This window comes from Psychrobacter piscatorii (assembly GCF_904846415.1).
Lineage (GTDB): Bacteria > Pseudomonadota > Gammaproteobacteria > Pseudomonadales > Moraxellaceae > Psychrobacter > Psychrobacter piscatorii.
Window position 1 is genome coordinate 115,344 of the sequence record NZ_CAJHAR010000001.1, and the last position, 57,671, is coordinate 173,014.

A 57,671-nucleotide genomic window follows, 5' to 3' on the forward strand; every position below is an offset into this window, starting at 1 on the left:
TAAGCCCAATCAACCAGATAGTGTGGTCTTGCAAAATGCGACTTTGATTCGTGGACGCTCTTTTAATCCTATCAATGCCGGCAAAAAAGGCAAAACGTGGGGCGCAAGTATTGAGGCGACGCGAGTGAATGACGGCTCACAAGAGGGCGGGCAAGATCATCTGGTCGGTAGTGTCGGTTACGAGACGGGGTGGTCTTGGGCGTTTGGTACGCCAAGCATAGGTGCGGGTGAGATGCCGCCGCAACTATGCTATACGTTTTTGGCAGGGACAGCACAAGTAGGACGCGCTATCAATAAAGGCTTTCGCGTAGGTGCAGGCGTCAATGCTGGTTGTCGTTATCAGATTAACAATCAGTTACGTGCGCAAGCTGAATTGCAATTGCCATATTGGTATCATGGCAGCAGCGATAAGTCCAACGTTCGTGGTCATTATTGGCAACCGATCTCAAGCCTCGGGCTACAATACGATATTGATAAAAAACAAGCACTACGCATCAATGCCAACTATGACTGGCAAGAGCGCGTCGATGCGAATGAGGATATACAGCTGTCATACAGACGGTACTTTTAAGTAGGGTTCTCTCTTAGCGCTGTCATCGTTGTATAAGTTGTATAAAAGGAAAGATGTTTTATGAATACACCAAATATACTCATCATCGGGCAAGGTGATATCGGCTTGCCAGTCACCAACACCCTTGCGCAAAAGGGTTTTTCTGTGACAGGGCTGGCTCGTAGTGAGCGTGATCATTATGCATTAGTGGATAACGCTAAATTTTTGCAGGCAGATGCGCTGACTCTGACGACCGATCAGCTGCAAGCATTTACGCATATTGCGATTATCGTCACACCTGATGAGTATTCGACCAGCGGTTATCATGACAGCTATTTGGCGATTAGCCAGCATTTGGCAATGCTTGCTCCGAATCTGGCGAACCTGCAGCGCGTCGTGTTTATTTCTTCTACTGGTGTTTATGGTCAAGATAATGGTGAATGGATCGACGAGCATACTGAACCTATGACGCCTGATCGCGACGCATCAAAGGTCATATTGCAGGCCGAACAGGTGCTGCAACAAAGCTTTGGTGATAAAGCCATCATCATTCGTCCTAGCGGTATTTATGGACGTGAGCGTCTTATGCGCTTACGTAAAGCTCGCGAGCCACAAAAAGAGCCAGTAGCCGCTGAGCATTGGAGCAATCGTATTATGGATCGCGACTTGGTCACTATCATTGCCAATGTGTTGACGACAGACGCACCAAAGGCGCTCTACCTTGCGACAGACTACAGGCCTGTGACTACCTTTGAGCTTGGCGTTTGGTTAAGTGAGCAAATCGGTGAAGCCGCGCCTACTATCGATGAAAAGAAGACGTCAGTGACAGGAAAGCGCTTGCACAGCAATATTCCGTTAGCTTGGCTTGAGTACGCTGATTGGCAGACAGGATACCGTGATATTTTAGACCATCAAGGGTAAGTTTTTCAGCGTAAGTATTTAAGTATAAGCTCTTGAGCTTAAGATCGTCTCTTAGTTCGATCGTTTTTATTGGTTTTATATTTTATTTTGTATGGAGATTTCATGACCCAGCCTTCTACTTCTGATGACCGTTTGTCTCATGCTAGTCTGGCAGCAGAAGGTAGCAAGCTCACAAAAGGCGATGCTGGGCAGTCCTCTATGCTAGCTGATTCACAGCAACCTGCGATCGTACATCCTAATTTTGATCCCAAACGATCACCCCTTGATCCTGCCAGACCGCTGAGTGATATACCTGAGCCTGCTAGGCGCTTAAACGGCCAGTTGCGCCGGCTTTATGGTAATTCGACGCGGTTTTATCAGCCTAATGCAGATAGCTTGTCAAAATGGTCGCTGATTGCTTCAGAACCCTTGGCGGAGCATTTATCGTTACTCAAGGCTGCACAGCTCGTCGAGTTGCCTGATAGCTTTTATCAAAACCACAGTGATCAGCCCTTATTATCGCCATTATCAGAGATGACATTATTAGATATGTCAGATATCCAGCAGGCGATTCGTACCTATCCAAAACTAAACCGATATGGGTTTGGCTCTGCTGATAGCGACGAGATGGCTGAGCCAAATAACAATGACAAAGTTAACGAGTCTTTAGCCTCTCTGCGCGCATTGACCAAACGTTATAATCCTGATGAGCTACTGAGTAGTCTGTATGCCGATGATTGGCAAGTGATTTTGCAACCGCAGCAATTTGAGACAGGCGAGGGTAGTTTGGCGACAGACATTATGGCGTGTAGTGCTGCTGTCCACGCGCTAAAGCAATGCAGAACCCGCAAAAGTATCAATTATAGCTATAGTGCCGCGCAAATTTGCCAGCACGTACGTAGCTATTTGCTCAGTCAGATTGTCTGTGAGCCTACGCAGCGTCACGCATATCGTCAGATCCGGATATTTGCTGGTCACATCATTGTTGCTGCGTATCATTTAGGCTGGGAGATACAAATGCGAGCAGATGGCCAGAGTTATTTTAATATCTCGTCGCGTAGTGGTTTGCTGACTCGCTATGCCAATATACAGGATTACGAAACCAACGGTTGGTCAAGCTGATCAATAATGCGTACAATAATGCAAATTTTTTCGCCCCTCTTTTTGACCATAGGAATGTCACCATGTCTCACGTATCACGCCCGCAAGACCCAACGTTTTCATCTCATCAATTTATTCAACTGGCTTTAGATAACCAAGTACTTAAATTCGGCGAGTTTGTCCTCAAATCAGGTCGTATCAGTCCATATTTTTTTAATGCAGGTCTGCTTGCAACGGGTGAGATGTTATCACTGCTAGCACGTGGCTATGCCGATGCCTTGGCTGAACAAATGAGTACGGCAAATAATGGCACAGATGCGCAAGAGCTGGTCATCTTTGGTGCGGCTTATAAAGGCATACCTTTTGTGGCAGCGACCGCGCAAGCGTTATGGTTACATCATGGCATCAATGCAAAATGGGGTTATAACCGCAAAGAAGCCAAAACCCACGGTGAAGGGGGCAATTTGGTCGGCGCTGACGTAAGTGGCAAGGCTGTTTGGGTGCTTGACGATGTCATTACAGCAGGCACAGCGATGCGCGAAGTGGTCGAGATTTTAGAGCAAGCAGGCGCAAGCGTTGCGGGTATTATCGTCGCGCTTGATCGCAAAGAAAAAGGCCAAGCTGAGCACTCTGCTATTCAAGAGCTTGCTGCCACATTAGCAGTGCCAGTGCGTGCATTGGTTGATATCGACGATTTAATCAGTTATCTGGCAGACGACCATGGTGCACAAAAAGGCCAACATAAAGACGCAACTCAGTTAGCCAAAATGCAACATTACCGTGAGCAGTACGGCGTATAGTTGGGCACTGAGCCTGTTTTATACTAATAATATAACGTAAGTGAGCCCCACTATGAGTCAAACAATGAGCCAAAAAAACCAAGAAAAGTCGCTAAAAATACTCGTTATTATGGATCCTATCGAGCGGGTCAATTATAAAAAAGACACCAGTCTCGCTATGATGTGGGCCGCTCAAGACCGTGGCCATCAGCTTGGTTACTGTCAGATTCATGATTTGTGGTTGGATCGTGGACAGTTAATGGTTGATACTCAGCCGCTCACGGTGCAGCGTGATCCTGCAGATTTTTATACACTGGGTGATAAAACGACAGGCTCAGTTGCTGACTATGACGTAATTTTGATGCGCAAAGACCCACCGTTTGATATGCGCTTTATTTATGCCACTTATATGTTAGATCATGCCAAAGCAGCAGGCGTGCTCGTGGTCAATGATCCGCAAGCCATTCGTGATTGTAATGAGAAATTATTTGCGACGTGGTTTAGTGAGTATATGAGCCCAACGATTGTGACCAGCAAACAGGCTCACATTCGTCAGTTTATCGCTGATCATCAAGATGTCATCGTTAAGCCGCTAGATGGTATGGGCGGTACGGGTATCTTTCGTCTGACTGCTGATAGTCCAAATATTGGTGTGACGATTGAGGTGCTGACTGAGCTTGAGACTTTGCCCATCATGGCGCAGCGTTATTTGCCAGAGATCAAAGAAGGTGATAAGCGCGTACTTATTGTAGATGGCGTCGTGGTCGACTATAGCTTGGCGCGTATCCCAAGCAAAGGCGAGACCCGTGGCAATCTTGCCGCAGGTGGTAGCGGTGTGGCGATGCCATTGACCGATATTGAGCGTCAAGTGGCAGAAGTTGTGGCGCCGATTGTCAAAGAAAAAGGTCTGATGTTCGTGGGTTTGGACTTGATCGGTGGGCGTATTACTGAGATTAATGTTACCAGTCCAACGTGCGTACGTGAGATTGATGACCAATGCGGTACCGATATCGCGACCGACTTTATCATGGCAATCGAAAATAAATTTACGGTATAGTTTTAGACAGTCTAAGACAGATGTCCATTAGAGAAAGTACGTCTTAATACCTTGTTTAGCATTGCCTTTTATGGTCGTGTGTCAGTAGTACATGACGCCAAGTCGTGCCAGCTCATGGCTTGGTTTTTTTGTTATTTCTACTGCATAAAGTACTGTATATAAGACAATGATTTCCTCTATACTATGCGGGCTTTTACCGTGTCATTTTTTTAGTAAATGGCATCATAGTAGTAGGACAAATCCTTCATATAAGTAAAGTAAAGATAGGCAGATATTCATGAAAACACCGCACATATTGATGATGGCAGCTGGGACGGGCGGGCATGTTTTTCCCGCGCTTGCAGTGAGCGACGAGCTGACCGATCGCGGTGCGGTTATTCATTGGCTTGGAACGCCAAATGGTATGGAAAACGGTTTGGTTGAACCGACGGGTTATCCTTTTCATGCCATCAATATGCAGGGGCTGCGCGGTAAAGGCGTGGGCCGTTTAGTTAAGCTGCCAGTAACGTTATTGTCAGCGACGATGGCTGCGGTGAAAGTGATTCGCAGCAATCAGATTGACGTGGTCGTTGGTTTTGGTGGCTATGTGAGTGCGCCTGGCGGACTTGCTGCACGTCTGACCAATACACCGCTAATTATCCATGAACAAAATGCCATTGCTGGCATGAGCAATCGTTATCTGTCTAAGCTATCTACCAAAGTATTACAAGCATTCGAGAACACCTTTGCCAATAGTGAGCAAGATGCCAAGCTTGAAACAGTTGGCAATCCTGTGCGTAACGCCATCACTGGTGTCTCAGAGCCAAAGGTGCGTTATGACGTCAATGATAGCTCACCGCTTAAACTGCTGGTCGTGGGTGGTTCGCTTGGTGCTCAGGTATTAAATGATACCGTGCCAAAAGCACTGGCTTTGCTAGACCAGCCCTTTGAAGTCCTCCATCAATGCGGACGCAATAACGAAGCAGCCACTCAGGCGGCTTATAGCGAGCAAGATTTAAGCAAGCATCAATTCAGAGTGCAGCCCTTTATCGATGATATGGCGGCGGCCTACAACTGGGCAGATATTATCGTTTGCCGCGCTGGTGCATTGACAGTGACTGAAATCCAGAATGTCGGTATTGCTGCTATCTTTGTACCGCTACCACATGCGGTTGATGACCATCAAACCGCCAATGCGCGCACATTGACCTCACATGCTGCTGCGGTTTTATTGCCACAGTCAGAGCTAACGGCCCAACGTTTAAGTGATGAGCTTAGCGTACTCAATCGAGAGAAATGCCTTGAGATGGCCCAAAAAGGTCATGCGCTTGCCAATCGCAGTGCGAGTAAACAAGTGGCTGATATTATTTGGCAAGCCTTATAGTCTAAATTTTTGCTACTTGTCTTTTTTTATTAATCATATTTACTGTCCTTTAATTTTTATTATCCCTTAATAAAGAGAAAATTTTATGTCTACCTCTGCCAAAGCCCTTCCTAAGCGTTTGATTGAAATACCAGAAATGCGCCGTATTCAGCATTTGCATTTTATTGGTATTGGTGGCTCAGGCATGTGCGGCATCGCTGAGGTAATGAACAATCAAGGCTATCAAGTCAGTGGTTCTGACATTGCAGAAAGCTTGGTGACGAAGCGTCTACAGCAGATTGGCATCAAGATATCGATTGGTCATGATTCCAAAAATATTGCCAACGCTGACGTGATCGTCGTGTCATCAGCGATTGATCGTAGCAATCCTGAGGTCAAAGCCGCGCTTGAAGCTCGCCTGCCAGTCGTACGCCGCGCCGATATGCTTGGCGAGTTGATGCGTTATCGCCATGGCATTGCCGTTGCTGGCGCACATGGTAAAACGACGACGACCAGTTTGCTCACCACTATGATGGCAGAAGGACAGCTAGATCCTACCTATGTGATTGGTGGTAAGCTAAATGCCTCAGGTAAAAATGCAGCACTAGGCAACAGCCGTTTCTTGGTAGCAGAAGCGGATGAGTCCGATGCGTCTTTTTTATCACTGCGCCCAATGGCAGCAATTGTGACCAATATCGATCAAGATCACATGGAAACCTATGGCAATAGCTTTGATAAATTAAAAGCCGCGTACATTCAGTTTTTACACAATATGCCGTTTTATGGTTTGGCCGTGGTATGCGGTGATGACCCTGAGCTGTATGCAATGATTGATGATATTGGTCGTCCAGTGTTGACCTTTGGCCTTGAGCCCTTTAATGACGTACAAGCTGTCGATTTGGTGACAGAAGGTACCAAGACTCACTTTACTGTATTGCGCCGTGACCGTGAACCATTGCGCCTGACATTAAACATTCCTGGTACACACAATGTCTACAACGCACTGGCTGCTATCACCATGGCAACGGATGAAGGTGTCGATGATGCCGCGATTGAGCGTGCCTTGCAGAAATTTGAAGGGGTAGGCCGCCGATTTGAGCAGCATGCCTCGGTCGATATGGATGATGGCAATGTCCTATTGATTGATGATTATGGTCATCATCCAAAAGAAGTTGACGCAACCATCAAAGCCGCTCGCCAAAGTTTTCCTGATCGCCGCTTGGTGATGTTGTTTCAACCGCATCGTTATAGCCGTACCCGTGATTGCTATGACGATTTTGTCGAAGTGCTATCAAGTGTTGATGAGCTGCTACTATTGGATGTATATTCAGCAGGTGAAAGCCCGATTATAGGCGCTGATACCAAGTCATTAGCACGTAGTATCCGTCTGCGCGGTGAAGTTGAACCGACGATTATTGACAAAGACAATCTTGCCCCTGTGATGCAGCGTTTATTAAAAGCCAATGACATGCTTATCACGCAAGGCGCGGGTAATGTGGGGCAGATCGCTATTGATTTGGCTGCCAATAATCTTTACATCAAGTAAGCTAAAATTTAGGAACTATCTTCATGACGACTAATAATAAAGAAAACATGAGTACTCAGAACCTCGCTATCGATGATACCGAAGATAAGTCAGCCATTACCAATCCAGAACCAGCATTAGCGGCGGCTGCACAAGCAGGACAAAGCGACGCGAGTATTTCACCAAATGAAAAAGAGAATGAAAACTCTATCAGTACGATGACTGGTCATGTAAAAGATGCCGCTCAGTTTGGTAAAGTCGCTGTGATCTATGGTGGTAGCAGTAATGAGCGCAGTGTGTCTTTGGATAGCGGTGCTGCTGTATTGCAAGCACTGCAAAACCAAGGTGTCGACGCCACTCATTTTGACCCTAAGCATCAAGACATCACAGAATTGCGTGAGTACGATCGCGTGTTTAATGTCTTGCACGGTCGCGGCGGCGAAGACGGTCTATTGCAAGGTGTATTACAGTGGTTTGATATACCGCAAACGGGCTCTGGCATTTTGGCATCAGCATTAGGTATGGACAAAGTGCGTACCAAACAACTATGGCAAGGTTGTGGATTATCAACGGCACCATTTTCATTATTGACGGCTGATACCGACTGGCAACAAGTAGTCAATATGCTAGGACTGCCACTTATCATCAAGCCAGTTCATGAAGGTTCAAGTATTGGTATGACCAAGGTCAACCATCTTGATGAGTTACCTGCTGCCTATGCCACAGCAGTACAGTGTGGTGATGCCGTGATGGCTGAGCGCTGGATCACAGGTCGTGAGTTTACGATTGTGATTATCGATGACGAAGCTTATCCTGTCATTCGACTTGAGCCTGCTGATATCACAAACTTCTATGACTTTGAAGCCAAGTACAATCGTAACGATACCAGCTACTATATTCCTTGCGGATTGAGCGCTGCTGATGAGAAGCATCTGCAAGATTTAAGTCTTGCGGCATTCCGTGCAGTAGATGCCAAAGGGTGGGGACGTATCGATGCCATGCAAGATGAAGCAGGGAATTTTTGGTTGCTTGAGATCAATACCGTGCCCGGTATGACCAGCCATAGTTTGGTGCCGATGGCAGCCAAAGCTCGAGGCATGGATTTTGACACATTGTGCTGGCACATATTATCGCAGACAGTCTAATTTTTTAATGTGGCGCTCATCATATTTATCACGACTTTTTAACAATGAGTCTGATGACAATCACTTTGAGTAAATGAGCTACGTTAAAACATGGGCAATGATAAATTATATAGAGATTTATCATTGCTTAGCTTTATCACTTTTGTAGCATGGCGATTTTAGCCAAAAAAGCCGTTAATGTGTCACTAGAGCTGCTATAACACAGCTTCATGTAAACTTGTGTAAATTCAAGGCTGCTAGCAAGCGTTACGCTATTGTTTGCCTATAAAATACGTTAATATTGTAAGAATAGCTTTGTTTTAGTAATATTTACGTTTTTTGTAGGGATAACTTATAAGTTATTCATAACCTAAGAAAAATGTTACGTTTAAATAAGAATAATCGCTGACTATCAGTCTTTTTATTGACAGTCTTTGATAATATATTGCCTTAATAAGCTTCTGCAAAAACTTGCAGGTTTATATCAATAATTAGCATGATCAGTTTTATGCAAATATAGGGACAAAGGTCGTTATGGCTCAAACTGTCAACGAGGTAACTGACTTGATGAGTGATAAAGCCGGTCGCCCAGCATCTAAACTCCAATTACCGACCTCGGCCCGATATCTTTTTATGATATTGGTATTAGGTTTATTGGTACTAATATTGATAATGGGTGGTAAAGCGTTACGTGATGCACCGCCTGCTGAGATTCATGTCAGTAGTCAAGGGCTCTCTACCGCTCAATATAACTCATTACAGACAGTGATGGACCAGCAAAAAGTCAGCAGTTTTTTTACTTCTGATTTGCAAGCATTAAGAGATATTACGACAAGCCTTGCATGGGTTGATCAAGTGAGTATCTCTCGAGACTGGCAACGCGGCATTGTGGTTACCGCCTTACCTAAGCAAGCAGTCGCTAATTTTGGGACAGAGCGCTTGGTTGATGCAAAAGGATCTGTGTTCGTTCCTGCTGATAGTAGTGACTTGACGCAAGAGCGCTTTGCTACTCTGCAAGGTGAAATGGCTCAAGCGCCAGTCATTATGCAGCAAATGCAGCAAGTCAATGATTGGTATGCGCCACTTGATATGCAGGTTGAAGACATTATTTTGTCACCAAGAATGACTTGGCTTATTCGTTTTGATAATGGCTTGCGCGTTATCGTCGATAATGAGAACACCGCACAAAAATTACTGAATCTAAGCCAGTTACTTGGTAATCAGTTAAGCGGACGCCGAGATGAGATGCAGTCTGTAGACTTACGCTACAAGAACGGTTTTACGATTGCTTGGGATATGTCAGCGCCGCCAGTTGATGAGCCCAAATAATTAAAGCAATACTGATGAGTGATTACTTGAGCCCAAACTGTTTGCCCAAAATGAATAAGATATGTACAACATCATAGCGTATTAACAGCGCTTTTTTTAATGATTCAATAGGATGGCGTTATTTGCGCTCCTATTTAGTAATAATTTGTCTGGTACCATGAAATATAACGAAAATTTGGTTGTTGTCCATCTAAGTGCCACGGCAGTGTATGTCGTAATTGGCAATGTTGTCTCTGCAAAAGACATTCGTATCTTAGGCGTAGGGCAAGTTAAAAATAGCGATTTTTATCAAGGCCAAATCAAGCATCGTGAACGCCTACAAGGTGCTATCAAGCAAGCCATCCAAGAAGCAGAAGATACTGCCAATTGCCGCGTGCATAGCGTGTGGTTGACGCTCGCAACACCTGAGCTATCTAGTAAAAATAGTGCTGGAGAAGTGAGGGTTGAGGACGAGTTCGTACGTGCCAAAGATATGGTACAGGCCTTGTCTAATGCTAAGTCGCGAGATCTGCCATCCGATTACTATCTCATGCATTGCTGCCAGCAAGGTATCTATGTTGATGATCAGGACTTCATGGTCGACGATGTGATTGAGATGATGGCACATAATATCACTGTGATGTACCACATGATGATGATGCCTGTCGTTAGCCGCCAAAATATTCAAAAACTATTACAAAGCTGCGATGTCGGTATTGACCATATCGTGTTTGATGCAGTGACCAGTGCTGAATATAGTCTGATGACTGAAGAGCGTCAGCAAGGGGTTTGCTTGGTAGATATCGGTGCTAGTACGACCAGTATCTGCGTCTACAAAGAAAACAAATTGATTTTTACGCACTGCATAGCTACTGGCAGCCATGAAGTGACAATGGATATCTCAGCTGATTTTGGTATATCGATGATTGAAGCTGAGAAACTGAAAAAGTCTCATGGTACCGCTGACGCCAATAGTGTTGATCCAAGCTCATTCTTTTTGTTTAAACCGCAAGGATCGAGCGATGAAATCAACATTGGTATTTATAATTTAGCACGCATCATTGAAGCGCGTTATGTGCAGATATTCACTGAAGTCGCTCGTCAACTGCATGAAGCAGGTTTGATAGGCTACATTGACAAAGGTATCGTGCTGACAGGCGGCGGTAGTACAATTAAAGGTATGATACCGTTTGCTAAACGGTTGCTCAAAATGCCAGTAGTATTGACCAATACACATCCTGCTATTAGTGCTTACAATCATTTTGATAACGACGAGTCATTTAAACAGCTTAATAGTCAGGTCAATGACCGGGCTTACCAGACAGCTTTTGGCACACTCTTATATAGTCAAAGCGAGCAGTTTCGCCGTAGTGAAAAAAGTGAACCTGATACGATTCAAAAAAATCGAGTCACAGGGGTCTTTCAAAGCGCAGGCAAACGTTTTGCTGATGTGTTGAAAAAAATACTATAGACCTACTGACCAAACATGTAGAGCATAAACACTTTTGTAAGATGCTCTTAAATAAAGTAAGCAAAAATTGAAGTCATATTGAAAGCAATGCGCTAAGCAGTAACAGTAATACCTTAAGCGATGATGACATATTATGGTCCGCGCTGAACTATTTGATCCATAGCCCTGTTTTATTTAAATACATTTATATATAGTATGTCGATAGCGCGCCATATGAGTGCGTTACTACGTATCGACCTACACGCTATCTGCAACTGGAGAATCTTTTTTATGTCAAAATACACCATGCCAGATGATAACCAGCTTCAAAATAACGGCCAAGCGAGCTTCACTGTATTCGGTGTTGGCGGCGGCGGCGGTAATGCGGTTGAACATATGGTACAACAAGGGATTAGAGGTGTAACGTTCGTCTGTGCTAATACAGATAAGCAAGCGCTAGATCGTCTGACTGCACCGCACAAACTACAACTTGGTGCAAAAACGAACCGTGGTCTAGGTGCAGGTGCAAATCCAGAAGTTGGTCGTGAAGCAGCAGAAAGCGAAGAAGAAGCTATCCGTGCATTGCTTGAACACTCAGATATGGTATTTATCACTGCTGGTATGGGTGGCGGTACAGGTACAGGCGCAGCGCCAGTGGTTGCACGTATTGCCAAAGAAATGGAAGTATTGACGGTTGCTGTTGTGACCACACCATTTAAATTTGAAGGTGGCAAACGTATCAAAGCTGCGAAAGCAGGTATCGAGCAGTTGACCAATTTCGTTGATTCAATTATCACAATTCCAAATGATAAGTTGATGAGCGTATACGGCAATATCTCTATGCAAGACGCTTTCAAAAAAGCGGACGATGTTTTGCTACATGCGGTTCAAGGTATTGCAGAGACGATCGCTAGCGAAGGTATGATCAATATTGACTTTAACGATATTCGTACAGCAATGACGGCTAAAGGTCATGCAATGATGGGTATCGGCCGTGCAAGCGGTGATGATCGTGCGCGTCAAGCCACCGAAAAAGCCATCAGATCGCCACTACTTGATGATTTACGTCTAGAAAATGCAAAAGGTCTATTGGTCAACGTGATTTCTTCTGAGTCATTATCACTTGATGAGATGAGCAAAATCAGCATTATCGTTGAAGAAATTACTGATATCGACGATGCTCATATTTTCTACGGTTCTGTAATCGATGAAAAAATGGGTGATGACTTGCATGTGACAGTTATTGCAACGGGTCTGACCTTAGATGAAAACGCAGGCCAAGAGCCAGAAGTGGTTGAGCAACCTGTTCCTTCTGTGAATAGTACACAACCTGTCGATCCTAATGTACATACCAGTGCATTAAATAGTCAGAAGAAATCACAAGCTCAACTGCATCAAGATAACGTTAATGTTGCACGCCCAAGCGCGCCTCAAGAGCAGACCAAAACCAAAACCAATAGCATTCAAGACTATCTGAAGCGTCAACAGAACAAATAGTTGTTTAGTATTAAGTTAAAAAAAGCCAGCGCTCAAACGCTGGCTTTTTTGTGTCTACGTAGAAAAGACTGGCCTATAAAAGGAGAATTATAAAATCAGGAGTATCGCAAAATGTTTCTGATCGAAAAAATATGTCCAGAATCTAGTGTTTCAAAGCGTTCAATAGAGCATAAAACTGTGAAAACATATGGTGAGACAATGACGATAAGTGTTATCAATCAAAGAGATAAGGAAATTAACGCTTTTTATTTGTAGCGAATATGGGGAAGGTAGTGGTACACTATGTCAATTGTAACAAAATATGTGAGAAGACAGCCATGAACCAAAGAACCATAAAGACAGCGATAGCCGTTACAGGTACTGGTCTCCATAGTGGTCAACCTGTTGACTTGGAGTTTCATCCACAGCCGGTTGATACTGGTATTGTTTTCGAGCGCTCTGATATTGTAGGCAGCGAGCCTATTCCAGCAAGTGCTTTTTTGGTGCAAGACACGATGATGTCATCAAACTTAGTATTTGGTGGTACGCGTGTAGGTACAGTTGAGCATTTGCTAAGTGCGATTGCTGGGCTTGGGGTAGATAACCTATTGATTCGTGTTTCTGCTTCAGAAATACCGATTATGGATGGTAGTGCCGCTCCTTTTGTTGCTTTGCTACTTGATGCAGGATTCTGTGAGCAAGATGCTTTAAAGAAATTCATTAAGATTGTACGACCAGTACGAGTCAAAGTAGATGATAAATGGGCAGAGCTACGCCCTTATGACGGGTTTGAATTGAACTTTGAGATTGACTTTGATCACCCTGCCATCGACAAAAACTTTCAACATGCTCAGTTGCAATTCTCCACCCAAAACTTTATTGAGCAGCTAAGCGAAGCACGTACTTTTGGCTTTTTGCGTGACATAGAACAATTGCGTCAGAATAATCTGGCCTTGGGCGGTAGTATGGAAAATGCCATCGTCATTGATGATGCCAATATTCTTAATGAAGAAGGTCTACGCTTTAATGATGAATTTGTTCGCCATAAAATTTTAGATGCGCTCGGAGATTTATATCTGATTGGTTATCCTATCGTCGGTCGTTTTAATGCCTACAAATCTGGTCATGCATTAAATAATTTGTTAGTGCGTGAAATACTCTCTGATGAAAATAACTTTGAAATTGTAACTTTTGATGACAATGTAACATGCCCAATCGAATATTCACCGCTAAATGGTTTAGCAGTTGAAGGATAAATACAGGAATATACACGAAGTATCGAAACATTTACGCAATATTACATAGCAACGCTATAATTACATTTATATAATATGCAATATTTTGAATATAAAGTCTATAGCATTTCGTGAATTTTATTCCAAGGCAGAGTGCGTAAAAGCTGTAGGTGATTTCCAAATCATCTATTGGTTCTATTCATAAATCGAATGGCACCAATAGATGATTTTTTTTGTTTAGGACATTACAAAAAGGCAGCGTTACCAATCTTATTTCATGGTTTTGTTTACATAACTTTACATTGTAATATCTGTATTTTTAGTGATTTGCTAGGCGTAGGAGGGCTTTTTTTAGATTTTCATCAGTGGTGACATGCTCTGCAGCCTGTGATATAGTCCGTTTTGTGTTTTGGCTAAGAGCCTGATTTTCATTGGCTTTACAAGGTTTGGACAAGGTTGCTGATAACGCTGATGATTGTTTAGATGAATAATTATTAGCAGATGTTTTAGCTACTACAACGCGAATTTGCTTGAGTTGTTTAAATGTAATTGACTGCTCTGTTAATACTTGCAGATACGCGTTTTGTAAATAGCGAATATGATTGGCCGCTGTCATTGAACCTACACTGAGTATTAACTGCTCAGAGGTTAAGCCTACGACCCAACAGGTATTGAGGATTTCCTCAGGTAGACAGTCTACCAGCAGCTCTTTTACCTCATTGGTCGCTTCTATATATAGACGCATGTTATTAGCAAGAGTTTGAGGTAGCGCACTACCAGCAAACGCTTGATGATCTATAAGCTGGGCAAGCCGATTAGGCTGTTTTTTTGACATCGTGATGACTCATCTATTAGGTGACAAACTCGATATGTAGAATAGACATGCTAAAAGCGATATATAGCAAAATTTTATGAGGTAGTTGACTAAACGGGCGATGATACTGGTGTTAGTCACTATAAAAGAACGAGCTGTTGTGATAAAGATTTTATCATGTTTGTTTAATGATTATATCTTCTAAATTAATTGATGTTTCGTCACGGATGACGAGCAGACTTGTATTAACAATAGGTAGTAAATTTATGAAACAAGCTTTATTAATTTTGTCAGTATTGGGAATGGGTATCGCACAGACGAGTGGTGCTGCCGAAACAACCTTTCAACCAAATAATACCTTGAGTCATACCATCACAAATATTTCTACTTCTGCGAACTATGGTTCTAGTCGCAACATCTACAGCACTAACAGTGGTGCTCATGTATATAGCAACGATGAGATCAGTCAAGCCATTGACAATCTAAGCGCTCATGCTAAGCAGAAAGAATATCAGCTTGCGTCACTCACTAGCCGTTTATCATATGAGCAGCGTCAACAGCAAGCAAGCCGTGTACCTGACCGCAACTCTGCCCCTGCTATTGCTGCAGCAAACGCATCACGAGTCGCACTATCTAGAAGTTCTGGCTACTGTGCTCGCTATGTACGTAAAGCGCTACAGTCAGCAGGCTACGAATTTACGCCTAATCCTTCAGCTTATCAATATGCCTCTCGTGGCACACTAGCCCAAGCAGGCTTTACCAAAATCAGTAACGATATGGAACCTCAAGTTGGTGACGTCGTTGTCTATAACCGCACATCAAGCCGTCCACACGGTCATATCCAAATTTTTGATGGCAATGACTGGGTATCTGATTTCCGTCAAAACAGCATTAGCCCATATAGTGGTAACTACAGCTATACGACATGGCGTGACTCGCAGTATGTTGATGATGCATCAGACCGTGGTATCTACCTTGCGATGGCTGATAAATAAGTATCAGTTAAACGAATTAAAAGTTTTCTCCAAACTCAGTAATGCTCTTTATGACATTGCTGGGTTTTTTTTGTGCTTTAAATAATGATATCTAAGAATAGCCGTATCTAAATAAGCGCAGCTCATAGAAGCAAATCAAAGCACAAATTTTGGCCAATAGTCGCGATTATGGAAATCAGGGGGGGAGGCGTGGTTTGAGGCAAAATATAAAGTAGTCTCACCGAGCTGTAAAATAACACAAGGATGTATCTGCTCAATAATCGTATTTGCAATGGCGTATTTTTGATTAGGAAGTTCGACTAGAGGAACGTTAAAACCTCGCTCATAGTAATGAAGCGAATACGCTGCTGGTGCAAATAACGGGTTCTGTATTATGTCCTGTGTATTTATATTATCCGTCCACTCAATAGAGGCACGTGTATGTCCATCAGCTTCGTATAAAGGTGTTGGTGGTAATGTGGCAGGTTGACGATAGCTTTTAAACTTATAGAGTGCATAGCGGCCATCAGGGTTAGCATTAATCTCAATGTAAGGTTCAGCGTCTTGAATCTCAGTAGCAGCCTTATCACTTAGAGTGTCACCGGAAAAAAAGCATTCAAGGCAAGTCTCTTCCCACAGATAATCAGCAAATCCTACTCGGGCTTGCTGCCAAGTCGGCCAAGCCAATTGATTGGCTAACATTTGGCTGGGTAAAGTGATCTGATAGGTCAACTGTAATTGTAATACTGGCTGTCGAACGATCTTGGCGTTCACCTTGACACAAATACGCTGTAACTCTTCTACCGTCACATCCAGTTGCTGTGCGTCACTTTCTATCGTCTCGGTGGCTATAATAAGATTAAAAAATTGGTTCATTATTTATCAAACCCGATTGTAATCACAAAAAATTAATAATAAGCAGCGCTATACCCTCTAACGGAACTAATATTACAGTCTAAGTAAATCCAAAACCAGCAGACAACATAAAAGCCGCGAGCAAGATGCATCGCGGCTTTTATAGTTACCGTCATTATTTAAGCTGATGCGGCATACTGTTACTCAAACAGAGCTTGTCAGCACATATTATTGCGCGTGACGTGCTAGGTTAGACAGTTTAGGGTTGGCATTTGGGTTTTGACGTAGCAATAATGCCATACGTCCAATAGAATGAACCAAAGACGCATTAGCCGCTTTAGCAAGTTCGGCGCCAACGATGTCACGCTCTTCTTTTGTGCCAGCAGGTAGTTTTACTTTGATAAGCTCATGATCTGTTAGCGCGCGATCAATCTCTTCGGTAATGGTTGGGGTAATACCCTTGTTGCCGATCATAACGATAGGCTTTAGCTCATGGCCGATGCCTTTTAGACGTTTGATGGTAGCGTTGTCGAGTTGCATAGAATTCCTAGGTGTTGGTAAAAATAAAAATGGTACTGTCAAAAACAGTTATTGATCATTATAGATAATCTGTGACCATCTTGCATGAGATCAGCAGGATTTTGCACGATTTTACGTGACGAAAATGTTAAACTGAATGTTTGGTACATTATAAACGCTACTGCCTTATAAAACAGTTATTTAACCAATAGAATTTGGTCAGTTTGTGACCAACCATGAATAAAAAATCTGATTAACACCGTATTTAGAATAATCCGCAACGGATTAGTATCAGTTTGTAAGTGATAGCGCAATTAAAGCAGCTAGATTTATTAAAGCAATAGGAGCAGGTATTTTGGCCACGCGTATCGAAAACAAAAAACTATCAAAGAGCAGCAGTGCTTGGATGAAAGAGCACATTGACGATCACTATGTACAAAAAGCTCAAAAAGATGGCTACCGTGCTCGTGCCGCTTATAAATTATTAGAGATTAATGAAAAAACTAACCTGATTAAAAAAGGCATGACGGTTGTAGACTTGGGTAGTGCGCCTGGCAGTTGGTCTCAAGTAGCGGGACAGTTGGTTGGTGACGACGGTATCTTGATTGCTTCTGATATTCTGGCGATGGATACCTTGCCTGATGTTACCTTTATTCAGGGTGATTTTCGTGAAGCTGAAGTTTTTGACGCGATTATGGCAGAAGTAGGCGATAGGCAAGTCGACGTGGTATTGTCTGATATGGCACCCAATACGGCGGGAAATAGCGCTATTGATCAGCCGCGTATGATGTACTTATGCGAGCTGGCAGTGGACTTTGCTTTATCAACCTTACCAAAAGGTGGCGCACTTATTATGAAAGTGTTTCAAGGTGAAGGCACACAAGAATTACGCAAGCAGATGCAGCAGGATTTTAGTAAGATTCGTAGTATAAAACCAGGTGCGTCACGTCCGCGCTCAAAAGAGATGTTTTGGGTAGCGATTAAATAGTTTTAACATCAATGAGTTGCTGCTATTGTAAGCGAGATAATGAATCACCATAAACTATTATTATCATAGTGTGAAAATCGCTACAATCGTTAACTGAATAATCGTGAAAGCTGCTTGAATTATACGGGTTAGCACCACATATCATGGTATATTACCTTTGTTTTTAGCATACGTTTTAGGCAAAGTCGTCTGATAATAAGCGTTTTATCAGCTCAATGATGATAAGTTTGCACTTATATTGTATTTATTACTTGTAAAAACAGCCTTTATGCTATTTATAGATCATACAAGTCTAAGTGAAGTTTTTTTGATATTAGGAAGTTTATCAAAAATGAGCAATACGTTTATAGACGTCACGTGTTTAGTAAACACACCAATAAGTAAGGGATGGGAATAACTAGTGAGCGACATGGTAAAAAATACCTTATTGTGGCTGGTGGTAATCGGCGTTTTGGTGCTGGTGTTTAGCGGCTTTGATCAATCATCTGAGCCAGATAACCTTAACTACTCTGAGTTTGTGACCGCTGTGTCAGAAAACCAAGTAGCCAGCGTCGAAATCGACGGCGAACAGATCACCGGCGAAAAGAAAAATGGCTCATCTTTTGAGACCATTAGACCAGCTGTGTCAGATGACCAGTTGATGCCAATGCTACGTGAGAACCAAGTCGAAGTCCAAGGGACCGCACCAAAGCGCCAAAGCGTATTGATGCAACTACTGATAGCCAGTTTCCCAATTTTACTGATTATTGGTCTGTTTTTATTCTTTATGCGTAATATGCAGGGCGGCGCAGGCGGTAAAGGCGGCGGCCCAATGAGCTTTGGTAAGTCAAAAGCGAAGATGCTGACGGAAGACCAAATCAAGGTGAACTTCGAAGATGTGGCAGGTTGTGAAGAAGCCAAAGAAGAAGTCGTTGAAGTGGTCGAGTTCTTACGTGATCCAGATAAATTTACCAAACTTGGTGCAACGATTCCTCGTGGTATCTTGATGGTAGGTCCACCGGGTACGGGTAAGACATTGCTAGCAAGAGCCATTGCTGGTGAAGCTAAAGTACCGTTCTTCTCAATTTCAGGTTCTGACTTTGTTGAGATGTTTGTTGGTGTTGGTGCATCACGTGTACGCGACATGTTTGAACAAGCAAAGAAAAGCGCCCCTTGTATTATCTTTATTGATGAGATTGATGCAGTCGGTCGTCATCGTGGCTCTGGTATGGGCGGCGGTAACGACGAGCGCGAGCAGACATTGAACCAATTATTGGTTGAAATGGATGGTTTTGAAGGCAATGAAGGTGTTATCGTTATTGCCGCAACCAACCGTGCTGACGTGCTTGATAAAGCGCTACTGCGTCCAGGTCGTTTTGACCGTCAGGTTCAAGTGGGCTTGCCAGATATCAAAGGTCGTGAGCAAATCTTGAAAGTACATTTGAGAAAGTTGCCAAACACCATCAGTGTCGATGCAGGTTCTCTTGCTCGTGGTACGCCAGGATTCAGTGGTGCACAGCTTGCCAACCTTGTAAATGAAGCAGCCTTGTTTGCCGCGCGTCGTAACAAGACCAGTGTCGACATGAATGACTTTGAAGATGCAAAAGATAAGTTATACATGGGTCCTGAGCGTAAATCAATGGTGATACGCGAAGAAGAGCGCCGTGCGACTGCGTATCATGAAGCGGGTCATGCGTTAGTAGCTGAGCTACTGCCAGGTACCGATCCTGTGCATAAGGTCACTATTATGCCTCGTGGTTTTGCCCTTGGTGTGACATGGCAGCTGCCTGAGCATGATCAAACCAGCATGTATAAATCTAAGATGTTAAGCGACATTGCGATTTTGTTTGGTGGCCGTATCGCTGAAGAGGTCTTTATCAATCAGATGTCAACGGGTGCCTCAAACGACTTTGAACGTGCAACCAAAATGGCACGCGCAATGGTCACAAAGTACGGTATGTCTGATGCACTAGGTATCATGGTGTATGAAGATGATGACAGCTCGCAAGGATACTTTGGCGGCGGTGGCCGTACGATTTCAGAAGCCACGCAGCAAAAGGTCGATGAAGAAGTGCGCCGTATGCTAGAAGAGCAGTACGATATCGCTCGCGAATTGATTGAAGCCAATCAAGATAAAATGCATGCAATGGTAGAAGCGCTCATGAATTGGGAAACCATTGACCGTGACCAACTGCAAGATATTCTAGCAGGTGAAGAACCGCGTCCACCAAGAGTCTATCAGCATAACGAAGTTAACTTGTCAAAAAATGACATTAAAACGACTACTTCTACACCGCCACCATTACCAGCGATGTAGTACATATCTGATTTGTATTTGATAAAAAGCCCTTTATGAGAAAGGGCTTTTTTATTGCTTTCATTTTATAAAGGCCTTAGGACGTCATAAGATTTACTGGTATCATAAGCACAGATAACGAACCTTCGAGTTATTTTATACAATTTATTTATGATGGATCGGTCATGTCATTATTTCAGCCTCTACCCAACTACAAAATATCGAGCCGTAATAAAACCTTGAATTTGTTTGAGCCGCATATTATGGGCATCTTGAATGTAACGCCAGATTCATTCTCAGATGGTGGGCAGTTCAATGCGGTAGAGGGTGCCGTTGCTCATTGTCAGCAGATGGTGGATAACGGCGCTACTATTATTGATATTGGCGGCGAATCTACTCGCCCCAATGCAGATGTGGTAGCGACTACTGAGGAGCTACAACGGGTTGTGCCAGTGGTACAAGCTATACGCCAGCATTGTGGAGATGATATTTGGTTATCTATTGATACCAGCAGTCCAGAGGTCATGCAGGCAGCGTTTGATGCCGGTGCTGATATTTGGAATGATGTCAGAGCACTAAAACGTACTGGCGCTGCAGAACTGGCCGCTAGCCTCGATATTCCTGTCATGCTGATGCATATGCGCGGTGAGCCAACGACAATGAACGACTTTGCACAGTATGACAATGTGATTGATGAAGTGAGCACGGAACTGACCGCACGTATCGAAGAGGTAACGCGCCTTGGTGTTAAGCAGGAAAATATTATTATTGATCCAGGCTTTGGGTTTGCCAAAAACTATGAGCATCATTGTGCTTTATTAAGTCAGTTAAACAGCCTACAGGCATTGGGTTTGCCAATGATGTTTGGTATTTCACGTAAACGCTTTTTGGCAGAAGTATTGACCAATAGCGGTGTTAAAGCAGTGCAGACCACTCAAGCGATAGAACGAGACGCAGTAGGGACTGCTGCTGGGATATTTGCGCTACAACAAGGTGCCAGCATCATTCGTACGCATAATATAGGGATGATGCAGCAAGCAGTGGCACTATGGAGTCAATTATCAGCGTATCATCATGAGCATTGTATTATTAATACAAATACTCGATAAAGCTGCACTATGATAAATACAATATCTACAATCCAGTTTTCCACTATGGTTGAATACCACATCAAAAACTATTGAAATGAAAGAGAGTATCTCTATGACCAGTATCACTCAGCCAGAACCGACCAATGAGCAGCGCCGTATTATCTATCAGGCTCGTCGCGGCTTAAAAGAGTTAGATTTTTATATCGATCCTTATGTCAAAGAGCTATATCTGACAGCAGATTCTGCTGAGCAAGAGACCTTTGCCCAAATGCTCACCCATGAGGACCCTGATCTATTGGATTACTTTACCAATCAGAATCGTCCAGAAGAAGATGACATATGGGCGCTAGTCAATAAGATCAAAACATGGCGTCATACCAAAGACTTGGTGTAGATGCTGTGCAATTGATTAGCATATATAAATGACATTAGTAACGTCTCTACGCATTGATACAGCTATCCAGCCTACCAGTTACTTACGTTGGCTGCTGTATGTTAGCTTGGCCGCCATCATGATTGTGTTGGCATGGCTGGCATCTTTAGCATTTTGGCAGTACCTACTCATCTTTATAGTATCAGCAGCGGTTGCAAGTTATCTAGCCATATCTCGACCAACCATACTGCATCTTAGCCAACCACCCCTTGGTCAGCGTATGGATAAACAATGGCAGTTGTTGATGCGAACAGGCCGCGGCGATGAGCTATGGCAAGCGCATTTAATCTCTGTCAACCGCTATCAATGGGCAATGGTTTTTGAGTTCAGTATTGTTGAGCCTTCTCAGCGATCTTTATCAATGACTATATTTCGCGATCAAGTAAGCCTTGAGCAGTGGCGAGAGCTCAGTATTTTAGCCAATATCAATAAAGGTTAAATTTACTAATTAGCATTCATACCTTTATTCAGTTTTTCCCTCTTTTTTATGAGCTTACGATTACCTACATGCCATAACAAAACAACTATCTCGATGCTCAAAGAGTTTTGTTATATTAAAAGTTAATAATAAAGCACATAAACCGACTGTCTCATTTCTCAAATTTATACAAGCGAAAAGCAAGTATTCATAGGATTAGGCAGTAGGTTTTTATGATAAATAACATGACAAAAAGAGGAATAGAGTATGAGCTTATTAGGAAATTTGGTTAGCCAAGTTGCACGTAGCGCGATGAATCCAGACGATGCTCAGCGCAATCCAGTCAACCAACGCACCGACCCACGTCGTACTGGTGGCTTGGGCGATATATTAGGCAGCGTATTGGGCAGCGGTAGTCAAGCAGGTGGCTACAATCCGCAGCAATACGATCGTAAGCCTGATAATGGTTTTGGGCTAGACGATATCATTGGTGGTTTGGCTGGTGGCAATCAGCGTGGTAATGTAAGCTCAGGCGCTGGTGGACTGGGAGATATCTTAGGTAGCGTATTAGGCGGTCAGCGTAACAGTAGTGGCTTTGGCGGCAAAGGGATGCTTATCGCTGTCCTCATGCCAATGGTACTGAGCTGGATCAAGCGTAATGGTGGTATAGGCGGTGCATTATCAAAAATTACTGGCATGGGTCATGCTGAACAAGCACGTTCTTGGATGAGCACGGATGAGGCCAATGACAACTTGGACCCGAATGAAATTAACCAGTTATTTGACGAAGACGAAATCCAGCAAGTAGCAGCGCGTACGGGTGCAAACGAAACAGAAGTACGTCAAGGTTTGGCTGAATTACTGCCTGAGGTGATGAACCAGCTAACGCCTAACGGCAATCTAGATAATGAAGCGGAAGCCAACGAAGAGATTGATCAAATTATCAGCCAGCTGTCTAATCGTCTCGGTACTTTAAAGTAACGAATTGAGTTAAAAAAGCTTAGAGTCATAAATTTAGAGTGCGTTTGACGACGTGCTCTTTTTTATATCTATAAAAATAATATTAAAGTTTTAAAATCGCTCATCTAACGTCTCTACTGTGTAGTTGAGCGCTGCAAAGCAGATATCTGTATTGAACCCTCGGTACTGCAAAAATCGCAGTTGTTTGGCTTTGTCTTTTTGCTCAGTAGGTATGTCATCACCGTATTTTTTGGTACGGGCTACCACAGCGAGTTTTAGCCAATCTACCCCATCGACCAAATTATCTGCACTGTCATCGACAAATTCGCTAAATTCTTCAGAGTCGCTATTTGCCATATCAATTAATTCATCGATATTGCCTGGCATAGCGATTTTTTTACGATAGAACTCTTGCTTGATTCGTCCGCGTCCACGACCTTTACGAATATTCTCACGTATGAGCATTAGGGTAGTACGGTAATCGCTCTGATAGCCTTTTTCCTCGAACTCATCGAGTAGGGCATCGATTTTTTCTGGGTCTTGTTCTTTGTCGATCAGTTTTTGTTTGAGCTCAGCCTTGCCATATTCACGGCGTGACAAGTAATAGAATGCGAGCCAACGTAGTCTGCTTTCAGCTTTAATGGCATCAATTTCTGCTTGTTTTTGTTCAGGGGTACGTAAGTAAGCTTTGAGAACGGCTGGTATATTATCGTCTTGGCTGTCTATGTCGCTATCATTAGCGGTAGACAATTCGGACTCATGATCCAAGCTTTCTAAAGATGGTTCAATACTGTTATCTATAGCTGAACTATCCTCTGTCTCATCACGATGAACGTTGAGTTTGACTTCTGCCAGCATCTCTTTGATAGTTTGTGCTTCAGGTGGCTGATAAGCAGGTGTATCGCTTGGCTCAGCGGTGAAGTTAGCAGCTGGATGAAAGCGCTTTTTACGTTTTTTGGATTTGGAGGTCTTTTTTATCTTAGAAGAAGATTCTTCAAAATACGCTGTATCAACAGTAGGCTCACTAGTGCTTGAATGATCTTGAGCTGGGTATTTGGAAGGTCTGCTAGATTTACCTGATTTTTTAGATGTGTTTTGATAGGAGTGTTTAGTAGGTTTTTTTCGTTTGCTATCAACAGAACTAGCTGAGTCGGTTTCCGACTCAGCTAAGATTTCAGCCAATGTTTTAATTTTCATAATAAGTCATGATTATTTATAGCGGTCACTGATAATGGTTACTAGCAAACCATTATTGTACAGATTCAGGTGCCAGTTCTACATCGTCAGTTTCAGGCGCTTTGCTATCTTTTTTCGTACCAAGTTTTTCGTCACGAATTTTATCTTCGATTTCTTTGGCAATAGCAGGATTTTCTTTTAAGAACAGGACAGAGTTGGCTTTACCTTGACCGATTTTTTCATCGCCATAGCTGTACCATGAACCTGCCTTACCAACCGCGCCAATCTCGACGCCCAAGTCAATCACTTCGGCCAAATGGTTGGTACCTTCGCCATAAGTAATCTCAAACTCAGCTTGACGGAAAGGTGGTGCCATTTTGTTTTTGATGACTTTGACACGGGTTTGGTTACCGATGATTTCATCACCATTTTTGACCGCACCAATACGGCGGATATCCATACGTACAGAGGCGTAAAATTTAAGGGCATTACCCCCAGTTGTAGTCTCTGGGCTACCAAACATAACACCAATCTTCATACGGATTTGGTTAATAAACACAACCATACAGTTAGAGCGTTTGGCATTACCCGTGATTTTACGTAGCGCTTGGCTCATCAGACGCGCTTGCAGACCCATGTGTGAGTCGCCCATCTCGCCTTCAATTTCTGCACGCGGAGTCAGGGCAGCAACCGAGTCAATAACGATCATATCGATCGCGCCTGAACGCACGAGCATGTCAGTAATCTCAAGTGCTTGCTCACCGTTATCAGGTTGCGATAGTAGTAAGTCATCGGTATTGACGCCTAGCTTGCGTGCATAGACAGGGTCAAGCGCATGTTCAGCATCGATAAACGCACAGGTACCGCCTTGTTTTTGACACTCCGCGATAGCTTGTAAGGTCATCGTGGTTTTACCTGAACTTTCAGGACCGTAAATCTCAACGATACGACCTTTTGGCAATCCACCAATACCAAGCGCGATATCTAGACCAAGAGAGCCTGTTGAGACCACGTCAGCGTCAAGAATGGCTGAGTCATCACCCAGATGCATAATGGTGTTTTTACCAAATTGCTTTTCAATCTGACCTAATGCCGCTTTGAGGGCTTTGGCTTTATTGTCGTCCATATTGGATTCCTTATTTTTGATAATTGATTTGGTGCTATAGATAAAATATTTATGCGACTAAGAGTGATAACTGGTGCGTACTGAGCGTTGCTAATAAGGTAAGTAACGTAGCTATTAGCGCTCTGACAACGGGCTTAAATAAACAGGTTGTCATATGACTGCTATCAGTAGTAATATCGAGATATCGCTCTACTATACAGTAAAATTAAATAACGAGAGAAGTAAAAATAAGTTCATAATCAATCACAGTTACAATAGCTTTTGAGTCGGATATTAACGACTAATAGCTATCTGAGTCTCTGTAGTGCTATTGATTCGATAGAGTAATTATAACAAAATCCAAGCGCTATATTGAGTCTTGGACGATGCTAAACGACACTGAATGTCGTACGATATAAGAGTGAGGATTCACGAAGATAGCCATTTGTTCAAATGTGTTTTTGAACCTGATAACAGCTATGTTTGTCAATAGACTTATGAGTTGTCCACAACAAATAATTTTTTTATTTTTATTGGTTGTGAAACATTATAAACGGCTAAATTCTTTTTAAAAATATTTAAAATAATTTTTATGGCTTTATATTTAATATAAGTTATTGATTTTAAATGATTTTTAAATTGTACAAAAAATGAACGATTTTACCTTATCCTTTAAGTTTCCTAGGTATATAGTTGTCAAGTGGCGACTTATACACAGGGTTATCCACAGCTTATGGGGAGAACTCTCGAAGCCCTTATGGTATCTATGCTTGCGTCTATAGGTCATATATTGCAAGCTTCCAATATTGTACGTCAAAGATGATTTTTCATCGATAAATGAGGCTCTGGGCGCTATGTTTCACATAATTACAATTTATGATTCTTCCATGTATTACCATACTATAGGGCTTTGAAGTCAAGAGTATGACGAGATAAAAGCAACCAACGACCCGCTAAGCACATTTATAGCTATGATAGCAAGCTTATAAACGGGCATAAAAAAGCGGCTAAATAGAATAGCCGCTTTGTCAAAATTATCGATAGCAAGATTGTGTTTGTTAGTCTTTGATATAGATCAAATCCCAGACCCCGTGACCACGCTCAAGACCGCGACGCTCAAACTTGGTCATTGGACGAAAGTCAGGACGGTCGGTGAAGTTGCCTGCGCCTGCTTTATTGGTCAATCCAGCAAAACCATCCAATACCTCAACCATCCAAAATGCATAATGCTCCCAGTCAGTGGCTGTATGAAACCAGCCGCCTTGTTTTAGACTGCGCGTAACGATAGCCATACGCTCAGGACTGACGAAACGGCGTTTGTAATGACGCTTCTTTTGCCATGGGTCAGGGAAGTATAGCTGAATACGATCAATATGATTTTCTGGTAGTTGCTTCAGCAATTGAATAGCATCGCCATTGATGATTTTGACATTGCTCAAGTCTTGCGTTCCTGCCATATAAGCGCATTTACCAATGCCTGGCTCGTGCACTTCGACGCCGACGAAATTGCGTGTGGGCTCTGCGGCTGCCATCTCGATAAATGAATCACCCAAACCAAAACCAATCTCTAAGGTCAGAGGTGCGTCAGAACCATTCGGGCTATCAGCGAACAGCGCTCGCAGGTTATCAATACCTGAAAGGTCGCCATCGCCAAAACTGTTATTGACCAGATACTCAGAAAACTCTGGAGCAGTGAGTGCTAGCTCGGCGTTTTTGTTCATGTGCGTGCGCCGCTTCATAAACGTATTAACGATGCGAATGTGTTTATCAGAGCTAGGTTCTACCTCTTGGCTAGCGTTTGCATCCGTATCGATAGGCGCACTAGTATTATTAGAGGTTTGCTCATCAGTAGTATCATTACTATTGATGGTGTCATTGATATCAGAATGTTGACTCATAGGATTTGTAAGGCTTAATTAAGTGAGTGATGTTGGCTCATTATAAGTTAAATCCATACAACTGTGAACGTACAATCCTATTTTAGCGCGTTTGCTGCTCAGTTCTGTCGTTTCTCTATCCTAGATATGGGTTTTAGCGTTATCATAGTGTCATCGTTAAGAGATATTTTTTCTAAGAGTCAGTAGAGCGTATTGCCATGCTATTTATTGAGACGGATTCACCGCCACCGTTTTATCAAGAGTCATTAACACCTGCCAAGCGCAAGCAACTGGATCAATGGTTTATCGGTGATCGTACCCAGCGCTATTATCTCAAGCGCTTTGAGCAGTTTGATCAGCAAGGCTATCTGTCGCCAAAATGGCATTGGGCCGCATTTTTTATTACTTTTCCTTGGTTGTTATACCGTAAACGCTATATGGATGCCATTGTGTATAGCGTGGCAGGGTGGTCATTTATCCAGCTTAATGTCGCTATTGTCTTAGTTGCCTTTGAGTTTGTGGCGATATCTTATGTGCCAGACGCTTATCAGATGGCGACGCGGATTGGTATTGCTGCGATTATTTGGTTGTTTTGGTCTGCTATGGTGGCACGCTGGACAGATGCATATTATTACCGGATGGCGCGACGTGAGATTGCGGATGCGATTAACGATTATCCGCGAGATGAGGCGGCACAAAAATCGCATTTAAAAAGAGAAGGCGGCGTCAGTTTATTTGGATTGGCGCTAGGATTTGGTTTTTTTGCCTTTGCATTATTGGTCATTAAGGTGCAGTTTTTACCTATCATCGCCAAACCAAAAGAAAATGAAGTGCTATTTGATGCTTATGATATTGCCAAAAATGCCCAAAACCGAGTGGCATTGATTTATCAGCAGACAGGGCAGTGTCCTGTAGATTTACCACTCAGTACCGAGGAGCAACAGGTGCGCATGTATGTCGATACTCAAGCTGCTGGCGTGCCGATGACTGATTGTGCAGTGATTGCAACGATTCAAAATGTGACGTTCCCAATCCGCTATCTAAACGAGCAGACATTGGTTTTTTATCATATACCAAACAGTGATAACTGGGATTGCACAAGCTCACTGAATAAAAAGCAAGCCCCTAAAAACTGCCTGTCTGACTAGGGGCTATACCTATCTAGTTTTTGCTAGTGTTTAGAGTCTGTTGCAGTATCGTCTGTTTCGTCAACTGGTGTCGCTTGGCTCTTCAAGGCTTCGTAGAAATCGGTCAAATCCATCTTGCGCGCTTTGCCGATATCTTCATCAAATAGGCTTTCAAGCTCTGCCATCGCTGATTGTGCAGACTCAATCATGCTGGCTTCATCATCGTAAATGGCTTGCTGACGCTCAATCAGGTCGTCATCATAATCACGGAACGTTTTTACTGTTTCTCGAGCTTTTTCTGGAGAGATACCGAGTAACTGTAGCGACTCACGTGACATGTCTAAAGATGACAAGTAAGTCTCACGCCAAATGTGACGCACACCAACTTCGCGCAAGCGGTAGTAATGCTGACGATCACGCGCTCTGGCTAATACAATCAACTCAGGATAGTTTTTGCGTAAATACTGAGCGGTGGTGATGGAACGCTCTAGGTCATCGATTGCCAAAATAAAGACACGCGCCTTTTGAATACCTGCAGCTCGTAGAATCTCAGGGTTTTTTGGATCGCCGTAATAGACTTGGTTACCAAATTTACGCACGAAATCTACTCGGTTGGCAGAACGTTCAATGGCTGTGAATTCAATGTTATGCATACGAAGCACACGACCGATGATCTGACCGACTCGGCCAAAGCCTGCGATAATTACCTGATGCTCATGATCAGGAATGGTGTCGTATTCTCGACTTGGTTTGCGTTTGGCAAATAATGGTTCGCCTATTTTTTCTAATAACAAAAAGGCCAGCGGTGTCAGTGCCATTGAGATCGTAACCACAAGGTTGAGCGTATTGGCAAGCTCAGGACGTAAGACATTTTGGGCGGTGGCGACACTGAACAGAACAAAGGCAAATTCACCGCCTTGCGCCAAGGTCACACCCAATCTTATACTCGTTGGCCAGCGGTTGCCTGACACTTTGGCAATGGCTGCAATCACTGCAAATTTGATAAACATTAAGGCGAGGGCACAGCCAATGATAAATATCGGTTTGGCTAAGATGAGTTTGACGTCAGTGAGCATGCCAACTGACATGAAAAATAGACCCAATAGCAATCCTTTAAACGGTTCGATACTGGCCTCTAACTCGTGTCGATACTCAGAGTCAGCTAACAACACGCCTGTCAAAAACGCACCTAGTGCCATTGATAGACCAATTTGACCCATCAGAATAGACACGCCCATAACAATAAACAACGCGACCGCCGTCAGTAGTTCTGAAGCACCGCTTGAGGCCACAAATTTAAAGAAGGGTCGAACCACATAACGACTGGCAAAAATCAAACCAGCAAAGACGGCAAATACTTTCCCAAAGTACAGTAAATCGTAGCTTTGTTCACGAACTCCTGACAAGAATGGAATGACCGCTAATAAAGGAATAACCGCAATGTCTTGGAATAGCAAGATAGTAAAAGCTTCGCGGCCATGTGTGCTTGAAAGCTGCTGTTTTTCGGTCAATATCTGTAGCACAAAAGCGGTCGAGGAGAGTGCCAAACCAAAGCCAACGATAAAAGCGGTATCTAGCTGTAAGGCGAAAAAATGGTGCAATAACCCCATCAATAGCGTCCCAGTCAGCCCAACCTGTAGACCGCCAAGAACGAATATAGAGCGGCGCAGCGCCCAAAGCCGCGAGGGCTGCAGCTCAAGCCCGATGATAAATAGCAGCATGACCACACCAAACTCTGAAAAGTGCAAGAGACTTTCGGCGTCACCCGCTACATCCAAACCGCTTGGACCCAATATAAGCCCTGTGATGAGGTAGCCTAGGACCGTTGCAATACCGAAGCGTTTACCAAGGGGAACAAAGAGCAGCGCTGCTCCCAAAAAGATAGTGGCTTGTAACATTAAATTTGGTGAGCCGGCGGCGGCAGCGAACATCTGGAATCCTCAGAAATTAGGACAAAATAAGCAATTTAAAACGGGTATAACTAAAATTAGTATCGCGAAAAAATATAGCATCAACATACATTATTTTTTGCGATAAATCTTCCAAATACCATTATCTGCAAGCGGATTGTTATAAGCGTCGTTGCGGCGCTTGCGCGGTGTTTGCCTGCTGTCAACAATCTTAAAATCAGGCAAAGCATGGACGATAAGACCAGTACGATAAAAACGTACCCGTTCAGGCTCTAGCATCTCACCCTTACTATCGCGGCAAAAAACATAAGCACGTAGGTCGATAAACTCACGATGAGCGACCAAACGTGCTTCATCGTCATTATCCAATACTGCTGTCATGCGGGCAACTTCATCATCAGTATAGTGTCCACATTTATCAGTCAGCGCACCAACTGAACCAAAGCTTTTAGATTCCTTGGCTCGCGTTTTGGTTAAATGTAGGCGCTGAACATGGTAGATAAACTGCGGTATCTCAAGACTGGCTGGGAGCGGCAGATAATCAGGTGGCATATTGGCCGCTGGATAAAAATCCTTGGCGCGCTCAAGTAGATTTTGCCAACGTTGCTGATAAGCCTGTACCTCTGCTAAGTTGCCTTCATAGATAGGCATATCGCGAATCTGGCGCAAAATATCAGGCGGAAACTGCTCATGACGAAAGTTTGCAATGTCCTCTTGCAACGTCGATAGCAAAACTTTGGCGTGTTTTTTGCCGTCTTTTGACGTAGGATCATCGATATAGTCTGGGGCGACAAAGGGTGCTGAGCGTCTAGACATAATGTTATATCATCAATAGATCGTGAAAAGGGGTATTAAGTCTTAAGTATACAGAATTTATATCAAAAATATGGTCGAGAGATAGGGTTTTTCATCACTTTTAACATGCTATTACAATCGTAGAAACAAGTTTTAGGCAAACTTAAGTGAAACCTTCTTTTTTTATTGGCTCATAGGTTTTTATTTTTAATACTATCTAAGACAACAATGATTTATAGCCAATCAGATTATTGAGAATGACCTTTATGAGCAACTATCCATCAGAACTGACGATCTGTCCTAAGTGGCGAGCCTTATTGAAAATTATTGGCAAAATAGCCTTTATCGTCATTTGTACCGGAGTCATACTTGCACTTGCACTTGGGTTTTGGTTGCTGATGATGTCAAACATGGGCTCAGTCTATTTGCCAAATATCTGCAACGGCTGTCTGGATACTTCAATCAGAATGACATTACTCGTAGTTGGTCTCAGCCTTTGGGTATTGGTGGCTACTTGGATTATTTGGCACATATTGCTTTATTTCTATCATCTGATAAAACATAACCAATAATTGGTCAGGTTTCGATCAACGCTGATATTTGCTTTTAATGATTATGACCAATATGACTGTTGCCAGCAGGTGCTTGTCCCGCAATGTCGCAAACGAGAGCCTCACTATGTGAGCTGTTTTGTGGATGTGACAGGCTTTCTACTTGAATAGTCGCATGATGAATGCCAAGCGCTGATAGGCTTTTTTCAAGATTGGCAATGAGGCTACTTGACTCATGAATACTCATTTCTCCATCGACCACCACATGGCAAGATAGAGCATTGAGGCCGCTAGTAATGCTCCAAACGTGTAGGTCGTGGACTTTTTGTACTTGAGGGTGTGCGAGTAATTTTTGCTCAACGTTGACTAGCGATATGTTGGCAGGGGTGCCTTCCATTAATATATGCACAGAATCACGTACGACACGGTATCCACTGACTAATATAAGAATGGCGACAATCACGGATGCCACGGCATCTGCCCATACCCAACCAAATCCCATCATCAAGAGTGCAGCGATAATAGCAGCAACAGAGCCCAGCAGATCGCTCAGTACGTGCAAATAAGCACTTTGCATATTGAGATTGACAGGTTCTTTGTTATCGGATTTTTCTGTTAATGCGACATCGTTACTACCATGATTGTGCCCGTGTGACTCTCCACCTTGACTGCCTCGGTGCATGAGCCATGCAACTAAGATATTGACCAGCATACCGACAGTGGCAACGATCAGCATACCTTGGGTTGCAATTTCTGGTGGAGAATTAAAGCGTTTGATCGCTTCATAAAAAATCATCAAGGCGATAATAACGAGCGTGGCGCCATTAAGGGTTGCGACCAGTATCTCAAAACGCTTATAGCCAAATGTTTTTTGATGCGTGGCTGCTTTTTCGCCAATTTTGAATGCCATTAGGGTGGCGCCAAGCGCGATGGCATCGCTTAACATATGCCCTGCATCGGATAGTAATGCCAAGCTACCAGTGAGCCAGCCGCCGATAGCTTCAATAAACATATAACCGGTGATAATAATAAAGCTAAAGAGCAGGGTGCGCTGGTAACCCTTGGTGTCTCGTGATGCTGTCTGCTGTTCTAAATGATTACCATGGTTGTGGCTGCCCTCATGGCTATGGTGATTATGATCGTGCTCGTCAGTGCTAAGATTATTTTGATTCATAACAACACTCAAGTCAGCTAGTATCTAGGTTAAGTAAACAGTATCGATTGTGGTTCAGGTAGCAGGAGGCTTTTGGATACATACCACCTGATAGTGGTTATAAATCTAACATAGCCACGCCTGAGAAGCTGTAACGACGAAGTAAATAGAGCAATATGTCATGTGAAAAACACCTGCAAGGGAATGAGCTTACCAACCAATGGGGTCGATATCTAAGGTAAGCTTGAGGTATTTAGCACTTGGTAAGGCAAGTACGGGCTGCCACCATTGATGCAAAACAAGGTGCAGTTGCTGCCGGTCTTTGGCTAAGAGCAGCAGCTGTGCATGATAGCGGCTATTTTTTTTACTCATAGGAGCATCAATCGGGCCGAGGACAGCCAAATTATGCGCGCTTGGCAGATGAGCAATGGCATCTTTGAGCGCTTGTGTGGTAGCTGCCAGCGTCTTGCCCTCACAGCGTATCAGTGCGGCATGACTGTGCGGCGGTAAGCCCATCATTTTACGCTCTTGCAATAGCTCGCGGGCAAATGACAAGTAGCCATCTTTGACCAGTTTTAACAGTAGCTCATTGTCAGGCTGTAGTGTTTGGATCAACACGCGACCAGCTTTGTCGCCTCGACCAGCACGGCCCGCTACCTGAATCATAAGCTGTGCCGTATGCTCTGGTGAGCGAAAATCTGCCGATAAAAATCCGCGATCGGCATTGGGTAAGCAGACCAGCGTGACATTAGGAAAGTGATGACCCTTAGCAACCATTTGTGTGCCGACTAATATTGCAGGATTGCCCTGGTTAATTTGCTGATAAATGTTCTCCCAGCTGTCTTTACGCCTTGTGGTATCACGGTCAATTTGAATAATCGGATAGAGCTCTTTACTGGTTTGGGGATTGGCAAAAATCGCATGCAGATTATCGCTGAGCCTTGTCGTACCCATACCTTTGGCATCTAGGTTTTGACTGCCACAATCAGGGCATACTGTAGGAATATAAGCCTGCCAATCGCAATGGTGGCATTTTAAATAAGAGCTACCTGAATAGCCGCTGCGCTGCGCCAGACTGTTATAGTGAACGGTCAAATGAGCATCACAGCGGGGACAATCTGCCTGCCAACCGCAAGCCTCACACAATAAAACAGGCGCATAGCCACGACGATTCAAAAATACCAGGACTTGATCGCCGGCTTCTAAAGTCTGCTTAATTGCCCCAATCATTGAGTCTGTCAGCCCCGTGTCATAGCGAGCACCATCATGTTGCGCTTGCTGGTGAGTGCTTTGCAGGCGCGCATCAATCAGTTGCATGGTTGCAGGCTTGGCATTGCCGGGACGAGTCAACAGTTGACACTCTACCAGCTTGCCGTCTTCGACCAGTTTTAGATGCTCAAGAGAAGGCGTTGCCGTACCTAATATGACTGGAATATTATGCTGTAGGCCGCGATAGAGTGCGACATCAGCTGCATGATAACGCAGTGTGTCTTGCTGTTTGTACGAGCCATCATGCGCCTCATCAACGACTATCAATCCCAATGCTGCAAATGGATAGAGCACTGCTGAGCGCGTACCGATGATAATTTGTGCATGGCCCGTGCGGCAGTCTTGCCAGCCTTGCAAGCGATGGGTATCGGTCAAGCCGGAATGCAATAAAACAATATGAGCAGCAAATCGACTGGCAAAGCGTGCCCGTGTCTGCGGTGTGAGACCAATCTCAGGTACCAAAATAAGTACCTGCTTGCCTGCTTCTAGTACCGCCTGCATTGCTTGTAAGTAGACCTCAGTTTTGCCGCTACCAGTAATACCATTTAATAAAAAGCCAGTATAAATTTCAGATTCATGCGCAGCAACGATGGCATCAACGGCATGTTTTTGCTCATCATTGAGATCAAGTGGCATTTTTGCCAATTTCACGGGGGAAGGGGCTTGCTTGGTTTGGATATAGCGCTCGATTAGACCTTTGTCTTCGAGCGTTTTTAAAAATGCTCTCTGCATACCTTCTAGTAGCAAAACATCTTCACTAGCACCGCGCTCACCGTGTAGCTTTAGCATATCAAACTGCTGCTTTTGCTTTTTTGCATTGGCACGAAAATCATCATCCGTGATATGCGGCAATATTCGCCAATGAGTAATTAGCAGATCTAGTGGCTTACCTTGGCGGACAAGGCTTGGCAGGATGACGGCTAAGACATCACCGAGTGGATAATGATAGTAACGCGCCAGCCAATAGGCCAGCTTGAGCATGCTGGGATCCAAAATAGGGTCAGCATCCAAACACTTATTAATTGGTTTGATTTTATTGACGGGTACACTGCTCTCATCTTTAGAAACATGAGCAATCACGATACCAATTAAGGTTTGGCGACCAAATGAAACCTCAACGCGGCTTCCAATTGGCGGCATCAGACGGTCTGGCGAAGCAAGCATATCCGCCGGTAAGCTATAGTCAAACACCCGATAAAGGGGTACGGGCAGCGCAACTTGTACCAACATAAATGGCTTCGCAGTTCTATCAGATTAATATTGATGTGAAATAAAGAAAAAGAGGCAGAGACCAATAAGCTTAGCATGATGCTAAGCTTATGATGGATTAACTGTTATAAGGTTATCTAAATAATAGAACTATATAAACAAAAATTACTATCAGTTTTAGTCAATATATAAGATAGATTCGATTTCGACCACGCCACCTTTAGGTAGGGCTGCGACTTGTACGGCAGCACGAGCAGGATATGGTTCGCTTAAGTTCGCCACAAATACTTCGTTTAAAACCGCAAAGTCACTTAAATCAGTCAAAGACACATTAAATTTGACCACGTCATTGATACTGCCACCAGCCGCTTCACAGATCGCTTTAATGTTTTCGAACACTTGCTCAGCCTGCGCTTTAAAACCTTCTCTTAATTCCATGGTTTCAGGGTCGAAACCAAGCTGACCTGAAATATAAACAGTGTTGCCAACTTTCACGGCTTGTGAGTAAGTGCCTACAGCTGCTGGAGCTTTATCTGTTTGGATCGTTTGACGAGTCATGTTATGTCCTTTTCGTATTTTATTGGGTGGTCTGTTGCTCACTAACCAGCAACAGTACCTATTATTGTTTTAGAGGTTGTCAAAACCTCAGTGTGATGCGTTCAAATCTGACTAGACAATGAGTTTGCTAGCCAGACAAGGTTATTATAATTGATATAGCCGTATGATGTTAGGGAAGCCGAGTAATGAACGCAGCTCACGAATGCCTTGAGCCAAGTGATTGCGACTGCGTACGATGATATGGATGATAGTATCACTATTACGCACGTCAACGGTCTCAACCCCCATATGCAGCTGGCGCAGATGATAAATCACTTCACTGATTTGCTCATCGCTAAGCGCAATAGACAGCTTTAAGTAAGCAGGAAAACGAATTTTGCCGCTATTTTTTATATCATGCTCGTCTGTTTCACCTTGTTTTACAGCGTTATCACTACGCCAACGCAGTTGAATCACCTGATAGGGATTGTCTTTACGAATGTCGTCAAGCGAAAAGCATTTGTGTCGATGAACGACCAAGCCGTGCCGAGATAAATGCCCAACGATAGGGTCACCATAGATTGGATGACAGCAGTTAGCAAAATCAAGCTCAACCCCAGAGGCATTGGCGATCAGCTGCTGTGGCTGTGTCATATCTTCGTTGTGTGCTTTGGCTTGCACGTCACTGACTTCATCGTTAAACAAACGAGTGACTACAAGCTGTGGCAGTAGTGTACCGGAGCTTATTTGTTCGAATAGGGCGTTTTTTTCAGTCACACCGCGCCATTCAGTCAGGTCTTTCCAATCATCCTCTGTTAGGTCATCGAGCGTTTTTTGATAGGTTTTAAGGGCACGATCTAACGCTTGACGACCATGGTGCTGCTTGTCAGCGGTAGATAAGTCTTTGAACCAACGTAATATCTCTTCACGCGCTTTGTTGGTCACCACAAATCCTAACCATTCTGCTTTTGGTTCTGAGTGACTGTTTATCTCAATTTCAACGGACTGTCCGTTTTTTACCACGGTACCGAGTTTTGCTGCTTTATCATCGATATTGGCACCGACAGCGACGTTACCAACCATAGGCCCGACTGCGTAAGCAAAGTCTAGTGCCGTTGCCCCTTGTGGTAGCTCATAGGCACGACCTTGCGGGCTATAACAAATAATCTTACTTGAATGCAAATAATCCATTAACTCATTAATAGTCGAGACCGCTGCCGAAAAGTTAGGACTATTTTCATTTAAGTTGTCTTCATCGACCAAGTCTTTCATGTTACGCAGTGACGCTTGGATAACTGATTGACTCACATCAGAAGCATGCTCTGCACCGATAACACCGAGCCTTGCAGCACTTTGCATTTGCTTGGTCAAGATCGTCACTTTTACGACATCGTTGTCGCGCTCATAAATGAGCGTGAGTGATTGATTGCCACCTGGTAACGGCCTGCGAATATTATCCGCAATATGCGTATCATCAATTTGATACTTTTTAATAAGGTAATACGCCAACTTGTCGCAAGCTTCGATATTATCGAGGACAATCTCAAATGCATAGTGTCGTAGCAGCGTGTTGATTTCTCCGCGATTGCGGAAAAACTGGCGGTAAATGACCACGCGATTGTCTAATACTTTGACCAGTCCGTTGAGCCCCAAATTATTGAGCACGATACTCAGATAACGATGAATGGCTTCTCTTTGGAAATTACGCCCAAGTCCATGCTGTAGCAGCTTGTCAGATATCTTGTTGTACATATCAGAATCAAGGTTACGATAACACAGCACCTCAATATAATCGGCGATATCATTAAGACCCATCAAGCGTGCAAATGGTACATAAAAATCTAAGGTTTCTTGTGCTGTCGTACGTTGTTTTTCAGGGCGCACAGCATCAAGCGTAGACATATTATGCAGACGGTCAGCAAGCTTAATGATTAGTACACGTGGATCTGCGAGTGTGGCGGTCAAAATTTTGTGAAAGGTCGCCGCTTTGTTTTGCTGCTTATTGTGAGAGGAGGACTTTAGTTTTGTCACACCATCGACTAGCCTAGCCACTATCTTGCCATAGCGCTGCTCGAGCTGCTCGTCACTTACGTCGGTGTCTTCGACCGTGTCATGCAAAATCGCTGCAATAATCGTATCTCGATCTAAGCGAAAGCCAGCCAGTATCTCAGCCACTGCGATAGGGTGAGTGATATAAGGTTCCCCTGATTTACGCTTGTCTTTAATGTGCGCAATATCACCGAACTCACAGGCATCAATAATGTCACGGCGCTCAGCAGCAGTGAGATAACCGACTGAACGCAGCAAGTTATATTGAGCGTCATCGACGAGATGATGACTGAGTTTGGGTAGGGTTTGACTCATAAATGACGATCCTATTTTCCATGACTGACTGACTTGATCATGGATCGAAGTAAGCAGTGAATGGTGACTGAATATTGACCAACCATACGAAATTTAAGTAGGGGTAGGCCATTCTCTAATTAATCGCAAATCGCATTCAATGTCAACTGATAAGCGAGTAGGCGATGAAAAAATTTGACTCAGTGGGCTATTTTGATAGATAAATGGCTATCAAAACAGCAAATACAATACAGTTACAACCAAAAAACCACAGCCTATGCTGTGGTCTTTGTTATCAATGAAGGTCATGTTGATCTTATAAAGCCATTATCAGCTTCAAAGACTTAGTAAAAAAAACCTTATCAAAAATAGCTTTTTAGAAGCTATGATCGCCTGACAATGCCAAATCAAGTGAGCTCGTTGCAAAGTTATGCTCTGGTTGATTTAGAATGTCGCGGGTGATTTTGCCAGCGGCAATTTCACGTAACGCCAGTACTGTAGGCTTGTCGTTATCGACATCAACCAACGGCTCGGCAATACCTTTGGCCAATTGACGGGCGCGTTTGCTTGCGACCAAAATTAGCTCAAAGCGATTATCAACATTATCCAAACAATCTTCAATCGTCACTCGTGCCATAAATAGCTACCTCGGTTGTTTTTATTAGCCACGGACCTTGCCCGCCACTCAATAAAAATAATATCAAATACATAAAGGGGGATAGCTAAATATTATAGCATTTTTTGCCAAGTCGCGTAGTTGCTTTTTATATCTACTTATTAGATAAGCAACTGACGAACATTGTAGCCTAGTTTACTCTTCTACTTGCTTATTTAGCAAGTTGCTAATCGTGCGATGATAACGTTGTTGCTGACGGCTAAGGGTTTGTCTATCCGCCACGATAATCGCTTTTAGCTCAGCTAAGGCTACGTCAAAATTATCATTGATCACCACATAGTCAGCATTTACGTATTGTGCCATTTCGGTGACCGCGCCAGCTAGACGGCGCTCTATCACTTCTACAGAATCCTGCGCACGGGTTGAGAGACGTTGGCGCAATGTAGCAATACTAGGTGGTAGAATGAAAATCATAATGGCATCGGCGAAGATATTTCTGATTTGCGTCGCCCCTTGCCAGTCAATCTCCAAAATAACGTCAATACCCGCCGCTAGCTGGGTACGTACGCTTTCCTCTGACGTACCATAATAGTTACCAAATACTTCTGCATGCTCTAAAAATAGACCCGCATTGATACCATTGGTAAAACTCTCGGTATCTGTAAAATGATAGTGCTGACCATCAATCTCGCCTGGGCGCGGGGTGCGAGTCGTATGTGAGATACTAACCGTTAAGTCGTTGGTCGTAGCAAGTAACTGCTTAACCAGTGAGGTCTTGCCAGTACCTGAGGCGGCAGTAACAATGAATAATGAACCTGTCATACAATTTATCCTAATGGAGTATGTGCTAGTAAAATGTGTCTTAGTAACAGACTAAAAGACGATTCAGTCAGTGGTAGAGACTGGAAAAAAGAAAAAATGCCATCATGTATGGCGATAGAAATCATAATAGTTGCGTTATTATAAACTGCTTTTATGTGAGATAAAGCGGGTTTTGCAATATGTAGCTAGCATGTTGATGTTTGCACCTGACACATTGCAATGAGTGTGCTGCTATTTTTGAGGGCAATAAAATCAAATTATGCTAAAGTAGAGCATTGATTTTGCCCCAACTTTTGAATCAAAGCTTTTATACATAAGCTTTAGATATAAATTATCCGACGATAGGCCTTTTTATGCAAATTTATCTTGCCAATCCCCGTGGGTTTTGTGCTGGTGTGGACCGTGCGATTGCGATTGTTAATGAAGCACTAACACGTTTTGAGCCACCCATCTATGTCCGTCACGAAGTTGTACATAATAAATTTGTGGTGTCGGATTTGGCCAATCGGGGCGCGGTATTCGTCGAAGAACTTCACGAAGTACCGGACGGCTCCATCGTCATATTCTCCGCTCACGGCGTCTCTAAAGCGGTTGAAGATGAGGCTGAGCGACGTGATTTGACAGTGTTTGATGCAACATGCCCATTAGTGACTAAAGTACATATCGAAGTGGCAAAGTTTGCACAAGACGGTATGGATGCGGTGTTGATAGGACATGCCGGACATCCTGAGGTCGAAGGTACAATGGGGCGCTTCAATCGCCGCCATGGTGGGCAGATTCATCTGGTCGAAGATGAAGGCGATGTGGCCGCATTGACCGTGCAAGATGCCGAACGTCTGGCATTCGTGACCCAAACGACCCTGTCTATGGATGATACGGCTCGCGTGATTGATGCACTGCGTGAAAAGTTCCCTAGTATTCAAGGCCCTCGCAAAGACGACATTTGTTATGCCACCCAAAACCGCCAAGATGCGGTCAAAGATTTGGCCAGTCGCTGCGAAGTCGTTTTAGTCGTCGGCTCGCCAAACTCGTCAAACTCTAATCGTCTGCGCGAGCTAGCAGAGCGTATGAATTGCCGTGCTTATTTAATCGATAACGCTAGTGAGATGGATAAGCGTTGGTTGGATGGTGTGCAGAGTATCGGTGTGACTGCTGGAGCATCCGCGCCTGAAGTGTTGATCCAAGAAGTGTTGCAGCAGTTGCAGGACTGGGGTGGCGATCTACCTAGTGAGCTATCTGGTATTGAGGAAAACGTAACGTTCAGTCTGCCAAAAGCCTTACGGATTCCTGTCACCCAAGTTGGTAAGTAATTAGGACACGCCCTCGTATTTGTATGAATCGTCATTTATATGGATAAGCTCGCATGAAAGAACCAAAAGCCAGATTTGTATTGGCAGAAGCCACGCTCGCTGAAGTGAACAAGCAACTGAAACTCAATATGCTCGTCATGGTAGCAGTGGTCTTTGTACTGTTTATGAATATGATGAAGTTTATGGCAGAAAAAAGCGTTCTTTACGCTGTACTCGCAGTCATAATGATTTGCTTACTGTTCTTCATACAAAAAGCTCGCGGTATTCTTATGCTAAGAAAACAAGAGCTTACCCATAAATAGAAAGTACAAACATAAATAAAAAATACAGGTGAAAGTGCCAAATATAGGATAGTTATGACTGCTTATTACAAATTTATTAAACGCGAACAGCCAGAGGACGGCGTCAGTGTGGCGCATTACCAGCCAACCAAGCATGCACAAGGCGCTTGGAATGAGCACGAGCAGCATATGGCACCAGCTACAGGTCTTCTGACAGCTGAGATTAATAACTTTGCGCCGCAAGCCAATACCCGTATAGCTCGTGTCAGTCTTGATATTTTGGGCCTGATACCGCTCGATGACTTTACCATCACTACTCGCTGTATCCGACCAGGTAAGACTATTGAATTGATTGAAGCAGTTATGAGTAGCCGAGGCCGTGATGCCATCATTGCAAGAGCATGGCGACTGATTACGCAAGATACCAGCGAGATTGCCGGACTTGAAGATCAACCAGCAAAATACAAACCTGAAGAGTTGCCCGTTTGGGAAGACATGAAAGGCTGGCCGGGCGGCTTTATCGAGAGCGTACGTTTGGTGGCGACAGAGGATCGTCGTCCCGGACGCGGCATGGTATGGATTACCAATGATTTTGATATGGTGGAAGGCGAGCTGACTGATGACTTGGTGCATCTATTAGGTATGGTCGATACTGCCAATGGTGTTGTACCAAGATTGGGTCTTGGGTTGTCTAAGTTAGAATGGATGTTCCCCAATACGGATTTGCAAATCCATATGCATCGCTTCCCAAAAGGTCGCTGGCTCGGTATCGAAGCCGTACAACAATATGGCGATGATGGTATTGGGTTGACCAGTGCAGTATTGCACGATGTATACGGGCCGTTCGGTCGTAGTGAACAAATTCTCACCATTCGCCCGATGCCACGTTAAAAAAGAAAGAATCAACTATCTAGTGATTTTGGAAAACGAAACGATATCTTATAATCAATTAATTATACAAATATTGGAGAAATGGTTTTAATAGTAACTAATAAGAAGATATTACCAACCAGACGATATCAATCGACATAGAGGTTACTATGAAAGCACATACTCAATTTTCAAAAAAATTAACAACTATTTGGGAGTTATTGATAGAGATTTATTCAGAATAGCGGTTAGCTTTCGTTCTTACGCTAAAAAATGATCGATACCAGAACACCACCTTGATAAACAAGCGCGGTGTTTTTTATTGAATAGGGCTTTTGAGCTTGAATTTTTTCTCAATGCCCCTATTAGTATAGACAGTTTAACGGTATCACATACGGCAGGTTCTCTAACATTATGTGAGCATCTTTAGTGAGTATATCGTTATCTGATAATAGGTCTTTCATAGAATTTAAAGGAGTTTTTATGAGTGAAGCAACTCAAGCTGAAGGTCTGAATCCAGAATTAAAAAAACATACGTTTGAAGCGGAAGTGGCGCAGTTGCTGCATTTGGTCACGCATTCACTATATTCTAATGCGGATATTTTTGTCCGTGAGCTCGTCTCTAACGCGTCGGATGCTTGCGATAAGTTGCGCTTTGAAGCTACCAATGATGACAGCCTTTATGAAGATGATGGCGAATTAAAAATCCGCATTGCTGTCGATGAGGAAGCTAAAACCATTACCTTTACCGACAACGGTATTGGTATGAATGAAGCCGATGCCATCGAAAACTTGGGTACGATTGCTAAGTCAGGCACCAAAGCATTTTTGGATAAATTGTCTGAATCACAAAAACAAGACGGTCAACTGATTGGCCAGTTCGGTGTTGGTTTCTACTCTGGTTTTATCGTCGCTGATACCATCAGTGTTGAATCGCGCAAAGCGGGTGAGCCTGCTGATAAAGGCGTGCGCTGGGTATCAGATGGTACTGGTAGCTTTACTGTTGAGCCTATTACCAAAGACACACGCGGTACGGCGATTACTTTGCACCTAAAAGAAGAATATAGCGAGGGCGAAGATAACTACCTAGATCGCAGCAAAATCAAGCGCTTGGTTAATAAATACTCTGACCATATCAGCTTGCCCATTCAGATGCGTAAAGAGATCTGGCAAGAAGACGTAAAAGAAGACGAAAACGATGACACGCCTGCTGGTGGCGAAATGGTACTCACTGATGAGTGGGAAACCATCAACAAAGCCAGTGCACTATGGACTCGCTCTAGCTCTGAAATTGAAGATGATGAGTATGTCGATTTTTATAAGAATATCTCTTATGACATGGATGGGCCGCTTACTTGGACGCATAACCGTGTCGAGGGCCGTGTACAGTACACGCAGCTACTATACATCCCTAAAAAAGCACCAATGGATCTATACACTCGCGAGCAGCAGCATGGTCTAAAGCTGTATGTGAAGCGCGTCTTTATCATGGATGAAGCTGAGCAGCTGCTACCGATGTATTTGCGTTTTGTGAAAGGGGTCATCGATTCAGCAGACTTGCCATTGAACGTGAGCCGTGAGCTACTACAAGAGTCACGTGATGTAAAATCTATTCGTGATGGTAACGCTCGCCGTATCTTGACTTTGCTGGCCAGCCTTGCCAATAGCGAAGACAGTGATAAGCAAGAGAAATTTGCGCAGTTCTATGCAGAGTTCGGCGATGTCATCAAAGAGGGTCTAGGTGAGGACGCCGGTAATAAAGAACGTATTGCTAAGCTATTGCGTTATGCTACCAGTACCCAAGATGGCCTTGAGACCAGCTTTGAAGATTATAAAGGCCGAATGAAAGATGGCCAAAAAGCGATCTACTACCTCACCGCTGATAATCTAGCTGCAGCAAAAAACAGCCCGCAACTTGAGCTGTTTAAGAAAAAAGGCATCGAAGTTATTTTGATGACCAGCCGTGTTGATGAATGGGCAATGAATTTCTTAACCTCATTTGATGACACACCGCTACAAAATATCGCAAAAGGCGCGGTAGATTTGGGCGACTTGCAAGACGAAGCAGAAAAAGCCGAAGCAGAGAAGGCCGAAGAAACTTTAAAGCCTATCGTTGATAAGCTTAAAACTGCGTTAGGTGAGCGTGCTAAAGATGTCAAAGTCTCAACGCGTTTGGTTGATAGCCCTGCTTGCTTAGTCGTTGGTGAAGGCGAGCTATCACCGCAAATGATTCAGATGCTACAGCAAATGGGTCAAGATGTGCCAGCAAGTAAGCCCACGCTAGAGGTCAATCCTGATCATCCATTAATTAAGAAGCTTGAGAGCAGCGAGCAGTTTGATGATTTGGCGCAAGTCATTTTTGATCAAGCATTGTTAGCCGATGGCGGTCAGTTAGAAGATCCAGCCGCTTATCTAAAGCGCGTTAATGAGCTATTGATGAGATAATGTCTGGTAATTGATGTAAAAGGAGGTCTTGTCTGCAAGGCCTCCTTTTTTATTGAGGTTTATGGTCATATTTGAATGAATTTTACAAATCATCCTTATCCTCTTGACCGACAATCCGTTACAATCGCGATAGATTAGCGAGCTAAACTATTAGGCAGTGCTAGTCATCTTCGATAAACATTCCATCGTGAATTCAATATAAATAGATGTCTACAGCCGTGAAAAAATCGTAAGTCGATTACATCAAACGGCGACGACATCATGATAGTTATCATTGGGTCATTTTATTTTTCTCGACTGGCTAGAGGTCTAAGTCTTTGTCACTTACGTCGTTAAAAACCGTATCGCTCCAGCGTTTTTCGCTTAATTTCGCTGCCAACATTATCGCAACTTTGTGGATGTTGGTGGGTTCAACTCGGGCGTTTTCTTGGGTAAAGCCCACTTTTATACAGTTTGCTGTATTTGCCTTATTGGCACTTGGTAGTAACGTCCTATTTTCGTGGTTAGCGGCTGAAAGTAGCAGCACGTTCAATGAGCAAGGCTTGGTCAGTTATTTGATCTGGCCGATGATTATTTTATTAAGTGGTATTATCTTGGCACGGCGAGCGAGCAATCAGACACTGGTTTTTGTGCCTGTTGTTCTTTGGTTGGTTGCTGATACCTTATCTGCATTATTGCAGAGTTTGGTACAGTTTTTTGGTAGCTATGGCTGGTTACCTGAGTGGAGTTACTCGTTTTTACCCATACTATTTTTGGTATTGTTTTTATGGCAGACGCTTGCTTTGCTATGGATTTTTTCTCGTCGCCTGCGCATACCATGGTGGGAGCGAATTATTATCCTAGTTGGTGCTGTGGCATTGTTGACGATCTGGCAGCGCAATGTCGCTGATCAGCCTATATTTAAGCAAATTCCAGTAGAGCCTGTGTTGGAAGAGGCGGCACTATATGAGCAGCCCCGTTTATTACAGCAAGCATTAAATAGTATAGACCCAAGTATCGATGGCAAAACCGACTGGTACTTTATGGGTGTGGCAGGGTTCTCTGGTCAAAACGTCTTTCGTTCTGAGATCAATAAAGTACGTGAGCTGTTTGATGTACGCTTTGGGACCAGCGGGCACTCGTTGTCTTTAATTAACAATACGTATAGCTGGATGGACGAGCCAATTGCGACCAAAACCAGCATTTTACGCGGCTTAAAGAAAATCGGTCAGCAGATGAATGCTGACGAAGATGTGTTGTTTTTGACGTTGTCTTCACATGGTAACGAGGATATCGTTCAGTTAGCGAATCCGCCAATCGCGATGGACAATCTAGATGCTGCATGGCTTCGTGAAGCGCTGGATGCTTCGGGTATTCGCTGGCGCGTGATCGTAGTGTCTGCTTGTTATTCGGGATCATTCATCGATGAACTGGCGTCTCCGACCACAGTGGTGATAACGGCATCAGCCGCTGACAAAGCATCGTTTGGCTGTACCAATACGGCTGAGATGACGTATTTTGGTCAAGCATTTTTTGCTGAAAGTTTGCGAGGAAATACCAGTTTTGAGTCCGCTTTCAAGGATGCTCGTATACGTGTCAATGAGCGTGAGAGCGCAATGGGATTTGAGCCATCAGAGCCGCAGATGGTAATCGGCAGTTTAATGGAAACCGCCTTACCTGCGTTTGAGCAAGTGCTGTTTGATAAAGCGCGTCCTTCAGTTGCAAGTATTACGAATAATGCTGCTTCTACGACCGTTAATGTTTTACCTGAAACTAATACTAATCTATCGGTAGGCGAAGTAGATACAGCTGCCGAATAAATATGAGAAATGATCTAGTAACTGACAAATGCTAGTATCAAATAACGAGCACTTATTAAACGCTATCGTTGGTTTTTTGAATAAAAAGGATATCACTCATGCAGAATTCTTATAGTCATAGTTTGTCTAACAATAAGCAGCTTACGCAAAAAAGTGTGAATCGCTGTTTTAATGGTGAGCAGCATTATTATAGCCATGAATCAAAAGCCACCCAGTCCCCAATGACGTTCAGCATTTATTTGCCTGATGAAGCTTTGGCTGGGAGACGTTGTCCTGCGATATTATATCTATCGGGTTTGACGTGTAACGCGGACAATGTGACGCATAAAGGGCACTTTCAACAAAAATGTAGTGAGCTTGGTATTATTTTTATTGCCCCTGATACTTCTCCACGTAGCCATGCTGATATCGATGTGGCTGATGATGAGCGCTATTTTGTTGGTCAAGGTGCAGGTTATTATGTAGATGCCACTCAAGCACCATGGGCGCAGCATTTCAATATGGAAACCTACATCGTTGATGAGTTGTATGATTTGCTACGTGCAGAGTTCCCAATTATCAATATGGGTATCATGGGACACTCAATGGGCGGACACGGGTCATTGTTATTAGGCTTCAAACACCCCAGTAAGTTTATTAGTGTCTCAGCCATGTCGCCTGTGTGTGCAGCCAGTGAGTCGTCATGGGGGCAACAAGCGTATACCGAGTATTTCGGCGACGACAAAGCCCTATGGGAACATTTTGATGCCTCAAAAATCGTTGCACGCGCAGGCCAGCAGTATGTCAGTATTTTGGTGGATCAAGGCGGTGCTGATGAATTTTTCTTAGAGGGCCACCTGCAGACGTCAAAACTCCAAGAGGCCTGCGAAAAAGCCAAGCAACCATTGACACTACGTTATCACGCTGGACATGATCACAGCTATTATTTTATACAAAGCATGATGAGCGATCATATCGAGCATCATTGGCATATGGCTCAACTGAGTTAAGATACCGTGCGGACAACCGTGATACATTTTTAACGATCTCATTCATGCTCAACAGGTGATTTTTATGGCAAGTTATCAAGATTTGACAGCTTCTAACTCAAAGAATAAGTCAGCAGATACTAGCGCTACAAAGGCTACTATGCAGGCTGATATGGATGCCGCTTTGGCAAAAAAACAACGTAATACGACTGATAATGATCAATTATCTCAGATTAAGTCAGACGAGCTGATTGCAAAAACCGTCAATGATACGGGCGATAGAGTACTTGATGAGGTACAAATATCTCGCGTGATAGAAATGGCGTGGGAAGATAGAACGCCATTCGGTGCGATAGAGCATAGCTATGGTCTCGATGAGACTGCGGTTATCAAACTCATGCGCCAAGAGCTAAAGCCGTCATCGTTTCGCTTATGGCGTCAGCGCGTGAGTAATCGCGCTACCAAGCATGAGGCAAAGCGCTCTTTTGAAGTTGGCCGTGCTTATTGTAAGACCCAATACAAGCAGCGCTAAACAACTAAGTATTTAACATCAATATGTCAAAGGCTCGCAGCATATGTGAGCCGATTAGAATTTTTTTTAATCTATCCATATCTTATACAAACATGAATTAGGTAGCCCAATTATGAACAGTCCTGCTAAACCTTACCTTATTGCCCCATCGATCCTTTCAGCTGATTTCGCGCGGTTGGGCGAAGAAGTAGAGAAGGTACTAGAGTCGGGTGCTGATGTGATTCATTTTGATGTGATGGACAACCATTACGTACCCAATCTGACGTTTGGTAGCATGATTTGTAAGGCATTGCGTGACTATGGTGTTGAAGCGCCAATTGATGTGCATCTAATGGTATCACCTGTCGATAGTATGATTGAGCAGTTTTTGGAAGCAGGGGCTAGTATCATTACCTTTCATCCAGAGGCCAGCGCTCATATCGATCGCTCACTTCAACTTATCAAAGATGGCGGCGCAGAGTGCGGTTTGGTATTGAACCCAGCGACCCCATTACATTATCTTGATTACGTCATGGATAAAGTAGATCAGATTTTATTGATGAGTGTGAATCCTGGCTATGGTGGACAGTCGTTTATCGATAGTACTTTAGATAAAGTCCGTCAGGTACGTCAGCGTATCATTACTAGTGGTCGAGACATTCGATTGGAAGTTGATGGTGGTGTCAAAGCCAGTAATATCCGTGCGATTGCTGAAGCAGGGGCTGACATGTTTGTCGCGGGTTCTGCGATTTTTAATCAAGAAGATTATAAAGCGGCTATTGATGAGATGCGAGCAGAGTTAGCATTAGCCAACAACAGCTAGCAAGTGTTGGATGGTTAATAAAACGCTATTAGCCATCCAACAATACTATTAAAATGTGCTGTATAACTTATGACTATATAACGGTCAGTCACGTAAAGGTGAAATATGGACACAAAAAATTCTAGCAGTTCGGCAGAGCCTTCTGAGCAAGCAAACTCTCATGAAGCGTTGAATCAGCAGGTTAGGCAGTCAAGAAGTGGAACACCGCAACGTAGCTTGGTGCCGAAAGGTATTACCATTGGCATGGCTATGTTTGCACTGGTACTGAGCTTGGCAGGTTATGGCTTTCGTTTGATGGTGGGTGATGATGTCGGAACAGTGCTGCGCCATGCTGCGGTCATTGTGCCTGCATTTATGTTAGGTATTCCGCTATTTTTTTGGGTGGGTTCTCGCATACTCAATAAAGTCAAAGGCCTGCATATCGAGAGTTGGAATGCCATTAGTTTGGGCTATTTGACCTCTTGTATATTGATGCTATGGCTGATGGGTACTTATAGTTAAATGCTTTAGCACAAAGATAATATCTATTCATAAATATAGCGTCGTAATATTTTTATAAGCTATTTTCTATACCTTTTTAATCGTTAAGCCTTGCTTTGCAAGCATGGCTGGAATTTTATATGCGAATTGTACCGGCCAGTATTGCCAAAATTATCTATCCAAAAGATTTACCAAATGGCTTATTTACCAGCTTAATTATCGCGTGTTTGTTAATGGGGCTCGCTTCACTGCGTAACGGGACGGATCTACAGGGTTGGCTCAATGTGATTGAGAACTGGCTGCTGATGTTATTGATACTTCCGACTGCAACGGCGACTGTTGCTCTGCCTTTTAAATACCGCGATCCCACCCTTGAGCTAAAGCTGGTCTATTACCTTGGGATGTTCGTTGCTTTCTTATTTACGTTAGCGAAACTGCGCTATTGGCGCTAATGTGTCCTTATTGCAAGGCATTCAAGTTTGTTTTTATAGTGAAGACTTATGTGATAGCCCTTGAATTCTAGTGTTAAAGCGTCCATTGTATGAGTAAGACAGATTTACCCGCGTTACTGTAAGATGATAGATTTGCCGAATGAGTTTGTTTTCAATCAATAACTGCTTTGCAATGACTAGTTTCTCTACCAGTACTAAACGGGATAATAAGGAACATATTAATGCCATATGATATCGATAATGATATAGAAGTAGACAACGAAAGTAGCGATCAGTTTGCAGGATTTGCCAAAGAAACCACGTTAGAGTTGGTGGAAGCAGATGATGGCAGGTTGTTGTTGCGTGATGCCGAGCAAGACGAAGCGCCGCTGATGACGATTGATTTCTCCGATAAGCTCAAAGAACTACTTGGTAGTGATACTCAGGCGATTGGTCAACATATGATTCATGCTGCGATTCAGGTCATTATGCAAAAGCAGATGAGTAAGTGGCATGCGCATGTGTATGATAAAGAACCAACGCACTACAGTTGATCTTTAGTGTATTAGCGAGCTGAAGATAGCTAAATATACAAGCATGAAAAAAGGGTTTATCAATTGATAAACCCTTTTTTTGTTCAAATAATATCATTCATAAAATGAAGATTATTTGATTTTAGCTTCTTTAAAAATCACGTGCTGGCGTACTTTTGGATCAAACTTTTTGATTTCCATTTTGCCAGGCATAGTGCGCTTGTTTTTAGTAGTGGTGTAGTAATACCCAGTACCAGCTGTTGATACTAATTTAATTTTATCTCTCATGATAGCTTTCCTGTAAATGAGGGGTCTTCAAACGATAGGTATGTGTCTAGAAGAATAAGTCGCTACCTATAATGTAGCAAAACAGCAGCCTAAATGATGAGAGTCATCACTCAGCTGCTATTTTTAACTTAAACTTTTTGACCTTGTGCGCGTAGATCCGCTAACACTTTATCGATACCAAGTTTGTCAATGATGCGCATACCTTTGGTAGACACACGTAGACGTACAAAGCGGTTTTCAGACTCTACCCAAAAACGATGGTTGTGAAGGTTTGGTAGAAAGCGACGACGGGTTTTGTTGTTTGCATGCGAAACATTATTACCCACCATAGGGCGCTTTCCAGTCACTTGGCAAACTCGAGACATGGCGAACTCCTAATCTATGAGGTATGAGTTTTTCTCATACCAGTCTGGGCAAGTTGCACGTTTTTGCGGCATGGACACAGCAAGCGGCAGCTTTGCACCAAACAAAACTATATGAAGGTTGAGCTGGTTTTGCTGTTATCTAAAGGCAAATAACAGGCTGACCAATTCAGAAAATTTTAAAGCCGACATTTATACCATAAAACAGATGAATACTCAAATATTTTTACAATAACTGTCGAATTAAAGGAGGGCTATTATACCCTGAAATGAGCGCGCTATGTTGTTGATTGTTTAATAGTAAAGATTAATTTTTAGTTGTAAGTTATAACAAAAGTCAGTAAAGTTGCTGTTATATATTTAATACAATCTGTTAATACATCGGTATCACTGTAAATCTAAGTATCATTACCAATCTTATTTAATTCTGTGTAATGGTTTTCTGCCTTTTTGCTTCATAAATCACTGCTCATGCGGAGTCAAAAACATGTCATATCCCTCGCTACCTACTTCTAAATTGTTTCAACTGACAGCGCTAACTTTATCATTGGCCTTGGCGGGTTGTGGTGGTGGGGGCACAGATACGGTTGCGCCAGAGCCTGATACTGGCGTGCAACTACCTGGTACGGATAATGGTGGCGGTACAGAAGTTCCAGTGGGTGCTTTAAATATTAGTAGTAGTCAATTGGTAGATGCAGACAATAACCCAATAAATGCTATTGGTCTAGAAGGGGCTTACTACGAAGTTTTAGTAACTGACGATAATAGTGAGCCTGTTATTGGTGCTAGAGTGAGCTTTTCAATCGATGCCGAAGGCATTGCTTTGTCACAAACAACATCAGGATCTACTCTAACGAACAGTGATGGCGAAGCTCGTATATTTTTAAAGCCTAATGCTCCTGATGTTTCGGGCGCTTATATTATTACTGCGAATGCGAGTAATGGTAATAATACCGCGATTGATAACCTGACTTTTTCAGTGCAGGCGACTAATGTGAGTTTGAGTGCGTTACAGGTTACTGACTCACAACTGAATGCAGGTGGACAGACAGCTGTATCTTTAAAAACCACTGATACAAATGGTAACGCCATCAGCGGTGTGCTGGTTAACCTAAATGCTGCTTGTGGTCAGCTACCTGAGCAGGTCACTTCTGATGAAAATGGTATGATAAATTTTGTGTACAAAGCCATTAACATCGATAACACTTTATGTAGTGGTGCCGTGCGAATCTCAGCCAATACCGGTAATGTTACTCAATCGGCTAGTATTTCTATACAGGCTCCTGAAGCGACTTCCATTGTCTATACAGCTAATGATCTAACGCTAGGTATTCAAAATAGTGGCTCCTCAGCAACAGGCGCAGTTGAGTTTACTGTATTTTCAAATAGAACGCCGCTTGCCAACGCCGATGTAACTTTGTCCTTGGAGAAATCTCCGTTAGGGCTAACTTTTGGTGTACTTGGCAATACATCTAATATACCTGCTACTACTGATAGTAATGGTGTTGTATCAGTTAATATTTATCCAGGCACAACGCCTGGACCCGTAGAAATAAAAGCTACTTTGGATAGTGATCCTCGCATCAATGCCCTATCAAAAAATATCTCTATTGCAAGTTCAAGGGTGACTCAGACGGGCCTTAGCCTATCATGGGAAAAGAATGTTTTGGATTGGTCTTTAGATGGCGATACTAGTAATATTACAGCGCGTATGGTCGATCGTAATGGCAATGCAGTACCTGATGGTACGGTCATTAACTTTACTGCCGAAGGTGGCAAGGTAACTTCAAGCTGTCCAACTAGCAATGGTGTATGTTCGGTCACTTTCTCAACGCAAAATCCACGTCCAGGTGATGGGCGTGTGAGCATTCTAGCGGTAGCGGAAGGTGAAAAAGAGTATATTGATTTGAATCAAAATAACGCTTGGGACAAAGATACCGATATTTTAGTTCATAATATTGGAGATACTTTCCGTGATGACAATGAAAACGGCACTTATCAACTTGGTGAGTTTACTTATCCGTTAACGACGAGTGCTAGCGAGTCATGTGATAATAACCTTGATCGATATATTAATCTTAAGTTTCCATCGTTATCTGATTTGAAAAGAATGCAGTATAAGGCAAATTACATTGGTGAGTTTGTCTCGCCAAATAAAGTTAATACCTGTAATAACGATTTGGATGCTGTAGTACGTTATCAGGGTATTACTTTGCTTGCTGATAAGGATGCTAGATTCACGATAATCGCTCCCCAACTCAATGCGCAAACGCAAGAAGTCTATGCTAATAACAGCCTGATTTCGATAAGAATGAATAGTGATGGTTTTTATGATCTAAACCCTATGCCTTCTGGCACTACGATTAGTGCTACGGCTACTGATAACACTGATTCTGATTCGATTAATATTGATGTGAGTCCATCTGGTCGAGCTAATACTTATGATATTTTATTTAGCGGTGTAGGGTCTGGACGCATTCTAAAATTCACTCTTGATGGAAACACATATACAGCTACAGAAAATAATAATGGCACATATGTTTTTGAAGATTTAGAAAGAGATACTCCACCAACGTCTGATGACATTCAGGTAGAGAGCGAAAATGGTTCTTGTTCAGCTGAGATTCGCTCTGGTGTAGAAAAAGTACCTGCTAACGTTGCTACTGGTAGTCCTGGAGATAATTTGGGAACTGTTACTACATTCAAGTTGAAAGACTGTTCAGTTGGTGATGAGTTTACAGTAATAGCGACTACTCCAAATGGTAATGTGACAAGACTTACTTACCCAATTCGCTAAGGTATATTTCAAATAAAACCCCCAATCTTACATTGGGGGTTCTTGCGTTATATCTCCCTGAATATATAAAGGGGCTGTAGTAGATAAGCACTATGCTAGACTACTTTTATGAAGATAACCCATTGTAAACTCAGTAAAAAAGTACAGCGAAGGCTGTTAGAGTTTTTCACAGCTGAAGTGACTGCTAGAACAGCCGCAGATTTGCTTGATATTCAGCCTAATACTGCTGCACTTTTTTATCATAAAATAAGACTTGTGATAGATCATCATCTCTCATTAGAAGCTGATGAGCTTTTTGATGGTGAGGTCGAATTAGATGAAAGTTACTTTGGCGGCGTACGCAAAGGCAAAAGAGGTCGCGGAGCTGCTGGTAAAACAGCCGTGTTTGGTATCCTAAAACGAAATGGTAAGGTTTATACCATTGTCGTAGCAGACACCAAACAAACCACCCTAATGCCTGTCATCAAGCGTAAAATCAAGCCTGACAGCTTTGTTTATACGGATAGCTATCGAAGTTACAATGCACTGGATGTGAGCGAGTTTAAACATTTCAGAGTCAATCACTCTATAGAGTTCACTTGCGGTAAAAACAATCACATCAACGGCATTGAGAACTTTTGGAACCAGTCTAAACGAACACTCAGAAAGTATAATGGGATTAATAAGAAAAACTTCCATTTATTTTTAAAAGAATGTGAGTTTAGATTTAACTATGGCTCACTATCTAATCAGCTGAAAACCTTGAAAAAATAGTATGATATTTAATCCTTATCTACTACAGCCCCTATATAAATCATCCTAAATAACCAAAAACAACCAACTCGCTCAGCAAAGCATTGCAAAAAAGATTAAAATAACCGGTTTACTCCGCTGCCAGCAATTTTTCAGCGATAAGTCATCATTTTTTATATTGGGCGAATTATGTCAGACAACACTAAAACGGTTTCATTATCGACCATAGCTTCTCAGAATAAACAGATTCCTAGCGCCATCGATACAGCGACATTGCTCATCAAATGCAAAGATCAGGCGGGTATCGTACAGGCGGTATCTGAATTTATTCATCGCTATGGCGCGAATATCATCACCTTGGATCAGTACTCCACCGCGCATGAGGGCGGGCAGTACTTTATGCGTTTGGAATTTGCGTTGGCAGGCTTGAGCGATATCATCGATAATTTTGAAGCCAGCTTTGCGCATACTGTGGCTAAGCGCCATAACATGGATTGGCGTCTGCATAACAATGCGACCAAGACCAAAGTGGGTATTTTGGTCTCAAAGTTTGATCATGCATTGTTAGATTTATTATGGCGACATCAGCGTGGCTTGCTAGATTGCGAGATTACTTGTGTGGTCAGTAACCATCCTGACTTACAGCAAGCGGTCGAAAATTTTGGTATCACCTTTCACCATGTGCCCGTGACCAAAGAGAATAAGGTAGAAGCAGAAGAGCAAATTCATAAGCTGATGGCAGGAAATGACTTGCTGGTGTTGGCGCGCTATATGCAGATTCTATCGTCTGATTTTGTGAAGCGTTGGCCGATGCAAGTAATCAACATTCATCATTCGTTCTTGCCTGCGTTTGTGGGTGCAGATCCATACCGTCAAGCTTATGATAAAGGCGTCAAGCTCATTGGGGCAACTGCGCACTATGTCACAGCGGAGCTTGATCAAGGCCCTATCATTGAGCAGGATGTACACCGTGTGACCCATCGCCAAGGGGTAACAGAATTACGGGCGATTGGGCGCGATATCGAGCGCAATGTCTTGGCTCGTGCTGTCAATTGGCATGTGCAAAACCGTGTGATTGTGGCAGGTAACAAGACCGTGGTTTTTAACTAGTAAAATTCCGTAAGAAACCAGTTCAAAAGTAAAAAAGGCGGTCAGTAGCAACAGTTACTGTCCGCCTTTTTTATGATGTGATATTTTATATCAGCATTTCCAAAACAAACTTGCTACCCACAAAGCCAATCGCTAACAGAACAAAGGCATAAATAGTGATATTCGCCGCACGTTTGCCTCGCCATCCTGCACGCCAATTGCCAAGCAGCAACGTACCAAATAACAACCACGACAGCAGACTAAATACCGTCTTGTGTACGATATGCTGTGCCATCAAATCTTCGACATAGATAAACCCGATACCCAGTGCGATACTAAGCAGCACAAAGCCTACCAAGAGCATATCGAATAATAGACTCTCCATACTTTGTAATGAGGGTAATTTATTGACCCAAAAGCGGTGAATGGTATGATGCTTGAGCTCGCGAATTTGTAGACGCAAAAATAGCGCTTGTACTGCCGCCATCAACAGCACACAATAGGCCGCTAACGATAATAGGATATGAGCTTCAAGACCGACACTGACGTCAGTAAGCGGTTGATAGGGTGCGCGGCCAATATAGCCGACGGTCATACCTATTAGTGCAGTAGGCGCAGCCAAAATACCAAGGCTCAGAATAGGGCGGTACAAACAAAACAGCAGATAAAAGAATAAGAAAAACAAACTGGTCAGGCTAATGATATTGAACAAATTGAAATTCAGACCATAAAGCGTCACAACATATGGATAGAGTAAGGTCGCATGTGCGGCCATCCCTACCAATAAAAGCCCCAAACTGACGCCTTTATGAATAGGTTTGTCCTGAATCAGCGCCCAACCAATGTGGAGGCTGACTAAGACATAAGCCATGCTAGCAAGTAAGAATGCAAGGTGCACAGATAAAAAGCCTCATCTTATACTGAGCGTAAACTGCCGCTCAATGTGTCGCTAAAATAGTATTATCAGAATGATTAGAATAATCGTCCAATTTATCATAAAATGGGTGCCAGTTGAGTACCATCTTGATTATTCCTTATAAATGTTTGCCAAGGCTGCAACGAGCAAAATATAAAATCAGTCGCTTATAAATAGTCACTGACAAGAAATTACTGATAAGAAATCATTATAAAGATAAGAACTGAGTCTTTTGCAAAACCACTATAAGTTTTGAGCCATGTTGATGCTATAGTATTGATAATATGATTTTTTATACATTTCTTATCAGAGAAACCCCAGTATTTGATAGTCCATCCTAATAGTATTGATGAACCATTTGAATGGTTTGATTCGCCACCATTTTATTGAAAGTTATTTTAATTGCGTATTATTTAATTGAAAACCATTTTAATTGAGAGTTATTTATGTTTGATACCTTAACAGAACGCTTATCGTCCAGCCTACGTAATATCGTCGGTACGGGGCAGTTGACCGAAGACAATATCAAAGACACCCTGCGTGAAGTACGTATGGCACTGTTAGAAGCTGACGTAGCACTGCCTGTCACTCGTGATTTCGTCAAACGCGTGAAAGAGCAAGCGCTGGGTGCTGAAGTGCTCAAAGAGCTAGCCCCAGGTCAAGCCTTTGTCAAAATCGTGCACGATGAGCTGACCGAAATGATGGGCAGCGCCAATCAGCAGTTAGAGATGACAGGCAAACCGCCCGTTGTCTATTTACTAGCAGGTTTGCAAGGTGCGGGTAAAACGACCACAGCTGGTAAATTGGCCAAATATCTACAAGAACGCCAAAAGAAAAAAGTCATGCTGGTATCGGCCGACGTCTACCGTCCAGCGGCTATCAAACAGCTTGAGCAAGTCGCCGGTCAGGTGAATGCTAAGTTTGTGAACTCAAGCACGGATGAAAATCCGATTGATATCGCAAAGCGTGCGATTGAAGAAGCCAAAATCCAGTATCAAGATATCCTGATTATTGATACCGCGGGTCGTCTACATATCGACGATACCATGATGGATGAGATTAAGGCGCTAACGGCTGCGGTTAACCCATCTGAGACGCTATTCGTCGTCGATGCAATGACGGGTCAAGATGCCGCCAATACCGCAAAAGCCTTTAATGATGCGTTGCCATTGACGGGTGTTATCTTAACCAAGACTGACGGCGATGCACGAGGCGGCGCGGCGCTGTCTGTACGTGCTATCACCGGCAAGCCAATTAAGTTCTTGGGTCGCGGTGAAAAACTCGACGAGTTAGAGCTGTTCCACCCTGAGCGTATTGCCCAGCGTATCCTTGGTATGGGCGACGTACTGAGTTTGGTCGAAGAAGTTGAGCA

53 protein-coding genes (2 of these 53 cut by a window edge) are annotated in these 57,671 nt (G+C 43.3%); 36 read left to right on the plus strand and 17 right to left on the minus strand.

Features of this window, described 5'->3' with window-relative positions; all coding sequences use genetic code 11:
- The 12 genes from JMX83_RS00525 to lpxC form a co-directional block, all read left to right on the plus strand.
- On the plus strand, positions 1 to 571 hold the 3' end of the coding sequence (locus JMX83_RS00525) for an Lnb N-terminal periplasmic domain-containing protein (protein ID WP_201598026.1). Its footprint begins 1,589 nt before the window's first position; the window shows 571 of its 2,160 coding nt (coding positions 1,590-2,160); the start codon falls outside the window, past its left edge; the stop codon is at positions 569 to 571.
- Between the two features lie 60 nt (positions 572 to 631).
- A complete protein-coding gene (locus tag JMX83_RS00530; RefSeq protein WP_201598027.1) occupies positions 632 to 1,471 on the plus strand; it encodes an SDR family oxidoreductase in 840 nt (279 codons plus the stop codon).
- A 102-nt stretch (positions 1,472 to 1,573) separates the two neighbouring features.
- The gene (locus JMX83_RS00535) at positions 1,574 to 2,572 is read left to right on the plus strand and encodes a hypothetical protein (protein ID WP_201598028.1); all 999 of its coding nucleotides are present in this window, start codon (positions 1,574 to 1,576) and stop codon (positions 2,570 to 2,572) included.
- Positions 2,573 to 2,634: 62 nt separating this feature from the next.
- Positions 2,635 to 3,351: an orotate phosphoribosyltransferase gene (gene pyrE / locus JMX83_RS00540; protein WP_201598029.1), complete on the plus strand. Its 717-nt coding sequence runs from the start codon at positions 2,635 to 2,637 to the stop codon at positions 3,349 to 3,351.
- A 64-nt stretch (positions 3,352 to 3,415) separates the two neighbouring features.
- Entirely contained in the window at positions 3,416 to 4,387 is a 972-nt protein-coding gene (gene gshB, locus JMX83_RS00545) for a glutathione synthase (protein ID WP_201598193.1), read from the plus strand.
- Positions 4,388 to 4,664: 277 nt separating this feature from the next.
- Positions 4,665 to 5,750, plus strand: coding sequence for an undecaprenyldiphospho-muramoylpentapeptide beta-N-acetylglucosaminyltransferase (gene murG, locus JMX83_RS00550; RefSeq protein WP_201598030.1), 1,086 nt, complete (start codon positions 4,665 to 4,667; stop codon positions 5,748 to 5,750).
- Between the two features lie 85 nt (positions 5,751 to 5,835).
- A complete protein-coding gene (gene murC / locus JMX83_RS00555; protein ID WP_201598032.1) occupies positions 5,836 to 7,275 on the plus strand; it encodes a UDP-N-acetylmuramate--L-alanine ligase in 1,440 nt (479 codons plus the stop codon).
- Positions 7,276 to 7,298: 23 nt separating this feature from the next.
- Positions 7,299 to 8,399, plus strand: a complete 1,101-nt coding sequence (locus tag JMX83_RS00560; RefSeq protein ID WP_406947607.1) for a D-alanine--D-alanine ligase — start codon at positions 7,299 to 7,301, stop codon at positions 8,397 to 8,399.
- A gap of 513 nt (positions 8,400 to 8,912) precedes the next feature.
- The gene (locus JMX83_RS00565; protein ID WP_201598036.1) at positions 8,913 to 9,707 is read left to right on the plus strand and encodes a cell division protein FtsQ/DivIB; all 795 of its coding nucleotides are present in this window, start codon (positions 8,913 to 8,915) and stop codon (positions 9,705 to 9,707) included.
- Between the two features lie 112 nt (positions 9,708 to 9,819).
- Positions 9,820 to 11,157, plus strand: coding sequence for a cell division protein FtsA (ftsA, locus tag JMX83_RS00570; RefSeq protein ID WP_227675649.1), 1,338 nt, complete (start codon positions 9,820 to 9,822; stop codon positions 11,155 to 11,157).
- Positions 11,158 to 11,427: 270 nt separating this feature from the next.
- Positions 11,428 to 12,633, plus strand: coding sequence for a cell division protein FtsZ (gene ftsZ, locus JMX83_RS00575; RefSeq protein WP_201598038.1), 1,206 nt, complete (start codon positions 11,428 to 11,430; stop codon positions 12,631 to 12,633).
- Positions 12,634 to 12,950: 317 nt separating this feature from the next.
- Positions 12,951 to 13,868: a UDP-3-O-acyl-N-acetylglucosamine deacetylase gene (lpxC, locus tag JMX83_RS00580; protein ID WP_201598041.1), complete on the plus strand. Its 918-nt coding sequence runs from the start codon at positions 12,951 to 12,953 to the stop codon at positions 13,866 to 13,868.
- A gap of 298 nt (positions 13,869 to 14,166) precedes the next feature.
- On the opposite strand, the gene JMX83_RS00585 is transcribed toward lpxC, so the two are convergent.
- The gene (locus tag JMX83_RS00585; RefSeq protein WP_201598044.1) at positions 14,167 to 14,682 is read right to left on the minus strand and encodes a hypothetical protein; all 516 of its coding nucleotides are present in this window, start codon (positions 14,680 to 14,682) and stop codon (positions 14,167 to 14,169) included.
- A gap of 245 nt (positions 14,683 to 14,927) precedes the next feature.
- Here JMX83_RS00585 and JMX83_RS00590 point away from each other — a divergent pair, with 245 nt between their 5' ends.
- A complete protein-coding gene (locus JMX83_RS00590; RefSeq protein WP_201598047.1) occupies positions 14,928 to 15,656 on the plus strand; it encodes a CHAP domain-containing protein in 729 nt (242 codons plus the stop codon).
- A gap of 135 nt (positions 15,657 to 15,791) precedes the next feature.
- On the opposite strand, the gene JMX83_RS00595 is transcribed toward JMX83_RS00590, so the two are convergent.
- On the minus strand, positions 15,792 to 16,511 hold the full coding sequence (locus JMX83_RS00595; RefSeq protein WP_201598049.1) for a DOMON domain-containing protein: 720 nt from the start codon (positions 16,509 to 16,511) through the stop codon (positions 15,792 to 15,794).
- A 207-nt stretch (positions 16,512 to 16,718) separates the two neighbouring features.
- Positions 16,719 to 17,030, minus strand: coding sequence for a YhbY family RNA-binding protein (locus JMX83_RS00600; RefSeq protein ID WP_058024582.1), 312 nt, complete (start codon positions 17,028 to 17,030; stop codon positions 16,719 to 16,721).
- Positions 17,031 to 17,364: 334 nt separating this feature from the next.
- On the opposite strand from JMX83_RS00600, the gene JMX83_RS00605 reads away from it, so the two are divergent.
- The 6 genes from JMX83_RS00605 to JMX83_RS00630 all read left to right on the plus strand — a co-directional run bounded on the left by JMX83_RS00605 (position 17,365) and on the right by JMX83_RS00630 (position 23,195).
- Entirely contained in the window at positions 17,365 to 17,997 is a 633-nt protein-coding gene (locus JMX83_RS00605; RefSeq protein ID WP_201598051.1) for an RlmE family RNA methyltransferase, read from the plus strand.
- Positions 17,998 to 18,397: 400 nt separating this feature from the next.
- Positions 18,398 to 20,293: an ATP-dependent zinc metalloprotease FtsH gene (gene ftsH / locus JMX83_RS00610; RefSeq protein ID WP_201598060.1), complete on the plus strand. Its 1,896-nt coding sequence runs from the start codon at positions 18,398 to 18,400 to the stop codon at positions 20,291 to 20,293.
- Between the two features lie 164 nt (positions 20,294 to 20,457).
- Positions 20,458 to 21,381, plus strand: a complete 924-nt coding sequence (gene folP / locus JMX83_RS00615; protein ID WP_201598061.1) for a dihydropteroate synthase — start codon at positions 20,458 to 20,460, stop codon at positions 21,379 to 21,381.
- 94 nt (positions 21,382 to 21,475) lie between these two features.
- Positions 21,476 to 21,757 (plus strand): FAD assembly factor SdhE, encoded by a 282-nt coding sequence (locus JMX83_RS00620; protein ID WP_201598062.1) that lies wholly within the window; start codon positions 21,476 to 21,478, stop codon positions 21,755 to 21,757.
- A 28-nt stretch (positions 21,758 to 21,785) separates the two neighbouring features.
- Complete coding sequence (locus JMX83_RS00625; RefSeq protein WP_201598063.1) at positions 21,786 to 22,235, plus strand: hypothetical protein; 450 nt, start codon at positions 21,786 to 21,788, stop codon at positions 22,233 to 22,235.
- A gap of 246 nt (positions 22,236 to 22,481) precedes the next feature.
- Positions 22,482 to 23,195, plus strand: a complete 714-nt coding sequence (locus JMX83_RS00630; protein WP_201598064.1) for a YidB family protein — start codon at positions 22,482 to 22,484, stop codon at positions 23,193 to 23,195.
- A gap of 90 nt (positions 23,196 to 23,285) precedes the next feature.
- On the opposite strand, the gene JMX83_RS00635 is transcribed toward JMX83_RS00630, so the two are convergent.
- From JMX83_RS00635 to trmB, 3 genes are all read right to left on the minus strand, one after another.
- Positions 23,286 to 24,371, minus strand: coding sequence for a regulatory protein RecX (locus tag JMX83_RS00635; RefSeq protein ID WP_201598065.1), 1,086 nt, complete (start codon positions 24,369 to 24,371; stop codon positions 23,286 to 23,288).
- 52 nt (positions 24,372 to 24,423) lie between these two features.
- Positions 24,424 to 25,476: a recombinase RecA gene (gene recA / locus JMX83_RS00640; protein WP_201598074.1), complete on the minus strand. Its 1,053-nt coding sequence runs from the start codon at positions 25,474 to 25,476 to the stop codon at positions 24,424 to 24,426.
- A gap of 1,037 nt (positions 25,477 to 26,513) precedes the next feature.
- The gene (trmB, locus tag JMX83_RS00645; protein WP_201598076.1) at positions 26,514 to 27,353 is read right to left on the minus strand and encodes a tRNA (guanosine(46)-N7)-methyltransferase TrmB; all 840 of its coding nucleotides are present in this window, start codon (positions 27,351 to 27,353) and stop codon (positions 26,514 to 26,516) included.
- Between the two features lie 197 nt (positions 27,354 to 27,550).
- On the opposite strand from trmB, the gene JMX83_RS00650 reads away from it, so the two are divergent.
- On the plus strand, positions 27,551 to 28,480 hold the full coding sequence (locus JMX83_RS00650) for a DUF2628 domain-containing protein (protein WP_201598078.1): 930 nt from the start codon (positions 27,551 to 27,553) through the stop codon (positions 28,478 to 28,480).
- 23 nt (positions 28,481 to 28,503) lie between these two features.
- Here the strand turns inward: JMX83_RS00650 and JMX83_RS00655 are convergent, their stop codons facing one another.
- Both JMX83_RS00655 and JMX83_RS00660 read right to left on the minus strand, forming a co-directional pair.
- Entirely contained in the window at positions 28,504 to 30,390 is a 1,887-nt protein-coding gene (locus JMX83_RS00655; RefSeq protein WP_201598085.1) for a monovalent cation:proton antiporter-2 (CPA2) family protein, read from the minus strand.
- A 90-nt stretch (positions 30,391 to 30,480) separates the two neighbouring features.
- Positions 30,481 to 31,185, minus strand: a complete 705-nt coding sequence (locus JMX83_RS00660; RefSeq protein WP_201598086.1) for a hypothetical protein — start codon at positions 31,183 to 31,185, stop codon at positions 30,481 to 30,483.
- Between the two features lie 245 nt (positions 31,186 to 31,430).
- Between JMX83_RS00660 and JMX83_RS00665 the strand changes: the two genes are divergently transcribed.
- Positions 31,431 to 31,736 (plus strand): hypothetical protein, encoded by a 306-nt coding sequence (locus JMX83_RS00665; protein ID WP_201598087.1) that lies wholly within the window; start codon positions 31,431 to 31,433, stop codon positions 31,734 to 31,736.
- Between the two features lie 34 nt (positions 31,737 to 31,770).
- On the opposite strand, the gene JMX83_RS00670 is transcribed toward JMX83_RS00665, so the two are convergent.
- The 6 genes from JMX83_RS00670 to gmk all read right to left on the minus strand — a co-directional run bounded on the left by JMX83_RS00670 (position 31,771) and on the right by gmk (position 39,664).
- Complete coding sequence (locus JMX83_RS00670) at positions 31,771 to 32,889, minus strand: cation diffusion facilitator family transporter (protein WP_201598088.1); 1,119 nt, start codon at positions 32,887 to 32,889, stop codon at positions 31,771 to 31,773.
- 189 nt (positions 32,890 to 33,078) lie between these two features.
- A complete protein-coding gene (locus tag JMX83_RS00675) occupies positions 33,079 to 35,367 on the minus strand; it encodes a primosomal protein N' (protein ID WP_201598089.1) in 2,289 nt (762 codons plus the stop codon).
- Positions 35,368 to 35,523: 156 nt separating this feature from the next.
- Positions 35,524 to 35,904, minus strand: a complete 381-nt coding sequence (locus JMX83_RS00680; protein ID WP_058024599.1) for a RidA family protein — start codon at positions 35,902 to 35,904, stop codon at positions 35,524 to 35,526.
- Between the two features lie 144 nt (positions 35,905 to 36,048).
- Positions 36,049 to 38,247 carry a RelA/SpoT family protein gene (locus JMX83_RS00685; protein WP_201598090.1) on the minus strand — a complete coding sequence of 733 codons (2,199 nt, stop codon included), beginning with the start codon at positions 38,245 to 38,247 and terminating at the stop codon, positions 36,049 to 36,051.
- A 355-nt stretch (positions 38,248 to 38,602) separates the two neighbouring features.
- Positions 38,603 to 38,863, minus strand: coding sequence for a DNA-directed RNA polymerase subunit omega (gene rpoZ, locus JMX83_RS00690; protein WP_057761396.1), 261 nt, complete (start codon positions 38,861 to 38,863; stop codon positions 38,603 to 38,605).
- A gap of 174 nt (positions 38,864 to 39,037) precedes the next feature.
- Positions 39,038 to 39,664, minus strand: a complete 627-nt coding sequence (gene gmk, locus JMX83_RS00695; RefSeq protein ID WP_201598093.1) for a guanylate kinase — start codon at positions 39,662 to 39,664, stop codon at positions 39,038 to 39,040.
- A 353-nt stretch (positions 39,665 to 40,017) separates the two neighbouring features.
- Here gmk and ispH point away from each other — a divergent pair, with 353 nt between their 5' ends.
- The 11 genes from ispH (at position 40,018) to JMX83_RS00750 (ending at position 50,136) form a co-directional block, all read left to right on the plus strand.
- Positions 40,018 to 40,974, plus strand: a complete 957-nt coding sequence (ispH, locus tag JMX83_RS00700) for a 4-hydroxy-3-methylbut-2-enyl diphosphate reductase (RefSeq protein WP_057761392.1) — start codon at positions 40,018 to 40,020, stop codon at positions 40,972 to 40,974.
- Positions 40,975 to 41,027: 53 nt separating this feature from the next.
- The gene (locus JMX83_RS00705) at positions 41,028 to 41,276 is read left to right on the plus strand and encodes a hypothetical protein (RefSeq protein WP_201598095.1); all 249 of its coding nucleotides are present in this window, start codon (positions 41,028 to 41,030) and stop codon (positions 41,274 to 41,276) included.
- A 54-nt stretch (positions 41,277 to 41,330) separates the two neighbouring features.
- The gene (locus JMX83_RS00710) at positions 41,331 to 42,146 is read left to right on the plus strand and encodes a thioesterase family protein (protein WP_201598104.1); all 816 of its coding nucleotides are present in this window, start codon (positions 41,331 to 41,333) and stop codon (positions 42,144 to 42,146) included.
- 462 nt (positions 42,147 to 42,608) lie between these two features.
- Positions 42,609 to 44,570 (plus strand): molecular chaperone HtpG, encoded by a 1,962-nt coding sequence (htpG, locus tag JMX83_RS00715; protein WP_201598106.1) that lies wholly within the window; start codon positions 42,609 to 42,611, stop codon positions 44,568 to 44,570.
- Between the two features lie 317 nt (positions 44,571 to 44,887).
- Positions 44,888 to 46,369: a C13 family peptidase gene (locus JMX83_RS00720; protein WP_201598109.1), complete on the plus strand. Its 1,482-nt coding sequence runs from the start codon at positions 44,888 to 44,890 to the stop codon at positions 46,367 to 46,369.
- 98 nt (positions 46,370 to 46,467) lie between these two features.
- Entirely contained in the window at positions 46,468 to 47,358 is an 891-nt protein-coding gene (gene fghA / locus JMX83_RS00725) for an S-formylglutathione hydrolase (RefSeq protein ID WP_201598112.1), read from the plus strand.
- Positions 47,359 to 47,587: 229 nt separating this feature from the next.
- Positions 47,588 to 47,869 (plus strand): TIGR03643 family protein, encoded by a 282-nt coding sequence (locus JMX83_RS15400; protein ID WP_343828960.1) that lies wholly within the window; start codon positions 47,588 to 47,590, stop codon positions 47,867 to 47,869.
- A 112-nt stretch (positions 47,870 to 47,981) separates the two neighbouring features.
- A complete protein-coding gene (gene rpe / locus JMX83_RS00735; RefSeq protein WP_201598118.1) occupies positions 47,982 to 48,671 on the plus strand; it encodes a ribulose-phosphate 3-epimerase in 690 nt (229 codons plus the stop codon).
- A 105-nt stretch (positions 48,672 to 48,776) separates the two neighbouring features.
- Positions 48,777 to 49,172, plus strand: a complete 396-nt coding sequence (locus JMX83_RS00740; RefSeq protein ID WP_406947608.1) for a hypothetical protein — start codon at positions 48,777 to 48,779, stop codon at positions 49,170 to 49,172.
- Between the two features lie 119 nt (positions 49,173 to 49,291).
- Entirely contained in the window at positions 49,292 to 49,603 is a 312-nt protein-coding gene (locus JMX83_RS00745) for a hypothetical protein (protein WP_058024609.1), read from the plus strand.
- Between the two features lie 221 nt (positions 49,604 to 49,824).
- Positions 49,825 to 50,136, plus strand: coding sequence for a hypothetical protein (locus JMX83_RS00750; protein ID WP_101205798.1), 312 nt, complete (start codon positions 49,825 to 49,827; stop codon positions 50,134 to 50,136).
- A gap of 111 nt (positions 50,137 to 50,247) precedes the next feature.
- On the opposite strand, the gene rpmG is transcribed toward JMX83_RS00750, so the two are convergent.
- Both rpmG and rpmB read right to left on the minus strand, forming a co-directional pair.
- Positions 50,248 to 50,403 (minus strand): 50S ribosomal protein L33, encoded by a 156-nt coding sequence (gene rpmG, locus JMX83_RS00755; protein WP_010201403.1) that lies wholly within the window; start codon positions 50,401 to 50,403, stop codon positions 50,248 to 50,250.
- Positions 50,404 to 50,531: 128 nt separating this feature from the next.
- Positions 50,532 to 50,768, minus strand: coding sequence for a 50S ribosomal protein L28 (rpmB, locus tag JMX83_RS00760; RefSeq protein ID WP_057761372.1), 237 nt, complete (start codon positions 50,766 to 50,768; stop codon positions 50,532 to 50,534).
- Positions 50,769 to 51,252: 484 nt separating this feature from the next.
- Here rpmB and JMX83_RS00765 point away from each other — a divergent pair, with 484 nt between their 5' ends.
- The 3 genes from JMX83_RS00765 (at position 51,253) to purU (ending at position 55,404) form a co-directional block, all read left to right on the plus strand.
- Positions 51,253 to 53,562 carry an Ig-like domain-containing protein gene (locus JMX83_RS00765; protein ID WP_201598120.1) on the plus strand — a complete coding sequence of 770 codons (2,310 nt, stop codon included), beginning with the start codon at positions 51,253 to 51,255 and terminating at the stop codon, positions 53,560 to 53,562.
- A gap of 108 nt (positions 53,563 to 53,670) precedes the next feature.
- Positions 53,671 to 54,315, plus strand: a complete 645-nt coding sequence (locus JMX83_RS00770) for an IS1595 family transposase (RefSeq protein ID WP_201598123.1) — start codon at positions 53,671 to 53,673, stop codon at positions 54,313 to 54,315.
- Between the two features lie 168 nt (positions 54,316 to 54,483).
- On the plus strand, positions 54,484 to 55,404 hold the full coding sequence (gene purU / locus JMX83_RS00775) for a formyltetrahydrofolate deformylase (protein ID WP_227675650.1): 921 nt from the start codon (positions 54,484 to 54,486) through the stop codon (positions 55,402 to 55,404).
- Between the two features lie 85 nt (positions 55,405 to 55,489).
- Here the strand turns inward: purU and JMX83_RS00780 are convergent, their stop codons facing one another.
- Positions 55,490 to 56,281 carry a cytochrome C assembly family protein gene (locus tag JMX83_RS00780; protein WP_201598129.1) on the minus strand — a complete coding sequence of 264 codons (792 nt, stop codon included), beginning with the start codon at positions 56,279 to 56,281 and terminating at the stop codon, positions 55,490 to 55,492.
- A gap of 464 nt (positions 56,282 to 56,745) precedes the next feature.
- On the opposite strand from JMX83_RS00780, the gene ffh reads away from it, so the two are divergent.
- A protein-coding gene (gene ffh, locus JMX83_RS00785) for a signal recognition particle protein (RefSeq protein ID WP_201598130.1) crosses the window boundary here: on the plus strand, positions 56,746 to 57,671 show its 5' portion. Its footprint extends 616 nt past the window's final position; 926 of the gene's 1,542 nt are visible here — the first part of the coding sequence; it begins with the start codon at positions 56,746 to 56,748; its stop codon lies off the right edge, out of view.

Excerpts from the sequence above, each read along its gene's own strand:
- JMX83_RS00620 (WP_201598062.1), top strand. The coding sequence starts at position 21,476 with ATGACCAGTATCACTCAGCCAGAACCGACCAATGAGCAGCGCCGTATT.
- JMX83_RS00710 (WP_201598104.1), top strand. The coding sequence starts at position 41,331 with ATGACTGCTTATTACAAATTTATTAAACGCGAACAGCCAGAGGACGGC.
- trmB (WP_201598076.1), bottom strand. The coding sequence starts at position 27,353 with ATGAGTCAACATTCTGATATCAATGACACCATCAATAGTAATGATACT.
- rpe (WP_201598118.1), top strand. The coding sequence starts at position 47,982 with ATGAACAGTCCTGCTAAACCTTACCTTATTGCCCCATCGATCCTTTCA.
- murG (WP_201598030.1), top strand. The coding sequence starts at position 4,665 with ATGAAAACACCGCACATATTGATGATGGCAGCTGGGACGGGCGGGCAT.
- JMX83_RS00680 (WP_058024599.1), bottom strand. The coding sequence starts at position 35,904 with ATGACTCGTCAAACGATCCAAACAGATAAAGCTCCAGCAGCTGTAGGC.
- JMX83_RS00635 (WP_201598065.1), bottom strand. The coding sequence starts at position 24,371 with ATGAAAATTAAAACATTGGCTGAAATCTTAGCTGAGTCGGAAACCGAC.
- JMX83_RS00685 (WP_201598090.1), bottom strand. The coding sequence starts at position 38,247 with ATGAGTCAAACCCTACCCAAACTCAGTCATCATCTCGTCGATGACGCT.
- JMX83_RS00590 (WP_201598047.1), top strand. The coding sequence starts at position 14,928 with ATGAAACAAGCTTTATTAATTTTGTCAGTATTGGGAATGGGTATCGCA.
- purU (WP_227675650.1), top strand. The coding sequence starts at position 54,484 with ATGTCAGACAACACTAAAACGGTTTCATTATCGACCATAGCTTCTCAG.
- JMX83_RS00530 (WP_201598027.1), top strand. The coding sequence starts at position 632 with ATGAATACACCAAATATACTCATCATCGGGCAAGGTGATATCGGCTTG.
- gmk (WP_201598093.1), bottom strand. The coding sequence starts at position 39,664 with ATGACAGGTTCATTATTCATTGTTACTGCCGCCTCAGGTACTGGCAAG.
- JMX83_RS00745 (WP_058024609.1), top strand. The coding sequence starts at position 49,292 with ATGCGAATTGTACCGGCCAGTATTGCCAAAATTATCTATCCAAAAGAT.
- JMX83_RS00535 (WP_201598028.1), top strand. The coding sequence starts at position 1,574 with ATGACCCAGCCTTCTACTTCTGATGACCGTTTGTCTCATGCTAGTCTG.
- fghA (WP_201598112.1), top strand. The coding sequence starts at position 46,468 with ATGCAGAATTCTTATAGTCATAGTTTGTCTAACAATAAGCAGCTTACG.
- JMX83_RS00705 (WP_201598095.1), top strand. The coding sequence starts at position 41,028 with ATGAAAGAACCAAAAGCCAGATTTGTATTGGCAGAAGCCACGCTCGCT.
- rpmB (WP_057761372.1), bottom strand. The coding sequence starts at position 50,768 with ATGTCTCGAGTTTGCCAAGTGACTGGAAAGCGCCCTATGGTGGGTAAT.
- JMX83_RS00765 (WP_201598120.1), top strand. The coding sequence starts at position 51,253 with ATGTCATATCCCTCGCTACCTACTTCTAAATTGTTTCAACTGACAGCG.
- JMX83_RS00750 (WP_101205798.1), top strand. The coding sequence starts at position 49,825 with ATGCCATATGATATCGATAATGATATAGAAGTAGACAACGAAAGTAGC.
- JMX83_RS00670 (WP_201598088.1), bottom strand. The coding sequence starts at position 32,889 with ATGAATCAAAATAATCTTAGCACTGACGAGCACGATCATAATCACCAT.
- ftsA (WP_227675649.1), top strand. The coding sequence starts at position 9,820 with ATGGCGTTATTTGCGCTCCTATTTAGTAATAATTTGTCTGGTACCATG.
- recA (WP_201598074.1), bottom strand. The coding sequence starts at position 25,476 with ATGGACGACAATAAAGCCAAAGCCCTCAAAGCGGCATTAGGTCAGATT.
- JMX83_RS00740 (WP_406947608.1), top strand. The coding sequence starts at position 48,777 with ATGGACACAAAAAATTCTAGCAGTTCGGCAGAGCCTTCTGAGCAAGCA.
- ispH (WP_057761392.1), top strand. The coding sequence starts at position 40,018 with ATGCAAATTTATCTTGCCAATCCCCGTGGGTTTTGTGCTGGTGTGGAC.
- folP (WP_201598061.1), top strand. The coding sequence starts at position 20,458 with ATGTCATTATTTCAGCCTCTACCCAACTACAAAATATCGAGCCGTAAT.
- JMX83_RS00600 (WP_058024582.1), bottom strand. The coding sequence starts at position 17,030 with ATGCAACTCGACAACGCTACCATCAAACGTCTAAAAGGCATCGGCCAT.
- JMX83_RS00660 (WP_201598086.1), bottom strand. The coding sequence starts at position 31,185 with ATGTCTAGACGCTCAGCACCCTTTGTCGCCCCAGACTATATCGATGAT.
- JMX83_RS00560 (WP_406947607.1), top strand. The coding sequence starts at position 7,299 with ATGACGACTAATAATAAAGAAAACATGAGTACTCAGAACCTCGCTATC.
- JMX83_RS00595 (WP_201598049.1), bottom strand. The coding sequence starts at position 16,511 with ATGAACCAATTTTTTAATCTTATTATAGCCACCGAGACGATAGAAAGT.
- JMX83_RS00625 (WP_201598063.1), top strand. The coding sequence starts at position 21,786 with ATGACATTAGTAACGTCTCTACGCATTGATACAGCTATCCAGCCTACC.
- rpmG (WP_010201403.1), bottom strand. The coding sequence starts at position 50,403 with ATGAGAGATAAAATTAAATTAGTATCAACAGCTGGTACTGGGTATTAC.
- JMX83_RS00585 (WP_201598044.1), bottom strand. The coding sequence starts at position 14,682 with ATGTCAAAAAAACAGCCTAATCGGCTTGCCCAGCTTATAGATCATCAA.
- JMX83_RS00565 (WP_201598036.1), top strand. The coding sequence starts at position 8,913 with ATGGCTCAAACTGTCAACGAGGTAACTGACTTGATGAGTGATAAAGCC.
- JMX83_RS00650 (WP_201598078.1), top strand. The coding sequence starts at position 27,551 with ATGCTATTTATTGAGACGGATTCACCGCCACCGTTTTATCAAGAGTCA.
- htpG (WP_201598106.1), top strand. The coding sequence starts at position 42,609 with ATGAGTGAAGCAACTCAAGCTGAAGGTCTGAATCCAGAATTAAAAAAA.
- JMX83_RS00630 (WP_201598064.1), top strand. The coding sequence starts at position 22,482 with ATGAGCTTATTAGGAAATTTGGTTAGCCAAGTTGCACGTAGCGCGATG.
- JMX83_RS00675 (WP_201598089.1), bottom strand. The coding sequence starts at position 35,367 with ATGTTGGTACAAGTTGCGCTGCCCGTACCCCTTTATCGGGTGTTTGAC.
- murC (WP_201598032.1), top strand. The coding sequence starts at position 5,836 with ATGTCTACCTCTGCCAAAGCCCTTCCTAAGCGTTTGATTGAAATACCA.
- JMX83_RS00770 (WP_201598123.1), top strand. The coding sequence starts at position 53,671 with ATGAAGATAACCCATTGTAAACTCAGTAAAAAAGTACAGCGAAGGCTG.
- lpxC (WP_201598041.1), top strand. The coding sequence starts at position 12,951 with ATGAACCAAAGAACCATAAAGACAGCGATAGCCGTTACAGGTACTGGT.
- rpoZ (WP_057761396.1), bottom strand. The coding sequence starts at position 38,863 with ATGGCACGAGTGACGATTGAAGATTGTTTGGATAATGTTGATAATCGC.
- JMX83_RS00655 (WP_201598085.1), bottom strand. The coding sequence starts at position 30,390 with ATGTTCGCTGCCGCCGCCGGCTCACCAAATTTAATGTTACAAGCCACT.
- JMX83_RS00665 (WP_201598087.1), top strand. The coding sequence starts at position 31,431 with ATGAGCAACTATCCATCAGAACTGACGATCTGTCCTAAGTGGCGAGCC.
- gshB (WP_201598193.1), top strand. The coding sequence starts at position 3,416 with ATGAGCCAAAAAAACCAAGAAAAGTCGCTAAAAATACTCGTTATTATG.
- pyrE (WP_201598029.1), top strand. The coding sequence starts at position 2,635 with ATGTCTCACGTATCACGCCCGCAAGACCCAACGTTTTCATCTCATCAA.
- ftsZ (WP_201598038.1), top strand. The coding sequence starts at position 11,428 with ATGTCAAAATACACCATGCCAGATGATAACCAGCTTCAAAATAACGGC.